Here is a 56369-nt window from a genome sequence, read left to right on the forward strand (position 1 = left end):
GCGGCGACGGTGGCCAGCGGGCGGGCGCTTCGGTGAACGTCGTCGATGGCGGCGATGTCGTCGCGCGTCAACAACGACAGCAGCGCCGGCATCCCGGACAGCTCGGTGACGGCGTCGCGGCAGGACGGGCATTCGTCGAGGTGGTTTTCGAAGTCGCGGCGATCGGACTCCGATAGCGATCCCAGCACGTAGGCGGCGTCCCACATGGCGTATTCGTGACGGGGGGTCGTCATGGCGCCATCCCCATGTCGCGCAGGGTCTGCTGCAGGGTGCGCAGCGCGTAGTGCAATTGGGCTTTCACGCTGGCTTCGGCGATGCCCAGGTCGGCGGCGATCTGGCCGGTGGTCCAGCCGTGATAGTAGGCGCGCTGCAGCAGCACCCGGTTGTCGGAGGACAGCTGCGCCATGGCGTCGGTGACCAGGGTTCGGGCGAAGTCATGCGGCAGGGCGGCCGCGGCCTGCCCGCGGTCGGGTATCCATCTATTGCTGGCTTCGCCTAGATCCATAGACCAGCCTCCCGGAAGAGACACGAGGCAGCGGGGCGTTCGGTTCACCTCTGGTTTGCGCCGGCTTGAGGCCCGCGTTTCCAGTGTGCGCCGCTTGGGCTTGTGGTGGCAGGGGCAGCCGAGTCTTTGACGGGGTCGCTAGTTTCTATCGCGTCGTGGTGACCAGCGTCAGCTCCCAGGCGGCGAGCCACGGCTTGATCGTCTGCGCGACGGAGTACTGATGCGGTCCGTCGCAGGTGGGCTCGGAGTAATCCCCGTTGGACACCGCGGTGAAGATCCCGACGGCTTGCGCGGTGGCGTCGGGCAGGATCTTGTAGACGGGCCCGCCGGAGTCGCCGCAGGTGCCGGTGGCGGTGAACCGGACCTTGTTCTCCTCGGCCGCCACCACCGGCCCGCACATCGCGCCCCCGCTGCGGATCCCGAAATGGCAAAGGGTGTCACCGATTTCGACGTTTTCGGCCAGCCCGGTCACCGGATGCCCGTCGACTTCGGAGCTCAGCGGGATCTTGCCGGGGTGGTCCAAGGTGATCAGAGCGATGTCGTAGTCGTTCCAGCCGTTGCCGTCGTAGACGCTTTCGGTGAAGGTGCCCACGACCGGATACTTGTAGAGCCCGCCGTGGTGCACGGCCACCGTGCCGGGCCCGCCGGGCTTGTTGCAGTGCCCGGCCGCCAGCAGCCCCGGCTGGCCGTCTTTGGTGCGGACCAGGAAGCCCGCGGTGCAGCTGATGTTGTCGGAGCCGTCGGCGGGGGTGACGTTGATACCGATCCCGGGGCCGAGGGTCTTGGCGGTCGGGGTGGGGATCGGGTGGCCGACGGGGTGGGTGTGGTTGACCCAGAACAGGGCGACGAAGATCGCGATGACGCTGATCGCGACGGCTGGGGCGCTGGTGAGCGCGTTGAACAGGCGTTTTGGGGAGGCAGCCATTCAGGTGTGCTCCCGGATGGTCGTCGCGGTTGAATGCACCGACTGTACCGAGGGCTTGGCAGATCACGGCACGAAAGCGATCTCAACGGGACATTTGCGCTCAGGGGGACGCTCGGGAAGGACGAAACGATGACCACCTCGATTCGATCCCACCGCCCAGATGTCGCCCGGGTGGTCGGTCCGTTCGTTCTCACCGTCACTGCCGCCCGGCAGGGCACCACCGTGCATCATCCTGTCGGGTGTCGACGACAAGCACCTCCTCTCACTCGCCGTACTAGCCGTCGGACGGCCCTCTGGTATGCCGACGAGCGATACGACCAAATCAGCCCGCAGCTTTGAATTCGTCGAAGCGTTCCGCGAGTCGTTCCTGGCACGGCCGGTCCCCGCGCCGCTTGGGGAGAGTCAGACCTCGGCCGTCCATCTCCTGGAGACCATGCCGGAGCATGGGGCCGTCGATTTCCTCCATCAGTTCACGGTTGATGCGGACCACATAGTCAGGGGAGATGCCCAGCAAGTTCGCATCGTAGGCCGCGTGATGGATCTTGCAGAGGCTCAGTCCGTTATCGACCGAAGGAACACCGTGCGGCTTATCGTCGCCGATAATGTGGGCGGCGTCGAGTAGCCTGCCGTGTCTGAGAGCGCAGACGGTGCATTGTTGCTCGTAGGCGAGCATGATCCGGCCCCGGAACTCGGGCTGATGCAATCTGTGCTTCATCGCTCGCTCGGCGTATACCCGCTCGATTGGGTTGAGGTGGAGTGGATCTGCCACGGACAGAAGGCTCTCGTCTAATGCGATCATAAAGCGACGGTTCTCGATGTCGTCGGCAACGACATAGGTCGGAAAGATTGGGACAAAGATCCCCGGTCGGATTTTTCGAAGAAGAATGATGGGAAGGCGGAGTTCGTGGGCTCGCCGCATCTTGCGGTTGTCCCCGTCGGTACTGCCCGCGCGATAGTCATACGCGAGCAAAGAATCACTGACATGTTCGTCCGCATACGGACCTTCGGGGCTGGACACAATCGAGAGCGTGGCGGCCATACCCTTGGGATTTCGAATACCTCGACTTTGATCGATGAGGCGGTAGCTTTCACCGCCGATCTGTAGAGATTCCAGTTGGGCACGCGTAACGATGCCTTGCTCGGTCGTCAGCTCAGCGAGACGCTGAAAGATGAGTTGGCGGAGCTGCAACTCAACGGCGCTGTCCATGCCTGAAGTTTCGCATGCAGGTCCGAAATCAATAGATCATTCGGACGCGACACTGACACCCACCCGAAACCACCACTGCGGGTGGCTGATATCGAGCCGGGTGCTTTGGTGGTATCCCGACCATGTCGGTACTCCCGGCGCCTGGCCGCGGTAGAGCCCGCGGGCGGCGGCGACCACCCGCTCGTACTGAGTGGGCCAACTGATGTCGGCCGCGATCTGTTCCAGCGCTCCGCGGTCGCGCCCGAGCGCCCGGTCCACGATCTGCAGCGACGGCAGCGCGTGCCGCTTGTCGCCATTGCAGCGCGGGCAGGCCAACACCAGGTTGGCTAGACCGTCGATTCCGACCAGCGACCAGGGCAGCACGTGGTCGATTGGATTGTCAGGCTGTAAGGCGGTGTCGCAGTAGAAGCATCGCGCAATGTGGCTCTCGGCGATCGACCGGCTGGGCCGTCATGATGGCGATCCTGGCCACGCTGGCATTCGCCGGCTACGTCCCGGCGCTGCCGGTCTCGAAGAACAGCAGGCCCTCACCGCCCGGCGCCGCGATGCCTCCGGGAGCGCGCCGCCCGGCAGCACCGCTGGGCGCCAGCTACAGCCAGAGGTCGCGCCTCAGGCCGGGGCGGTACCGCCGCCTGGCGTGCCGAGGACCTGCTGGAGCAGCGCGACGATGCGCTGCTGTCCGGCCGCGGCCAAGTCGAACTTGGCGCACATCTCCTGGCGCATGCTCGACATCTCGCCCCGCATGTCGACGATCTCGCCTCGCATGTCGACCATGTCCTCGCGCAGGGCGTTGATGCTCGCGGTCGTCGCCCGGCGGAAACCGCGCATCGCACTGACGTCGCGGGCGACCGCACTGGCGAGGTCCCGAAGAGCGGCGACGTCGACTTTGGTGGCCCGCACCTCTTCGCGCAGGTTGCGCACCTGGCCCTCCAGCGCGGTGACGCGCGGCTCGAGGTCGTCAGGCTGCATGGTGGCAGCGTACGCCGGTTTCGGGGGTGGGGAAGCCGTCCACAACCGGCCCCGACCTGTCGGCGCCGCGCGCTACCCTGACCGTGCGTCATGAGATGCCGTCGCCAAGCTCCGACTTGACGGCACGCCAACCCCACGCTCGTGGGTGGCTCGGATGACGACGCGGCCCGCACCAACCGGTGCCGGCAAGAGCGCCCCTACCAGCACGGGCCGACAGCTCGGGAGTGCTGCCATGTCATCACGGCAAGCCTGCGGATCCTACGCTTCCGGACAGTTGATCCACTGGATCCAGCCGAAGAAGTCTCGTGAACCCGGCCAGCCGGTGATCCCGGTGAAAATCGTTGCGGTACAGGATGATGGCCGCGTCGAGCTGGAAGGAAGGGACCTGGCCGTCACGCGCTAGAGTTCGGGACTCACTTTCACTGCCACGACGCACAGGGGTGCTGATCATGGCGGAATTGGAACTGGCGAAGCTGCGCGCGGCCGCTGCCGAACTGGATTGGACGGCACCGCTTCCAAGAGCGCTGCGCCGACGCATCCGAATCCGGAACGGTGGGACTGCGACTGCGAAGCGGTAGGGCGCCGCCAGAATCTCGAGCAGACCCGTCCCGGTCTTCTACGGCCACTATTGGCGACAGGGTTCGCCGGCACCCGGCGACGACTTCACCGAGCGCACCGCCTGCGTGGACTTCAGTGCTGCGAAGGGCGGCGCGCTGACCGCCTACCGCTGGTCGGGGGAGCGCTGTATCCGGCCCGAGAACTACGTGCAGGTCCCATAACCAGGCGATAGCGCCGGCGCCATCCAATTGCGAACCACCCGCACCGTCGGAAAGGCCGGCGACCCACCGGAATCCACCAAGCAGCAGGCGAGTAACCCGCTACCCTGAGGCGCACATGACTTACCCCGTGCGCTACCGACCCGGCGATGCGCTGCTGGCGTTGCACCGCCGCCGCGGCCCGATGGTCGACGCCGGCGTAGGCCGGCACGGCTACGTCTACCTCTTCGGTGCGCAGGCCAACAAGTTCGTCTTCGCCAACTCCGACGCCTTCAACTGGTGGGACGCCTTCCAAGTGCTGGTGCCCGTGGACGGCCCCACCGCGCTGATCGTCAGCGACGGAGCCGACCACCGGCGTCGCCGCAGCGTAGTGCAACCAGCGTTTCATCACCGGCACCTCGCCGCCTACCTGCAGATCATGGCGGCCAACGCCGATGCCGTCATCGACACCTGGCGGCCCGGCCGAACTATCGACATCTCGGCCCAGCTGCGCTCGGCGATCCGGCGCAGCGCCATTGAGTCCCTGTTCGGCCAGCGGATGGCCGGCCACGCCGACTTGCTGGGCGACCACCTGCAGCCGCTGATGGACCTCACTCATCGGCTGCCCCAGGTGCTCAAGGCCGAACAACGGCTGCGCTCCCCGGGCTGGCGGCGCGCCATGGCCGCCCGGGCCCGCGTCGATCAGCTGATCTACGCCGAGATCGCGCGCGCCCGAACCGATCCCAGCGCCGACGACAACGTGTTGGCCGCCCTCGTCGGCGGGCGCACCGAGGACGGCGAGGCACTGCGTGACGACGAGATCCGCGACCAGATCGTGTCGCTGATCGCCGCCGGCTATGAAACCACCAGTGCCGCAATGGGTTGGGCGGTGCATGCGCTGCTGAGCACTCGCGGGGTGTGGGAGACCGCCGACACCGAGGTCCGCGATGTTCTGCACGGCCGCGCCCCCGACGCCGCCGATCTGAAGAACCTGACCTATCTCAACGGCGTCGTGCAAGAAACACTGCGGCTCTACCCGCCGGCGGTGGTCTCCGCCCGCAAGGTCACCTGCGAGTTGTCGTTCGCCGGCCGTCGCATCCGCGCCGGGCGCACCTTGGTGTTCAGCCCGTATGTCACCCATCGACTCCCCGAGCTGTGGGCTGACCCGCTGCGCTTCGAGCCGCGCCGCTGGGATCCGGCCTCCCCGGGGTATCGCCGGCCCGCCCCGTATGAGTTCCTGCCGTTTGGCGGCGGAACGCATCGCTGCATCGGCTCGGCCTTCGCGACGGCCGAGCTGACGGTGATGCTGGCCAGGGTGCTGACCAGAACCCAGCTGCACCTTCCTGACCAGCGCATACGCGCCGGAGGCTACGCGGCACTGCAGCCCCGGCATGGCCTGAAGGTGCAGATCGGCGACCTCCGCTGAATCGCCGCGCCTTTTCGCTGAATGGGACAGCGCTGGCATTTTCCTTAGAGGTATGATGTGGTGTAGACCACGGTCGATCATTTAGTGTGACCTAGACCACAGGAGGACGGTCATGACGGCTTTCTTGAGCGCCTTGGGTATCACCGCGGCCACCGCGACCATCGGCGCCGGCCTGATGGGGCAGCCGACGGCGGCATTGTGTGTCGGCCTGGTCTCGTCGGCGTTCTTCGCCGGCCGAATTTGCTGAATTGTCCAAACAGCAGCAGTCATAGTCACCAGACGTGGCACGCTCATCGGCGTGCCCGTCCCCCTGTCTGAGAACCCGCGATTCGCCAACCCTCCGACCGGCACGTCCACCAAGCACTGATCGACCAGTTGCAAGACGGCGACGTCGTGGTGGCCGGCTACTTCTTGGGGTTCCCGACGAACTGCACCGATGCCCGGTGGCCCGTGCGGCAGGCGAGGGCCGAACTGCTTGGCTTCGTGGCGATCTGAACCGAAGCTACCGCGTCCCCGGAACATAGGTCCGGCACGAATACGTCCCCGGATCACACATCACCGGCAGCGTGGTGCGGCCACCGTAGATGCCCGGCAGATTCCAGGTCGGCATCAGCGGGCCGTCATACCAAGGGTTGGGCATATAGCGGCAGGTGTCGAACGCCGCGCACGGCGGCTGCGGGCCCTCGGCCACCGCGGCCGCCGGCATCGCCAGGCCCAGCCCGAACACGGCCAGTGCGGCCAGCAAGGTCGTGCGCATCGCGGGCTCCTTCTGCTCGGTTACGCCCACCCTCTCACCGGCCACCGACAAAACCGTAGGGTCGAGCGGTGAGCATCGAAGACCGGCTGGCCGCCCTCGAGCAGATCGAGGCGATCAAGGCTCTCAAGCACCGCTATTTCCGGGCCTGCGACGCCAAGGATCCCGACACCTTCCGGGCCTGCTTCATCGCCGAGGGCGCCGACGTCGACTACGGCCCGCTGGGTGGGTTCACCAATGCCGACCAGATGGCCGAGGTATTCCGCCGTATCGCGCTGCACACCGTGGGCGGCAAACACGTCATCTTGGACATGCACCACGGGATGCACCCCGAGATCACCATCACCGGACCCGGTCGGGCAACCGGACGTTGGACGCTGAAGTTCCGCCAGCTCAACCTGATTGAGCGCACCGAGCGGCTGCTCACCGGCGAGTACGACGACGAGTACGTCATCGAAGACGGGGACTGGAAGATGTCACGCTCCCATTTCCGCCAGCTGTGGTCGATGGTGCGCCCACTCGGTGACGCCGCGGTGGAGGCCTGAGATGCCCGACGCACGCATCGCCCTGGTCACCGGTGCCAGCCGCAGCGTCGGCAAGGGCATCGCCCTGGCGCTGGGCTCCGATGGCTGGACGGTCTACGTCACCGCGCGGGGGGAGGGCCCGCTGGACGAGACGGCCCGGCTGGTCACCGAGCGTGGTGGCCATGGCATCGCGGTGCAGTGTGACCACCGCGACGACGCCCAGATCGCCGCGCTGTTCACCCGCATCGCCGCCGAGCAGGACGGCCGGCTGGACCTGTTGGTCAACAATGTCTGGGCCGCGCCCAAAGGGTTCGCCGGGTTCACCGAGAAGTTCTGGCAGCGGCCACTGTCCGACTGGGACACCCTGATCGGGGTGGGGCTGCGCGCCCACTACGTCGCCGCGGTGCACGCCGCGCAGCTGATGGTGGCCCGGGGCAGCGGCCTGATCGCCAACATCTCGTCGTTCGGCACCCGCGGCCACCTGCACTCGGTGCTCTACGGCATGTCCAAGGCCGGGCTGGACAAAATGGCCGCCGACATGGCCGTGGAACTGGCCGGCACCGGGGTGAGCGCGGTGTCGCTGTGGCCGGGGCTGGTGAAAAACGAAGTGATGCAGGGCTTCATGGATAAGGGGCTGGACAACTTCCAGGGCTTCCCGCTCGCCAACGCCGAGACCCCGGAATTCATCGGCCGGGTCATCGTCGCGCTGGTGGGTGACCCCGATGTCGCGGCCCGCAGCGGACACACGCTGATCACCGCCGAGGCCGCGCTGGAGTACCACGTCACCGACATCGAAGGCAACCAGCCCGACTCACACCGCGAACTGTTCGGCGGCGGGCCACTGTATTGACGGTGCGCCAATCCCCAATACACTCGCTGGCGCCATGACCGACAACGCCCTGAAATCCGAAGCAGGCCGCCGCCGAACCTTCGCCGTCATCAGCCATCCCGACGCCGGCAAATCCACCTTGACCGAGGCGCTGGTGCTGCATGCCAAGGCCATCACCGAAGCCGGCGCGGTCCACGGTAAAGCCGGACGTCGCGCCACCGTGTCGGACTGGATGGAGATGGAGAAGGCCCGCGGCATCTCTATCACGTCGACCGCCCTGCAGTTCCCGTACCGCACCGCGCGCGGGCAGGACTGCGTCATCAACCTGCTCGACACCCCCGGCCACGCGGACTTCTCCGAAGACACCTACCGGGTGTTGACCGCCGTCGACTCCGCGGTCATGCTCATCGACGCCGCGAAAGGTCTTGAGCCGCAAACACTCAAGCTCTTTCAGGTATGCCGCCACCGTCGGATTCCGATCATCACCGTGATCAACAAGTGGGACCGCCCCGGCCGGCATGCCCTGGAACTGATGGACGAGATCGCGACCCGCATCGGGCTGCGCCCCACCCCGCTGACCTGGCCGGTCGGCATCGCTGGGGACTTCAAAGGGGTGCTCGACCGCAGAACCGGGAACTTCATCCGGTTCACCCGCACCGCCGGTGGCGCCACAGCGGCACCCGAAGAGCACATCACCGCCGCCGACGCGCACGACGCGGCCGGCGCTGACTGGGATACCGCAGTCGAAGAGTGCGAGCTGCTGAGCGCCGACGGCTCCGACTTCGATCGCGAGCAGTTCCTCGACTGCACCGCCTCGCCGGTGCTGTTCACCTCGGCGGCGTTGAACTTCGGGGTGAATCAGCTGCTCGACGTGCTCGCCGAGTTGGCGCCGCCGCCCAGCGGGGCGCTCGACGACGCCGGCATCCGGCGCCCCACCGACGCGCCGTTCAGTGCCTTCGTGTTCAAGGTGCAGGCCGGAATGGACTCCGCCCACCGCGATCGCATCGCTTTCGCGCGGGTGTACTCGGGAAGTTTCGAACGCGGCGATGTCCTCACCCATGCCGCGACCGGCAAGCCCTTTGTCACCAAGTATGCCCAGTCGGTGTTCGGCCAGCAGCGTTCCACGCTGGACACCGCCTGGCCCGGTGATGTGATCGGACTGGCCAACGCCGCCGCCCTACGCCCGGGCGACACACTGTATTGCGATGTACCCGTGCAGTATCCGCCGATACCGAGCTTCTCGCCCGAGCACTTCGCGGTGGCACGCAACGCCGATCCCAGCAAACACAAGCAATTCCGTCGGGGCATCGAGCAGTTGGATCAGGAGGGCGTCGTTCAGGTGCTGCGCTCCGATCGCCGCGGCGACCAGGCGCCGGTGCTCGCCGCCGTCGGACCGATGCAGTTCGAGGTGGCTGCCCACCGGATGGCCACCGAGATCGGCGCGCCGATCGAGTTGGAGTCGCTGCCGTATCAGGTCGCGCGAATTGTGGACGCCGCCGACGTCGACTTCGTCGGCAGGCAGTCGTTGGCGGAAGTCATGACCCGCACCGACGGTGTGCACCTGGCCTTGTTCTCCAACAGCTGGCGGCTGCAGGGATTCCAACGCGACAACCCCGACGTGCAGCTGCGTTCCCTGGTGGCCGCGGAGGGGTAGCCGGCCTCATCCGCGCAGCCGCACCATCCGCGTCGTCGAACTCTCGTCGAGCTCCACCAGATCGCTGCGCGACCGCAGAAAATCACTGAACGACTTGAAGCCCAACGACTTTTCGCTGAACGACGGGTCCATCCGCTTCATCTGCGCCTTGACCGCCGAGTTATGCAGCCACTCGACGTCGTCCTTTTCCAGGCCGAACTGCAACGCGCGGGTCAGCAGCCGGGTGGCGGCGGCCTGGGGGTCGTGCTGGGCCGGCTCGTCGGCTTGCGTTGTGGCGGTGCGGCGCCGCGCCGGTTCGACGGCCGGCACCCCGGGCAGGGCGTCGTAGTTGACGAAGTCGTCGCACGCCGCGGCCAGTGCGCGGCTGGTCGATCCGGCGACCCCGATCCCGACCACATAGCGGCCCAACCGTTTACAGCGCTGCGCCAGCGGAATGTAGTCGGAGTCGCCGGCGACGATCACCACATGCGTCAGGTCGGGCAGCCGGAACATGTCCTCGACCGCGTCGACGGCTAACCGGATATCGGCACCGTTCTTGCCGTAGGCCGCGGCCGGGAACAGCTGCACCAGATCCACCGCCCGGGCGACCAGTTGCTCGCGGTAGCCGGTGTTGACCTCGGCCGACCAGTCGGCGTAGGCGCGGGTGAGCACCAGCGTGCCGAACGACGACGCGAAGTCGATGATCGCCCCGACATCGACGGTGGCCCGGGCGAGGCGGTCCGGGTGCTGGTCGAGGCCCTTGGCCTTGTCCTTCTGAAAAGAGCTGCGGCCGTTGAGCTGGTCGTAGCGCGAGATCACGATGTTGTCGAAGTCGAGGTAGACCGCGACCCGGGTATCGCCGGATTCCGTCATGGGTCCAGTGTGGGGTATGGGTGGGCCCGGCCGTGGCGGCTTGGGGGATGGGGGAGTTGCCCGGCTATGAGCGACAAGTTGCGGCTGGAGCGAGATTTGTCGCTGATAGGCGGGCGACTGCCCTGATGGTTCGCCGCCGGCGACGTCGCTTACCCGGCCCGGTACCAGCGCGGAATCAACTCCGGATCCGGCAGCGGATAGCGCCCGTAGAACCCGTGCGGATCACCGCGCAACACCTGCGCGTTCTGAATGTCGGCGCGCTGCCGGATCTCGCGCAACCGGGCCCGCTCGGCGCTACGGTGCGCGTGGTAAAGGCGCACCGACCATCGCGCGAGAACAACCACCAGGGCGATCACCGCCGCGGTGAGGATGATCCAGCGCAGCCACCACAGCACCGCGATGAGCACCAGGATGACCAGCCCCGCTCCGTCGCTGTTGGACTGTCTGCGTTTCCCCATGCTCGCGACGGTAATCCGGGGGTGTGACACATCGCGGGCAACTACCGGCCCGGGGATACGGTCGGCAGGCCAACGGCGCCGGCCGCGCAGTACGAGGCCGAGCTCAGGCCTCCCGCAGCCGCAAGGCCAGCCCGGACGCCCGCATCGCCCGGCGATCCAGCGCGGCCCGGATCTCCTCCTCGGACCCGACCACCCGCACCTTGTGCTTGGCGCGGGTCACCGCGGTGTAGAACAGCTCGCGGGTCAGCAGCCGCGACTCAACCGGCGGCATCAGCACGGTCACCACGTCCGCCTCGCTGCCCTGGCTCTTGTGGATGGTCATCGCATACATGCTGTCGACGTCGGAGAGCCGGCCGGTGGCGAAATCCACCGGGCCCGACGCCGTCGCGATCACCGCGCGCAGCCCTTCATTGCGCGCCACCACCACCCCGGTGTCGCCGTTGCGCACGCCCAGCCCGTAGTCGTTGGCGGTGATCAGCAGCGGCCGCCCGGCATACCAATCCGCCCACACCGGATCCCCGGTCTGCTCGGAGACCCAGCGCCGCAGCTGACGGTTCCAGTGATTCGCCCCGTGCGGGCCGTCGCGGTGCGCGCACAGCAGCCGGTGCTCATCGAGATTGCGCAACGCCTCGCGGGCGTCGCCGAGCAGCGCCGCCTGGCGCACCCGCACAGCGTGCGGCACCGCGATCGCCGCCAACGCATCGGCCAGCGCTGCCGGACTTGCCGCGTCGATCCATTCCCGGTGCTCGTCGCCGGAACGCAGCAGCGAGATCACCGTGTCGCCGTCACCGGCGCGGATTGCCGCCGCCAGCTCACCGATCGGCTTCTTGTAGCGGTGCGCGGTCAGCAACGTCGCCACCCGGGTGCCCGGCCGCGCGGCCAGACCGTCCACCAGGTCGGCCAGCACCGCCCCGGCCTCCACCGACGCCAGCTGGTCGGGGTCGCCCACCAGGATCAGCCGGGCGGTCGGCCGCACCGCCTCCAGCAACCGGGCCATCATCGTCAGCGACACCATCGACGTCTCGTCGACCACGATCACATCGTGCGGCAGCCGGTTGCCGCGATTGTGCTTGAACCGCGCCCCGTTTCCCGGCCGCGCACCCAGCAGCGAGTGCAGGGTGCTGGCCTGCAACCCCGCCAGCCGGGCCCGGTCCACTTCGGCGAGCCCGGCCACCTCCCCGGCGACCGCCTCGGTCAGCCGGGCCGCGGCCTTGCCCGTCGGTGCGGCCAGCGCGATCCGCAGACCCGGGCGTCCGGACACCTCGGCCTGCTCGGCCAGCAACGCCAGCAGCCGGGCCACCGTGGTGGTCTTGCCGGTGCCCGGGCCACCGGTCAGCACCGTGACGGCCTGGGTCAGTGCGATCTCGGCGGCGCCGCGTTGTTCGCGGAACTGCGGCGGGAACAACCGCGCGAACGCCGCCGGCTCGGCCGGCTCGGCGTGCGGCGTGGACAGCGCCAGCAGGTCAGCGCAGACCTGCTCCTCCTCGCGCCAATACCGGTCCAGATACAGCAGCCGGTCGGCGTACAGCCGCAGCACCTGCTTGGTCACCAGAGTGCTGTTCCGCACCGCTGCCAGCCACGTCACCGGATCCGGCCACGCCAGCTCCGGCAGGTCGATGCCGGCCGCCACCGTGGCCAACTCCACGCAGACCGACCCGGTGCGCAACGCCCGCACCGCCAATGCAACTGCGAGCGCGACGGTTTCGTCGGCCTCGCCGCCCAGTGCGCACACCCGACGGGCGGTGTGCACATCCGCGGCGTCGAGCACGCCGGCCTCGTTGAACTCGCGCAGCAGGCCGGTCGCAGTGAGGGCCACCCGGCAGGACCACGGATCATCGATGGTCAGGCTCATGCGGCCACTCCCTGATGCAGCAGGTCCGACAGGGCGATCACCAGCGCGGCCGGCGGCTGCCAGCTGAACACCCCGGCGGGATGGCGAGCGAGAATCGGGGTGTCGGGTCCGCACATGCCGCGCACGAACAGATACAGCACCCCGCCCAGATGCCGCTGCGGGTCATAGCCCGGCTGGCGCCACCGCAAAAACCGGTGCAGCACGGCGGTATACAGCAATGCCTGCAACGGATAATCCGAGTGCAGCATCGCCTCGGCCATCCGGGGAAAGCTGTAGTCGGCGGCCGTCTCGCCCAGGTTGTTGGTCTTGTAGTCGACCACCAGATAGCGCTGATCCGGCAGGCGCAGCACCACGTCCAGCGACCCGGACAGATACCCCCGCAGCGACTGGCCACCGAGGGCATCGGATTCCAGCCGATCGGCGTAGCCGGCGAACGGATCCTCGGGGGCCAGGTGCTCGCGCAGCAACGCCCCCACATCGGCGACCCGCACCTGCGGCGCCGCCCCAGGGGAGTCGCCACCGGCCAACGGGATCTCGAAATCCAACTCCCGCAACCGATCCGCCGTTCCGATCTGTCGCAGCGTCAGGCCGTCGGCCAGCGGCCCGAGCGGGGTGTCGTGCAGCGGCACCAGCGCCGTCGCCAGCACCTCGGCGTCGACTCCGATCGGCCACCACGGTTCGTGGACCCGCACCCGTTGTGTCAGCTCAGCGGCCAGATCCCCGGCGAACGGGTCGGCGGTCTCCAGCACCGCGTGCACGAGCGACCCGAACGTCGTGCCGCCGGGCAGATCCGCCATCGGCGAGCGCAGCTCGACGCCGGTGTCGGCGGCCGCCTGCAGGACGGTGACGTCTTCGGATTCGTCGTCGCGGGTGTGGGCCTCGGGCTCACTGTGCACCCCGGCGTCAGTTCGGGCCTCATCGGCGCCGCGGATCAGCGCCGAATAGGAGGTACGCCGCCACCCGGTGTCGATGTGGCGGTGGAAGTGGCGGACCGCCAGTTCACCGGGCACCTCGCGGGGCACCGCCGGCGTCGGCGGCCCGATCACCGACTCCTCCACCACCGGCCCACCCACGGCCTGCCAGCTCTGAAAGATCACCTCGGCGTCGTCGTCGGAGATCCGCGCCGCGCACCGGTCGGGCACCTCGGCCTGCCCCGGCGCCCGGCCGCGCAGCAACCGCGACAGACCGCCGTTGATCTCGTCGCCGGCCGGTGCCCACCAGGCGATCACCTGGGACTGGGCCCGGGTCAACGCGACATAGGTGATGCGGATGTGGTCGAGCGCTTCTTCCAGCCGGTGCAGTTCTTTGACCTGCGCGTCCGGCCGGCCGCCGATGTGCAGGCAGCGCACCTCGGCGCCGTCGGCCCCGACTTCGTGGTAGAGCAGGTTGCCCTTGTCGCCGATGTGGCGGCGAAACATGAAGGGCAGGTAGACGATCGGGAACTGCAGGCCCTTGGCGGCGAACACCGTCATGATCTGCACGGCACCGGCGTCACTGTCCAGGCGGCGGTTGCGCTCGGTGGCGCCGGTGCGGTCTTCACGCTGGCGGCGCAGCCAGTCCCGCAGCGCCGGCAGGCCGAGCCGATCGGCGTGCGCAGTTTCGTGCAGCAGCTGACCGATGTGCGCCAGATCCGTCATGTGCCGCTCACCGCCGCGCTGGCTGAGCACCCGCCGTCCCATCCCGGCGAGCTGGGCGGCCTCCAACACCGCGGCGACGCCGCGTAACCGGACGTGGTCGGCCCACTCGCGCAGCGTTTGGGTGACCCGGTCGGTGAGCTGGTCACCGCCGCGGGCCAGGGATTCGGCGGTCTCGCCGAAGAACATCGTGCAGGCCGCCGCGCGGACCAGCCCGGTGCGGCCCGGCTGGTCGAACGCCTCCAGCAGGCACAGCCAGTCCTCGGCGGCCCGGGAGGCGAACACGTCGGTGTCGCCGGTGTAGACGACCGGGATGCCGAGCTTGGTCAGCGCGTCGCGGCACAACGCCGCATCCTGGTGCTGCTCGACGAGGACCGCGATGTCCCCGGCGCGCACCGGCCGGTCGTCATAGCGGGCGCCGGAGTTCAGCAGGGCGCCGATGTCGGCGGCCAGGTCAGCCGGGATGTGGTTGCGCAGTGGGCCGATCAGCAGGCTGTCGAGGCCCTGCCGGCCCAGGGTGGGCCGCTTGACGACCCGCAGCCGGAACGGGGCGTTGCGCGGCGCCCCGCTCAAGCGATGCCCGCCACGGTGGGCCTCGACCGGCGGCACGGTGATCTCGGGGTGGCCCAACTGCGCGCCGGCCAGCACGGTCTGCAGGCTGTCGACGAGCACCTTGTCGCTGCGGTAGTTGGTGGCCAGGGTGCGCTGGTCGGCGGCGCGGACGGCGGCCAGGTAGGTGTAGATGTCGCCGCCGCGGAAGCCGTAGATGGCCTGCTTGGGGTCACCGATCAGTACCAGCGTGGAATGGCCGGTGAAGGCCCGGTCGATCACCTGCCACTGCACCGGGTCGGTGTCCTGGAACTCGTCGACCATCACGATCTGCCAGCGCCGGCGCATCCGGTCCGCGGCGTCGGAGCCGGTGCGCTGCAGGGCTTCGGCCAGCCGGGTCAGCAGATCGTTGTAGCCGAGGATGCCCCGCCGGCGCTTGCGGTGCGCCAGCTCGTCGAGCACCGCCTCGGCGAACGCCAGCCGAACCCCCGCCTCGGACCGCGGGTCGGGGCCGGCGGGGCGCAGTTGCGCGGCGGGATCTTCGACGACCTGGGTGGCCAGCTCGATTGCTCCTTTGCGGGTCAGCGGCGGGGGGTTCTCGTCGTTGCCGAAATGGGCCAGGTAGTAATCGTCGACGATCTCGGTGACCAGATCGGTGAGGCTTTCCACCAGGGTCGCCGATGAGGCGGTGTCACCGGCGACCCCCAGCGATTTCAGCACCATCGCGCAGAACTGGTGGATGGTCACGATCGTGGCGGCGTCGAAATCGGCCAGCGCGTCCCGCAATCGGAGGCAGCGCTGCGCCGCGTCGCCGGTGTCCAGCAGGTGCGACTCCAGGTCGTTGGTGGGCTCGCGGCGGCTCTCCAGCACTGCCAGGGCGTCAGCGATCTGGTCGCGGACCCGCTCGCGCAATTCCCGGCTGGCCACCCGGCCGAAGGTGATCAGCAGCAGCTGATCCACCGTCGCCACGCCCTCGGCCAGATAGCGGGTGACCAGGCCGGCCAGGGTGAACGTCTTGCCGGTGCCGGCGCTGGCTTCCAGCACCACGGTGGACCGCGCGGTGGGCAGCGGCCCCAACAGATCGAAGCGATTCGTCACGAGAGCACCTCCGCGCTGAGCAGCGGCGCCCACAGCCGCACCGCCAGCGCCCCCAACCGGGTGCCCTCCCCGGTGACCTCCTCGCCCGGGCGGGGGACGCCGAGCAGCGTGTCCAGCGGGGTGTTCGGACCCCACACCTTGATGTGGGCGGCATCGGTGCACTCCCCGAACTTGCCGCCCCAGACCTGCCGGGCCGCCTCGAGCGGGTCCTCGTTCTCGCGCCGGGCCGACGCCCAGGCGCACGATGTGGCCAGCGGTAGCGGTAATGGCTCGCGCCGGCCGGCGTCGTAGATCGCCACCAGAGCAGCGAGCACCGCGGCCGGCTCCGGGGGCGCGACGAGAAGCCGCTGCCGGATGTGGTTGCGGCCCACCCCCCGGCCGATGCACACCGCGCTCCATTGGGTACCGGGGTGTTGGGCGGCCAGTGCCAGCAACGGAATCCAGGACGCCAGCACATGTTTTGCGGCCAGCCGCGAATAGACCACCGTGACGGTGCGGCCGCGATAGACCCCGGACACGGTGCCGGTCAGCCGCCGGCCCGGGAGGTCGACGTCGACATCGTAGGCCTGCGGGTCCCCGACGCGGTGACCGAACGCGGCCTCGGCGAGCGCGCGGGACAGGTCGCGGATCTCGCAGGCGGTGCGCATGCCGAGCCGGCCGGGCGGCAGGGTGCCGCGCCGCCATTCGGCGTTCGCGGCGTCGTCAGGGTGCATGCCGGCGAGCATGTCGGCGAGCATCCGGTCGCCGACCGTCCACTGCTTGAGGCTGTCGATCTCGACGGGCATGGCGTCCTCCACCCCCTCGACGTCCCACGGCAGGGTGTAGTCCAAGGCCCGAAAGTAGCCCTTGACCGGATCCTTGAAGAAGCGCGTCAGCTCATCGAGTTCGACGTCGGAAGCCGGGGGCGGCGGCAGCACCGCGGCGAAGGTGTCAGTGGGGTCGGTGCGTTTCCCGGCGGCGGCCTCGGCGGCGGTCAGCGCCGTCGGGTCGAACGTGAACGGCTGACCGGGTACACCCAGCTCGCCCGGCTGGACGTTACGGATGTCGAAGGGCTGCAACGGGTGCCGCACCACGACGTGGTCGCGAACCGGCTCAGGCGTGGTCGCGTCGAGCGCGTCGAGCAGCTCGGCGAGCGGCACCGCCGGCGGGCGCACCTTGCCGGTGCTCTCGTCGGCGCCGGCGTAGGTGATGACCAGTGTCTCGGTGGCCGCACACACCGCATCGAGCAGCAGTTGCCGGTCTTGGGCACGGACGTCGCGTTCCCCGGTCAGCGGGCGGCGGCACAGCACGTCGTCGCCGTCGATGTGATCGACACGGGGAAACACCCCGTCGTCGAGACCGACCAGACACACCACCCGATGTGGCACCGAACGCATCGGCACCATGGTGCACACCGTCAGCCCGCCGGTGCGGAAGTTCGCCCGGGTGGGCCGGCCGGCCAGGCGCCCGGCGAGCAGGGCCCGCACGTCGGAGAGCTGCAGCGCGGTGCCGGCGTGCGAACCCGCCTCGACCACCACCTCCGACAGCTCCCGCTGCAGCTGGCCGACCTGCCAGCCGTCGTCGATGCCGACCCGGGTCAGGGCGGTCACCCCGTCGATCAGGGCGGTGATCCATTCGGAGAGCGGCCGCGCCCCGCTGAGCGTGTCGGCGGCCGTCTGCAGCCGGTCGACGAACTCGGCGAGCCGCCCGGCCAGCTCCACCCGATTGCTGCCGACATCATCGAGCGGCAGCGCAGTACCCAGCCACGCCCGGGAGTCTTGGGACATCACCACCCCGGTCAGGATCCGGTCCAACCCGAATCGCCAGGTGTTGTGCTGAATGCTGTTGAGGCCGTACGGCTCCCGGTGCGCCGCGTCGAAACTCCACCGCACGTTGGCTTCCTGCACCCACGCGGTGATGTCCTCCAGGTCGTCGTCGGTGAACGCGAACCGCGCCCGCACCGGCGCGGCCTGCGCCACGTTGAGCACCGCGCTGGCGGTGGCGCGGCTGTCGGCGATATCCAGCAGCTGCTCGGCGACCCCCAGCAGCGGGTTGGTCTGGGTGAGCGCCCGGTCGGCCAACTGCACTCGCAGCAGGTGCGCCGGATGGTTGTCGCCGACCAGCTCACCGAGGCCGAAGCCGGCGACGATCAGCGGCGCATAGCTTTCGATGTCCGGGCACATCACCACGATGTCGCGCGGTTGCAGTGTCGGGTCGTCTTCGAGCAGGCCGAGCAGCACCTCGCGCAGCACGTCGACCTGGCGAGCCGGGCCGTGGCAGGCGTGCACCTGAACCGACCGGTCCGTTGGTGTTACCGAGCGCCCGTCCGGGCGTACCGCGTTGGCGGCGATGTCGGCCTGCAGCCACCCCAGCAGCGTGTCGGATTGGTGTGCAGCGCCATGGTATTGATCGCTGGCCGGGGTTGCGGGCAGGGCGCGCTGCAGCTCGCGCAGATCGCGGCCCAGGGTCTGCAGCAGCGGATGGTGGGCGCGGTGCCGGCTTTGGTCGGTGGCGCGCGGTACCGCACCATGCACCCCGCTCAGCGCCCGCCACAGCACATCGGAGGGATGCGGCAGCCACAGATGCAGCTCGTGGTGGGTGGCCAACGCGTCCAACAACTCGATGTCGGTGTACGACAACCGGGTATGCCCGAACAGCGACAGCCGAGCCGGCAGCCCGGCCGCCGCCTTGTGCAGCCGATCGACGGCCTGGCGATGCCGCAGGTGCGGGGGTTCGGCCGGAACCGCTGCGGCCAGCGCCCGCCACAGCGGCGGCTGCCAGGCCAGATCGGAGTCCAGTTGCCCGCCGGCGCCGTCACCGGATCCGCCGTCGAGCCAGTCGGCCAGCATGCCGGGCCGCTCGCGGGCGTAGGAGGCGAACAGCCCGGCCAGCCGCCGGGCGACCGCGTAGCGGCGGCCGCGCCGCACCTGTGCGTCCTCACCGGTGTGGAAATGACCCAGATGGGTTGCCAGCGTGGCACACCAGGGCTCGTCGAGGCTGGCGTCGATCACCGACAGCAGCGGCCAGCTCATCGCCTCCGGTGACCACGGATCATCCTCGGCGGTTCCGGTGATCTCGGCGATCAACGACCCGGGGTTGCGAAACTGGACCCCGGCGCAGACTCCGTCGCCGCCGCAACCGGCGCCGAGCACATGCGACAACCGCTGGGACAGCCAGCGCTCCACTCCGCGGGCCGGCACCAGCACCAGTTCCTGGGTGAACGGGTCCGCCGGCGGCGTCGCCAGCAGCGCGCCCAATCCGACGACGAGGGCGTCGGTGCGTTCGGCCCGGTGCAGGTGCAATCCCATCGCGGCCACCATAAACCGCCACCCCGACAGTGCGGCCTCGTAGGCTAGGCGAGGTGTCCTCCGGCATCAAACGCATCGCGATCAGCACCGGCGGTGGCGACGCTCCGGGCCTCAACGCCGTCATCTACGCCACCACCTTGGCCGCCCGCAACCGCGGCTGGGACGTCGTCGGCATCCGCGACGGCTTCAACGGGATGCTGCTGAGCGACGACTACCCCGACGGCGGGCTGATCGAGCTGACCCGCGACCGGGTGCGCGGCATCATTCATCAGGGCGGCACCATCCTGGGCAGCACCAATCGCGGCAACCCGATCGCCTACCCGGTGCAGCAGGCCGACGGCACCTGGGCCGAGGTCGACCGCACCGAGGAGTTGCTCGGGCGCTTCGCTGACCGCGGGATCGACGCGCTGGTCACCGTCGGCGGCGACGGGTCCCTGACGATCGGCAACCACCTGCACAAGGCCGGGCTGCGGCTGGTCGGGGTGCCCAAGACCATCGACAACGACCTGGACCGCACCGCGTCGACGTTCGGTTTCGACAGTGCCGTCGGGTTCGCTTCGGAGTGCATCGACCGGCTGTTCTCCACCGCCACGTCGCACAGCCGGATCATCGTGGTGGAGGTGATGGGCCGCTACGCCGGCTGGATCGCCCTGCACGCCGGCATGGCCTCCGGGGTGCACGCCATCTTGATCCCGGAGATCCCGTACCGCCTCGAACCGATCGCCGAGCTGATCAACCAACGCGCACAACGCGGTTCGACGTATTCGATCGTCTGCGTCGCCGAGGGCGCCACACCGGTGGGCGGGCAGCGCACGGTGGCGGCCAAGGCGGTGGGTCAGGCCGAGCGGCTGGGCGGGATCGGCGCCAAGGTGGCCGCCGAACTCGAGGCGCTGACCGGGCGGGAATCGCGCGCGGTGGTGCTCGGTCACCTGCTGCGCGGCGGATCGCCGACGTCACTGGACCGGCTGCTGGGGCTACGGTTCGGGGCCGCTGCGGTGCGTGCCCTCGATGAGGGACACAGCGGGGTGATGGTGGCGCTCAACCCGCCGACGGTGGACTATGTGCCGCTGGCTGAAGCCATCAGCCGGCAGAAAACCGTTCCGCCGGACTGCGATTCGATCCAGACCGCACGCGACATGGGCATCCGGTTCGGCGATGAGGAGGTTGGGCGTGGCTGAGTCGGCGACGCGTCGGGGCGACTACGGAATCGACGGATCGTTTCACCGGGTGCCGCTCGGCGGGCAGCTCGCCGTCTTGGGGCTCGGCTGCGCTGCGCTGGCGATCTACGCCGGCTTCGCCTTGGCCCGCGGACCGCACTGGGCTGCCGTGGCGGCAATCGTGCTCGACGCCGGCATCCTCGCCCAGGTCGGGCTGTACTGGCACGCCACCCGGGCCGGCAAGTTCGCGGTTTGGGAACGCATCCTCGACGGCCTGCGGCTGCGCGGTAGCGAAACGGTGCTCGACATGGGCTGCGGACGCGGTGCGGTGCTGTGCGCCGCGGCCAAGCGGCTGCCCGACGGCCGGGTGATCGGCGTCGACCTGTGGCAGGCCGACCAAACGGGCAACTCCGCGGCCGCCACCCTGGCCAATGCCGCACTCGAGGGTGTGGCCGAGCGAGTCGAGGTGCGCACCGGCGACATGACCGCCCTGCCGCTGGCCGACGCCAGCGTCGACGTCGTGGTGTCCAATCTGGCGATCCACAACATTGCGAGCGCCGACGGGCGCCGCCAGGCGCTCACCGAGGCCGCGCGGGTGCTGCGTCCCGGTGGCCGGCTGGCGATCGCCGACCTGTGGGGGATCCGGGGGCATGCCACCCAGTTACGCGAAATCGGCTGGGCCGAGGTGAGTTGGCGCAGCCTGGGTTGGCGGATGTGGTACGGCGGGCCGTGGGCCGCGACCCGGTTGGTCACCGCGACGAAGCCGGGTTGAGGTCGGGCGGTCCGGCCGTGCCCGGGCGACGACGGGGGCGGGGAGGTGATGTGTGCCCGGCTTTCAGCGACAAGGCACGTTATGTCAGGTCCGGGCGGGCGCCGGTGCGGCGGTGCTTCGAGCGGGGCGCGGCGGGGCGGGGTGCTTCGAGCGGGGCGCGGCGGTGCGGCGGTGCTTCGAGCGGGGCGGGGCGCGACGGGAATTGGCCGCCGCCGCAGCCAGATTGACATAATCGCAGTTGTCGCTGAAAGCCGGGCAACACCCCTATCTCCTGGCGTGGAGACGGCTGTGGTGGCAGTGACGAACGGGGCGGGCGAGAAACGCTCAATACCCCACCGTAAACCCATGCCGCAACACCAGATCCACCGTCACATCCGGACGCTGCGACAGCGGCCACGCCTGCACCTCGAACGCCTCGACGGCGAAGAAGGCATAGTTCACCGAAGTCTCCGGCGTGGTGCGCGACCGGTAGACGATCGCGTCCGGGCATTCCTCGGGCTCGGGCCACCAGCGCCGCACCGCATCGGCGAGTTGCTGGCAGGTGGCCCACACCGCGTCGTGCTGGCCGGTGCTGATCTGGTCGTCGACACCGAGGGCGTCCAGGTTGCGTTCGGTACGCAGGTCGAGCACCCGCAGATGCCGGGCCGCGGTCAGCCGCACCAGGTGGTGGCCGGCGTGGTCGGCCGGGATCATCAACCCCGTCAGCCGGTAGCGCTCCCGGAACGCCCCGAGCAGATCGGTTGCGGCATAACGGGTGCGGAAAGCCCCGGACGGCGGATCGAAGCGATAGCGCGGTGCGGCGAACCCCTCCCACGTCCAGGCGCCCGGATGCTCGGCGTCCAGGCGCCACAGCTGGGTCCCGGCGGTGATCCGCCGGCGGCGCAGCCCGGTCGGCCGAGTCTCGGGCAGCGGAGCCCGGTAGCCGGCGGGAAGCTCAGGCACCGAGCGCGGTGAGCATCCGCCGGGCAGCCGCCGCGGTGTCGGGATGGCGCAGCGCCTCGGCGATCGAGACGCCGCCCAGCTCGTCATGGGTGAGCCGCATGATCCGGTCGGCGGCCAGCGCGTCGGTGGTGAACCGGCCCAGCAACTCCAGGATCTCGGGCAGGTCGGCGCGCATCCGGGCGTCGTCGAATTGCCAGGCCGGGAACCAGGTCTGGTTGCCCACGGCCGCGCCGATCAGCCTGCCGCGGCTGCGCAGCCGGTGCACGGCCTGCGGCGTGCCCAGCCGCAGCAGCGCCTGGACCTTCGGGGTAGGCAGCGCCCCGGCGACGAAGTCGTCGATGAGGGCGGCGCGGCGCTGGTCGTTCAGCGCGTGGGCGGCGATGCGCTCCAAGGTGCCCTGCGGCGCAGTCGGGGCTTCCAGCAGGGCGTCGAGCACCTGGGCGAACCCGGCATCGGCGCGGGCGCGTTCGGCGACCTGGCGGGCGATCGGTGCAACGGCGGTGGGCATGGGTTCATACTACCCGCGTCGGCGCAGTATTGAAACAATTGAAACAGACGCCAGTGCGAGGATCACCGCCAGTAGCGGCCAGACACCCAGCGCGTCGACCCGATCGGCGAGCCAGGACTGCACTGCGCCGGCCGCGCGGATCACCGGATCGTCGGCGTCGGCGCCGGAGAAGTACAACCGGATCTCGTAGTAGCCGTAGTAGGTGACGTACACGCCGGTCAGCAGCACGATCACCCCGGCGATGCGGCCCACATACGGCAGCACCCGGCGCAGCGCCGTACTCGCCGAGGAGCCGGCCAGGGCCACCGCCAGCGCCGCGACCCCGACGGTGACGCTCATGCCGGCGGCGTAGGCGACGAACGCCAGCACCCCGGCCAGGGGCGACCCCTGTTGGAAGGTGGTACTGATCACCGCGAGAAACGGTGCGATCGTGCACGACAGCGAGGCGATCGCGTAGCCGACGCCGTAGCCGTACATCGACCCCAGCCGCGCGGTGGGTGTCCCGCCCGCCATCTTGGGCAGCAGCACCGAGATGTCGCGGCCCGACAGCAGCCAGGCGCCCATCGCCAGCAGCAGCACGCCGATGACCACGGTGGCGAACGGCAGGTATTTCTGCGCCGAGGCGATCAGCGGCGACACCGCCAGCCCGAAGATCCCGAACACCGTCAGGAATCCGGCCGCCATCGTCACCGTCGCCGCAGCGGCCCGGGCCAGCGCTGCCGGGCGCGAGGTGCCCCGGCTGTCGGCGATCACCAAACCCAGGTATCCCGGCAGAAACGCGAAACCACACGGGTTCAGCGCCGCCACCAGACCGGCGCCGAGAGCGAAACTCAGTGTGGCCGAGTCGATCACGACTGCGTCAGCGCCTGCACCCGCGCGCTCAGCTCGGCTTCGGGCAGCGAGCCCTTCACCACCTCGACCTGGCCGTCCGGGCTGATGAAGGCGTACGCCGGCTGGCGGGTCACGCCGAACCTGGCCCATACCGCGGCGTCGGCGTCGTTCAGCTCGGTAAAGCCGTCGACGCCGTACTTGGCGGTGAACTGCTGCAGCGCGCCCAGCTGGTCGCGGGCGCCCACCCCGACGAACGTCACCGCCGGATAGGCGGCGGCCACCCGCGCGACCAGCGGCGCGTCCTTCTGGCAGATGGGACACCATGGCGCCCAGAACCACAGCACCGCCGGCCTGCCGTTGAGGCTCGAACCGGAGAACGCCCGGCCGTCAAGGGTTTGGGCGGTGAAGTCGAGCTGGGTGCCCTCGACGGTCGTCCGCGAACCGCAGCCGGCGGCCAGCAGGGCCATCGTGGCGATGAATACGGCGATCAGCAGGCGCAGTCCAGCGACCTTGGCGTGGGGCATGCCGCCGAGTATGCCAGCGCTTCTCGCGGGCCCAAGGTCGCCGGCGGGGGAGAACCCGCGTCGCTATTTCGAACGCCGAGCGACACGGGCATGCTGGAGGCCATGAACCGACGCGAGATCACCGAGCAGATCGTGGCCGCCCGGCTGGCCAAGGGCCTGACCTGGCAGGAGTTGGCTGAGGCGATCAAGAAGCCGGTGGTGTGGACCACCTCGGCGCTGTTGGGCCAGCAGCCCATCCCGGCCGAGCTGGGCGAAATCCTGGCCGACTTGTTGGGCCTGGATCGCTCGGTGGTGCCGGTGCTGGCCGCGGTGCCGGTGCGCGGCCAGCAGCCCCAGGTGCCCACCGACCCGACCATCTACCGGCTCTACGAGGCGCTGGGGGTTTACGGCCCGGCGATCAAGGAACTGATCCATGAACAGTTCGGTGACGGCATCATGAGCGCGATCAATTTCAGCGTGGACATCGACAAGAAGACCCATCCGGGCGGGGATCGGGTGGTGATCACCTTCGACGGCAAATTCCTGCCCTACGAGTGGAATTCCGCGGACTGACCGATGACCACCCGCCGATCGCAGCAGGCCCCGCCGCTCACCGCCGACCTGGTGCTGTCCGGCGGGGGAGTGCGGTTCGTCGGGCTGGTCGGGGCGGTGGTCGCGCTGATGGATGCCGGGTACTCGGTGCAGCGCATCTCCGGGGTCTCCGGCGGTTCGGTGGTGGGCACCGTCCTGGCGGCCGCCGCCCAGGGCGATCAGCTGAACCCGGCGCAGATCAAGGAACTGGCGCTGTCGGTGCCGCTGCACACCTGGCGCGACACCGAGGTACCGGTCCCGCTGCTGGGCGCGGCCTACGGGTTCCTGCGCGACAGCGGCCTGTACCGCGGCGATGTCGCCCACGACTGGATCCGCGCTGAACTGGCGAACCTGGGGGTGCACACTTGGGGTGACCTGGCCTACGACGACGACAACCTGTTGCGTGAGCGGCGCTACCGCGCGGTGGTCACCGTCACCGACGTGACGACCGGGCAGCTGGTGCGGCTGCCGTGGGACTACCGGCGGGTGTACGGCCTGGACCCCGACGAGCAGTCCGTCGCCGATGCGGTGCGCGCCTCGATGTCGGTGCCGTTCTTCTACCGCCCGATGACCCTGACCAGCGCCGCTGGGCGGCGATCCACCCTGGTCGACGGCGGGGTGCTGTCGAACTTCCCGATCTACACGTTCGACCGGCTCGACGGCCGCCCACCGCTGTGGCCGACCTTCGGGGTGACGGTGGTGCCCGAGCTGTCCGGCGGCGATATCGGCGACATGGTCCCGGGCCTGCGGCCGCTGCGCATGTTCGGGCAGTCGCGGCTGCTGGAGAACCTGATCAGCACCCTGCTGATCGGCCACGACCAGACCTATCTGAACCAGCCCTGGGTCAGTGTGCGCGCCATCAAGGTCAACCCGATCGACGTCGGCGTGCTGGACTTCGGGATCTCCCGCGCCCGGCTCGCAGAGCTCTACGAGAACGGCTACACGGCGACGCAGGAGTTCCTGACGACCTGGGACTGGCCCGCCTACCTGGAGCGGTTCCGGGTGTCGCACTACCCCAACGGGGACCCGCCCGGCGCCGACTGAAGGCTTTAGTGGCGGTGCTTGCCCAGTTCGGCGCTGGCGTCGCCGAGCCGCACCGTGATGTCGGTATTGCCGGCGCCGTCGAGCTGCTCGCGACCGCGCAACCGGTCCTGGATCTCGCGGGCCGCACCGTTGATCCGCTCGATCTCGCTGCGGAACACGTCCGGACGGGTCTCCTTGCTGGCGTAATGGAAGTAACTGAGCAGGCTGCGCAGCAGCTCAAGCTTCTGTTTCTCCCGCTTGGCCAGGTCGTGCGTCGTCATCAACTCGACGCGGCGCACCGGAGGCAGATCCCCCCAGTCGAGCGTCACCTTGTTCTCGTAGCGGTTGCGCTTGCCGCGCCCGAACCAGCCCTTGGGCTCCTCGGGGGTGTCGTAGTAGCTGACCGTCCCGGTGAACCGCGACTCGATGCCCTCACCGAGCTCGGCCCGGTCGATCGCCGAGTCCCACACCGTGCGCCACTCCTGATTCGGTGCCAGCACCGTCAGCTCCTCGGGCAGCTGCAAGGCGACCACGTCGGCGTAGCCGTCGGACGCCGTCTCGTAGCGGGCCACGGTCGGCGGCTGGGCGAAGGAGAAGCTGATGTCATAGGCGGCGGTCTTGCCGAAGTTGCGGACCACCAGCTCGATGACGTGCCAGTCCGCGGCGTGCGGCTCCATGAACATGGCCACGTGCGGGCGGGTCTGCTCGGCGGCAGCCCGGCGGTTGCGCTGCAATTGCCGGTTCAGATAGAACAGCGCCAGCACGGTGATCGCGATCGCCACCCAGGCGGCGCCCGCCAGCCACGCCTCCGGCCCCGCGTGGGTGACGTCGTACCAGCGGTCCTCGACTGCTCCCATCGGCTATCCCCTCATCCGCCCATCAGCATGCGCCACCGGTCCAGGCTTCCGGCGCTGAATACGTAGTTGGATCGCTTGACCTCGGAGAGCGCAGCGCTCGGGTCGGCCGAATACCAGTGACCGGGAAAGACCGTCGGATCACCGGGCAGGGCGGCCAGCTGCTGCAGGCTGCGGTACATCTCGTCGGAGTCACCACCGGGGAAATCGGTGCGGCCGCAGCCCTCCAGGAACAACGTGTCGCCGGCGACGAGCCGGCCGTCCAGCAAAAAGCACTGACTGCCCGGGGTGTGCCCGGGCGTGTGCAGCAGCTCGATCTCGATGTCGCCGATGCTGACCTTGTCGCCGTGCTCATGTGCGGTCAGGTCCGTCATCGCGATCCCGGTGATGCGCGAAACCCATTGCGCCTCATGGGTATTTACGTGAACCGGAACGCTTGTACGCTCCAGTAGCTCGGCGAGGCCCTTGAGCTCGAATCCCATCATCGACCCGCCGACGTGGTCGGGGTGGTGGTGTGTGACCAGCACACCCGACAGCCGCATGCCGTCGGCCTCGATCGCGTCGAGCAGGTCCCCGGCGGCGTAGGCCGGGTCCACCACCACGGCGTCGCCGGTCTGCCGGTCGCCGATCAGGTACGCGAAATTGCGCATCTGAGTGGCCATCGGGTCCCCGACCGCGAAATCGCGTCCGGAGAGCAGCTGGCGGAAATACAGCCGGTCGGATTCGGGCACGCCCTCCAGCCTAAGGCAGGCGATTGCCGGCACGGCGGAGCCGGGCGCAGCGGGCACGTCCCGGCCGGTAACGCCGACCGCGACCGGCATCAGCCATTGCGGTTTGGTGACCTCGTGGCCGAGGTTGTAACCTTCTACAGGCTTACGGCGCCGCAGGGCCGCCGTGGGTGAGGCCCCCTTAGCTCAGTCGGCAGAGCGTTTCCATGGTAAGGAAAAGGTCAACGGTTCGATTCCGTTAGGGGGCTCGGTGGACGCCGGGCCTGCTGGCAGGTGTATTACCCGCGGCGATGTAGCTCAGTTGGTTAGAGCGAACGACTCATAATCGTTAGGTCGCCGGTTCAAGTCCGGCCATCGCTACTACGAGAACCAGCGCAACAACAGACGAAAGAGGGCAGCTGACGTGGCCTCCAGCACCGATGTGCGGCCGAAGATCACCTTGGCCTGTGAGGTGTGCAAGCACCGCAACTACATCACCAAGAAAAACCGCCGCAACGACCCAGACCGGCTGGAGCTGAAGAAGTTCTGCCCCAACTGCGGCAAGCACCAGTCGCACCGCGAATCCCGCTAGGAAACGCGAACCGTGTCGTTGGCCGAGCGCCTCGCCGGGGCGCACTACCGCTACCCCGACTATTACGAGGTGGATCGGGAGAAGATCCGGGAGTACGCGCGCGCCGTCAAAGCCGTGGATCCGGCCAGCTTCGACCTGCGTGCGGCCGGCGAACTCGGCTACGACGGGCTGGTGGCCTCGCTGACCTACATCTCGGTCTTCGGCCACAAGGCGATCTCGGCGTTCTTCGACCACGTCGGTGTCACCACCGATGACGCCCAGATCGTCCAGGTCGACCAGAAGCTCGCGTATCACAAACCGGTCACCGAGGGCGACCGGCTGTACTGCGATCTCTCGGTCGAATCGGTTCGCCGCGCGCACGGCACCGACATCATCATGACCAGGCAAGTGGTCACCAACGAGGCCGGTGAGATCGTGCAGGAGACGTACACGACGCTGGCGGGACGGGCCGGCGAGGGAGAAAAGGGTTTCACCGATGGCACTGCGTGAGTTCAGTTCGGTCAAGGTCGGCGATCAACTGCCGGAGCGGGTCATCGCCCTGACCCGACAGGATCTGGTGAACTATGCCGGGGTGTCCGGGGACTTGAACCCGATCCACTGGGATGACGAGATCGCGCAGCAGGTCGGCCTGGACACCGCGATCGCTCACGGCATGCTGACCATGGGGCTCGGCGGCGGCTACATCACGTCGTGGGTGGGGGACCCGGGGGCGGTGACCGAGTACAACGTCCGGTTCACCTCCGTGGTGCCGGTGCCCAACGACGGCAAGGGCGCCGAGATCACCTTCACCGGCCGGGTGAAGTCCGTCGACCCCGAATCCAAGTCGGTGACGATCGCGCTCACCGCCACCACCGGCGGCAAGAAGATCTTCGGACGGGCGGTCGCCTCGGCGAAGTTGGCCTAGGGGAAGCGATGGCGATCAAAACCGACATTCGGGGGATGATCTGGCGCTACCCCGAACCCTTTGTGGTGGGCCGCGAGAAGATCCGCGAGTTCGCCAAGTCGATCAAGTGCGAGGACGCCGCGTGCTACGAGGAGGCTGCCGCGGCCGAGCTCGGCTACGACGCGCTGGTGGCCCCGCTGACCTACGTGTCGATCCTGGCCAAGCTGGTGCAGGCCGACTTCTTCCGCAACGTCGACACCGGTTACACCACCATGCAGATGGTGCAGGTCGACCAAGGATTCACCTTCCACAGGCCGATCAAGGCCGGCGACATCGTCTACGCCCGGATGGAGATCGCCTCGGTGAACGAACGGTTCGGCGCCGACATCGTGACGACCCGCAACATCTTGACCGACCCCGCCGGCGACCTGGTGCTGGAGGCGTTCACCACGATGATGGGCCACGACGGCGACGATTCGGTCAACCTCAAGTGGGATGCCGAATCCGGTCAGGTCATCCGAACAGCCTGATTAGTAACTGGCCGCACCGGCGAGGTACACTCGGACCTCGGGGTTTTCCCAGCACTAGCGCGCTTTCCGTGAGGCGAACGGGGAGCGCGCGAATTGTGTGGGCCGGAGACGGTGCACAGGTGAAATCCCGGAACGCAGGTTGGCCGGCCAACCGCGAAGGGGCGTAGCTCAACTGGCAGAGCAGCGGTCTCCAAAACCGCAGGTTGCAGGTTCAAGTCCTGTCGCCCCTGCTGACGTGCCATGGTGGACAGTGGACACTGGAACTCACCCGGTGCGGTACGGCACTACGTAAGCGAGAAGAACGAAGGAGCATGCGGTGACCGACGAGCTCGACCGTCCCGACGCCGCAGCCGGCGGCGACAGCGAGGCCGACTCCCCGGTCCGCCCCGGTCGCACGGCCGTGGCGAGCAGGCAGGTCGGCGACCCGCTGCGGCCCACCGGCAAGCGCTCCCGGCGGCGCGGGGACGCCGCCGACGCAAACGGCGCCGAGCTGGAGTCCACGGCGACCGAGCTGGGTGCCGACGACACCAAGAAGGCCAAGAAGGCCAAGAAGAAGTCGGACGGGCCGTCGCGCAATCCGTTCGTCTTCGTCTTCAACTACCTCAAGCAGGTCGTCGGCGAACTTCGCAAGGTGATCTGGCCGAACCGCAAGCAGATGGTCACCTACACCGCGGTGGTGCTGGCGTTCCTGGTCTTCATGGTGGCCTTGGTCGCCGGTGCGGACTTCGGATTCGCCCGGCTGGTGCTGCTGGTGTTCGGCGAGTGAAGTTATAGGAAGGACTGACAACCGTGACTACCTTCGACGGCGATACGCCTGCGGGCGAGCCGGTCGACGTGGCGGAAACCACCGAGGCGCCTGCCGAGGCCCCGGCTGAAGAGACTGCTGAGGCTGCCGAGACCGCTGAGACCCAGGAGGTCGCCGCCGCGGACGCCGAACCGGCCGAGCCCACCGAGGAACTCGACCCCGCGGCCGCACTGAAGGCCGAACTGCGCACCAAGCCGGGCGATTGGTACGTCATCCACTCCTACGCCGGCTACGAGAACAAGGTGAAGGCCAACCTCGAGACCCGCGTGCAGAACCTCGACGTCGGCGACTACATCTTCCAGGTGGAGGTGCCCACCGAAGAGGTCACCGAGATCAAGAACGGCCAGCGCAAGCAGGTCAACCGCAAGGTGTTGCCGGGCTACATCCTGGTGCGGATGGATCTGACCGACGACTCCTGGTCGGCGGTGCGCAACACCCCCGGCGTCACCGGGTTCGTCGGCGCCACCTCGCGACCGACGTCGCTGCCGCTGGACGACGTGGTGAAGTTCCTGCTGCCGCAGGGGGCGGCCAAGAAGCAGGCGCGTGGTGCGGCAAGTACCGCGGCGGCCGCGACCGAGGGCGGTCTGGAGCGGCCGGTCATCGAGGTCGACTACGAGGTCGGCGAGTCGGTCACCGTCATGGACGGCCCGTTCGCCACGCTGCCCGCCTCGATCAGCGAGGTCAACGCCGAACAACAGAAGCTCAAGGTGCTGGTGTCCATCTTCGGCCGCGAGACGCCTGTGGAACTGACCTTTAACCAGGTCTCCAAGATCTAGTACGTAGGAAAGGAACACCCCACTCATGGCCCCGAAGAAGAAGGTCGCCGGGCTGATCAAGCTTCAGATCGAAGCCGGCCAGGCCAACCCCGCGCCGCCGGTCGGACCCGCGCTCGGTCAGCACGGCGTCAACATCATGGAGTTCTGCAAGGCGTACAACGCCGCGACAGAGAGCCAGCGCGGCAACGTCATCCCGGTGGAGATCACCGTCTACGAGGACCGCAGCTTCACCTTCGCGCTCAAGACCCCGCCCGCGGCGCGGCTGCTGCTCAAGGCCGCCGGCATCGCCAAGGGCTCGGCCGAGCCGCACAAGACCAAGGTCGCCAAGGTGACCTGGGACCAGGTCCGCGAGATCGCCGAGACCAAGAAGGCCGACCTCAACGCCAACGACGTCGAGGCGGGGGCCAAGATCATCGCCGGGACCGCCCGCTCGATGGGCATCACCGTCGAATGATCTTCGCCGAATAGACCTGAGCACGACGAAGCGGGCCGAGGAACGAGGCCCAGCGTAGGAATGCGAAGGGCTTATTCGACGAGAAATAGTCGAGTGGGAGGGCCAGCTTCGGCCCGCCGACCACAACCAACCACGAGATTGGATAACCGATGAGCAAGACCAGCAAGGCATACCGCGCCGCCGCCGAGAAGGTGGACCGCGACAACCTCTACACCCCGCTGCAGGCCGCCAAGCTGGCCAAGGAGACGTCGTCGACCAAGCAGGACGCCACCGTCGAGGTGGCCATCCGGCTCGGCGTCGACCCGCGCAAGGCCGACCAGATGGTGCGCGGCACCGTGAACCTGCCGCACGGCACCGGCAAGACCGCGCGGGTTGCGGTGTTCGCGGTCGGTGAGAAGGCCGAGCAGGCCACCGCCGCCGGCGCCGACGTGGTCGGCAGCGACGACCTGATCGAGAAGATCCAGGGCGGCTTTCTCGACTTCGACGCCGCGATCGCCACACCGGACCAGATGGCCAAGGTCGGCCGCATCGCCCGCGTGCTGGGCCCGCGTGGCCTGATGCCCAACCCGAAGACCGGCACCGTCACGCCCGACGTCGCCAAGGCGGTCTCCGACATCAAGGGCGGCAAGATCAACTTCCGGGTGGACAAGCAGGCCAACCTGCACTTCGTCATCGGCAAGGCCTCCTTCGAGGAGTCCAAGCTGGCGGAGAACTACGGTGCCGCCCTCGACGAGGTGCTGCGGCTCAAGCCGTCGTCGTCGAAGGGCCGCTACCTCAAGAAGGTCACCATCTCCACGACGACCGGCCCCGGCATCCCGGTGGACCCCACCGTCACCCGCAACTTCACGGCCGAGTAGTCACCCTTCGTCGGCGCGAGCAGACGCGAAAGCCCCCGTTTCCTTCCGGAATCGGGGGCTTTCGCGACTGCTCGGCGTGTTGGTCAGGCCGCGCTCTTGACGTAGCTGACCAGGCTGACGTCGAGGCTTTCGTCGGTGAAGTAGTACTCGCAGCCGCGCAGGTACTTCATGTAGCGCTCGTAGACCTCTTCGGACTGGATCGCGACGGCCTGGTCGTGATGGGCTTCCAGCGCGTCACCCCAGATCCGCAGCGTCTTGATGTAGTGCGGCCGCAGTGAAATCGCTTCGGGCACAGTGAAACCAGCCTTTTCGCCGTGCTCGATCATCATCTCGGTGGTGGGCAACCGCCCGCCCGGGAAGATCTCGGTCAGGATGAACTTGATGAACCGGGCCGTCTCGAACGTCAGCTTCTTGCCGCGCGCGTTGAGGTCATAGGGGTGGAAGCTGACGCTGCTCTGGATGGCCATCCGGCCGTCGGCCGGCAGGATCCGGTAGCAGTTCTGGAAGAAATTGTCGTAGTTCTCGTGACCGAAGTGCTCGAACGCCTCGATCGAGACGATCCGGTCCACCGGCTCCTGAAACTCTTCCCAGCCCTGCAGCAGCACCCGACGGGACCGCTCGGTGTCGATCTCGTCGAGCAGCTGCTGGGAGTAGGCGTGCTGGTTCTTCGACAGCGTCAGCCCGATCACGTTGACGTCGTACTTCTCGACGGCGCGCTTCATCGTCGCGCCCCAGCCGCAGCCGACGTCGAGCAGTGTCATCCCGGGCCGCAGGTCCAGCTTGTCCAGGTTCAGGTCGACCTTGGCGACCTGTGCCTGCTCCAGCGTCAGGTCCGGCGGCTCGAAGTACGCACAGCTGTAGGTGCGGCTCGGGTCCTGGAACAGCGCGAAGAAGTCGTCGGACAGGTCATAGTGGGCCTGGATGTTTTCGAACTTTGGACGCATCCCCGCCGCGCGTGTCGCTTTCTCCGCCATCTGTGACTGGTTGCCTTCCTGATGTAACCCGCCGTGACCGGACGTGTCGTGGTGTGTCGCCCGTCACGGTCAACTGTTGCAGCTTAGCCGGTCGAGGGTGAGTCGGTTGACGTGAAATGCGGCCAAGCCAGATCCGGGGAGAGTCGACTCACGCTACTTCTGCAGCGTGTACTGGTGGACGCTGTTGTACCCCTCGCGGAACAGCTTGATGCAGCCGTTGAGGTACTTCTCGTAGCGGTCGTAGACCTCTTGGCCCTGCAGGGCCAGCGCCTCCTCCTTGTGCGCGGCCAGCGCCGCGGCCCAATCCCGAAGTGTCGGGGCGTAATTCGGCCCGATCTCGTCGTCGCGCGTGCAGCGGAACCCGGCCTCGGCGGCGAACACCCGCGGCATCTCCGCCGACGGCAGCTGCCCGCCCGGGAAGATCTCCTTCATGATGAACAGGGTGAACTTGGCCAGGTCCATGGTCAGCGGGATGCCCTTGCGCTGCGCCTCGTCCTGACCGGTGATCGCGGTGATGGTGTGCAGCAGCATCCGGCCGCCGTCGGGCAGCGCGTCGTAGGCGATCTTGAAGAACTCCGGGTAGCGCTTGCGGCCGAAGTGCTCGAAGGCGCCGATCGACACGATCCGGTCCACCTTGCCGGTGAACTCCTCCCAGCCCTGCAGCCGCACCTCGAAGCTGCGGTTGCTGTCGACCTTGGACAGCTTCTCGATCGCGTACTCGCGCTGCCGCTCGCTCAGTGTGAGCCCGATGACGTTGACGTCGAACTTCTCCATCGCCCGCTGCATGCCGCCCCCCCAGCCGCAACCGATGTCGAGCAACGTCATCCCCGGGCGCAGGTCCAGCTTGCCCAGCGCCAGGTCGAATTTGGCGGTCTGCGCTTCGTCGCGGGTGCTGTCCTCACGCTCGTAGTACCCGCAGGTGTAGCCCATCGTGGGACCCAGGAACAGTTCGAAGAACTCGTTCGAGATGTCGTAGATCGACTGCAGTTCCTCGTACTTCGGTTCCAATTTCGGCATGGCTAGATTCACTCGCGATCTTCAGGGGAAATAGTGGAGAGGCTCCGACATCCTACAATCCGCCGTAGCCAACCTGATAATTAGCTATCGGGCGGCGGCAAAGGTCGTGGTCAGCTCGCTGATCACCGGGTCCCACAGCTCCTCGGGCAGGTCATGGCCCATGCCCTCGAACAGCACCAGCCGGGCGCGGTCGATCGCGTCGGCGATCGCCCGTCCTCCCGACGGGCGCATCAGCTTGTCGGCCAGCCCGTGGATGACCACCGTCGGCGCGGTGATCAGCCGGTCGTAGGCGGCCAGGCTGCCGCTGGCCAGGATGGCGCCGAACTGCCGGGCGATGCCCCACGGGTAGTAGCTGCGTTCGTAGGCCTCGATGACGTTGGCCCGCAGCTGCTCCTCCGGCGTCGGGTAGCCGGGGCTACCGATGATCCGGCTGGCCCGCACGGCGTTGTCGATGATCACCTCGCGTGGCGAGTCCGGCGGCGGCCCCGACAGCAGCGCCAGCAGTGCACGCGGCGCCGGCGGCGGCAGGAAGCGCCGGTTGTTGCTGGAGAAGATCACCCCCAGCGACCGGGTTCGGTCGGCGAACCGGGCCGCGAACACCTGCGCGATCATCCCGCCCATCGAGGCGCCGACCACGTGCGCCTTGTCGATGCCCAGGTGGTCCAGCAGGGCGGCGGCGTCGTCGGCCATGTCTTCCAGGGTGTAGACGGCCGGGCTGCGCTTGCCCAGCCAGAACCGGGCCATCCGCAGCACCAGGGCACCGTGGGCGTGTTTGCGGCCCAGCTTGGTGGACAACCCCACATCCCGGTTGTCGTAACGGATCACCCGCAGGCCCTGGGCGACCAGCTTCTCGCAGAACCCGGTGCGCCACAGCAGCAACTGGGCGCCCAGGCCCATCACCAGCAGCACCGGCGGGTCGTCGACGCTGCCCAGGTCCTCGTAATAGATGTCCAGGTCCCCCGAGCGGGCGGTACCGCTGCGCACTTCCACGGGGCTATACCTCCGGTGACTCTTTGTGTTCGCGGCTGACGTCGACCATGAAGTTGGCGAAGTAGCCGGTCAGCTGCGGGTCCGACATCATCTGCCAGCGTGGCGCCAGCAGCTTCATGTAGCGCTCCACGTACAGGAACTGCTTGCCGATCAGCACCAGCTCGCGCGGCAGCTTGACGTCGTAGGCGTCGGCCAGCGCGCCGAGCTGCCGGCCGATCTCGGCGTAGGACATGTCGCCCAACGACTTCATCGTCAACGGGGTGGCGAACGCCTCCAGGTCCTTGGCCGCCTGGCCCTCGGGTTTGACCGTGCCGACCGCGCCCATCAGCACCACGATCTTGCCGGCCGCGGCGTGATCCTTCTTGACCAGCAGCGCGTACACCAGCTCGCGCAGCAGCCAGCGGGTGCGCGGATCGATGCGGCCCATGATCCCGAAGTCCAGGAACACCACCCGGCCCTGGTCGTCGACCAGCAGGTTCCCGGCGTGCAGGTCGCCGTGGAACAGGCCGTGCCGCAGCCCGCCCTCGAATGTGGAGAACAGCAGCGCCTTGACCAGCTCCACGCCGTCGAAGCCGGCCTTGCGGATGGCCGGCGCGTCGTCGATGCGGATGCCCGACACCCGTTCCATGGTCAGCACCCGCTCGCTGGTGAAGTCCCAGTGCACGTCGGGCACCTTGATGTTGCGGCCCAGCGGCGAGGCGTGCAGGTGCGAGACCCAGGTCTGCATGGACTGCGCCTCGATGCGGAAGTCCAGTTCCTCGGCAAGGTTGTCGGAGAAGTCGGCGACGACGTCCTGGGCGGACAACCGGCGGCCCAGCTTGGCCAGCTCCACGAGCTGCGCGAACCGTTTGAGGATCTGCAGGTCGGCGGCGACCCGGCGGCGGATGCCCGGGCGCTGGATCTTGACGACGACGTCCTCGCCGCTGTGCAGGGTGGCGAAGTGGACCTGGGCGATGGACGCCGACGCGATCGGGGTCTCGTCGAACTTGGCGAACAGCTGTTGCGGTTCGGCGCCCAGGTCCTCGACGAACAGGTTGTGTACGGCGGCCGGGTCGGCCGGCGGCACGGCGTCCAGCAATCCGCGGAACTCCCGCGACAGCGGCTCGCCGAACGCGCCGGGACTCGAGGCGATGATCTGGCCGAACTTGACGTAGGTGGGTCCCAGGTCGGCGAACGTCTGGGGCAGCTCCCGGATCACCTTCTGCTGGATCGGTCCCGGGCCGAGCAGCCGGGTGAAGACCCGGGTCGCGGCGCGGGTGAGCTGCCAGCCGGTCGCACCGATACGGGCGGCCTCGACCGGTAACGGCACTCGGTCGAGCTGGACCACCTGGCGAGGCGGGGTCGAACTCATTGCTGCAGTCTGCCAAATCCGTCGCGGAAGTTCTGCGTCAGCGCCCCGGCGACCGGCTGCCACACCGCGGCCGGCAGGTCGTGGCCCATACCCTCGACCAGCACGAACCGCGCGCCCGGGATCGCGGCGGCCACCGCGCGGCCGTGGGCCGGCCGCAGCATCGGGTCGGCCGATCCGTGCAGCACCACCGTCGGGGCGGTGATCGCGCGGGAGTACCGCAGCAGGCTGCCGGTCCCCAACACGGCGTCGACGTGGCGCCGCAGCCCCTCCGGGTAGCTGCAGCGTTCTTGGAGGTGGCGCACCCGGGCGTGCAGCTCGGCCGGTGACGGCGCGACGACCGGGCCGTTGAGCGTGGCCAGATGGCGCACCTCGAAGTCCAGCCTGTCTTGTGGGGCGGCGTCGGACGGCGGTGCTTGCAAGGCCAGTTTGAGCAGGCGCCAGGCCGGTGGCGCGGTGAAGATCCGCTTGCCGGTGGTCGCCATGATGACGCCCAGCGATGCCACCCGGTCCGGCTCGGTGGCGGCCAGGATCTGGGCGATCATGCCGCCCATCGAGGCGCCGACGACATGGGCGCGGGCAATGCCGAGATGGTCGAGCAGCGCCACCACGTCGCGCGTCATGTCGACCAGCGTGTAGGGGACGGCGCTGGTGCGGCCGAGGAGGTAGCGCCAGGCTTGCCGGGGGCGGCCGTCCGGGGCGTGCCGGCCGTCGAACTTGGCCGACAACCCGGTGTCGCGGTGGTCGAATCGGATCACCCGGTAGCCGGCCCGGACCAGCAGCGCACAGAATCCGTCCGGCCACGTCGGCAACTGCGCCGCCAGCCCCGCTATCAGCACGACCGCCGGGTCGTCGGGGGCTCCCAGGTCCTCGTAGAAGATCTCCACGCCGCCGGCATCGGCGCGCCCGGTCCGGGTCTGCACTAGGCCTTGCTACCAGGCCTCCAGGGCCGCAGCCAGGCCGTCGGCTCCCAGCCCTCGAACCCGGCGATCAGTTCGTACATGGTGGCGCCGTCGATGCTCTCCCGGATGATGTCGGCATGTCCGGCGTGCCGGGCGAGCTCGTTGATCACGTGGTGGAACACCCAGCGCACGGTCCACGCATCGATGTCGGTGGGAAACCACGGCGCGTCGCGTGGCACCGGCACCGCCGCGTCGAGGTCCGCGGCGGCCACCAGCCGCAGCGTCTCGGCGTTCTGGGCAGCGAACGCCTCCAGCGCCCCGGCCAGGGTTTCATCCGGCCGCAGCACGTGCTGGTCCTGGAATTCGCGGGCGATCTCTTCGCGCGGCCGCGGGTCGGCCGGCGGCGCGTCCGGCGCTGCGGCGACGCGGGCCATCCAGCTGCGCTGCATCCCGGTGGCGTGCTTGATCAGCCCGCCGATCGACAGGGCGCTGGCCGCCGGGGTGGCGCGCGCCTGCTCGTCGGTGAGGCCGTAGGCCACCGCGAAGTAGGCGCTTTGGTGATAGGCCAGGAATTCGCGCAGGGCGTGGCGCTCATCGCTCACCGGTGGGGCAAGTCCGGGCATCGTTTAGGCCTTTCGATCGGCTTGGTGGGCGTACTGGTCACGGATACAGGCGATTTCGGCTCCGTGGTGGATGGCCTCGCGGTTGATATGCAAGATCAGCTGGAACATCGTATGGCTGGCCCAGGGGCCCTCCGCTGGGCCGATCGGTCGGGCCAGCGCCGCGTCGTCGAGGCCGCGCACCCCGGCGCTCCACCGCGCATAGGCGTCGTCGAGCTGCTGCAGCGCGGTGGCGGCGTCGAGCGCATACGGCCAGCTCTGGTAGTCGGCCGGCGGTCCGCCGAAGTGGTGATAGTTGCGCATCGCGAATACCCCGACGGTCACGTGCGCCAGCCGCCAGGCGATGGTGGTGAACGGCGCCGGCTGCGGCGCGGGGTACTCGAAGTCGACGCCGTCGCGGTGCACGGTCCAGCAGCCCGGCACCGGTTCCCACAGGTATTCGTCGTCGGACAGGCCGTCCAACCGGGGCCGCAGCTGGTTTTGCCAGTGCCAGTCGAGCTGCTCGGTCAGGTAGGCGGTCGGGTTCGTCATGCCCCGAGCGTCGCATGGACGTCAGACGATTTCGCCGCCGTGGCGGAAAGACGCCGTGCCGCGGGCGCACATCCGTACGTTGGTGACATGCAGGTGACCGCCGCCGAATCGACCGAGAAGTTCGTCGGTCCGGCCGACGCACCGGTGCAACTGGTCCGGGTCGACTACCGCGACGCCGCCGCACCGGCACGGGTGCGGGTGGAGGGTGACGGTCTGGCGGGGGAGGCCGTCGCAGAACCCGGCAGCGGTGCCGTCGAGGTGCCGGTGACCGTCGCAGACCCGGTGGCGGGTCAGCAGCGCGCCGCCAGCGTCAACGGCACCGGCTTCACCTTCACCGTCGCCGAGCCCGGCTGGACGATGTTCATGGTCGGACACTTCCACTACGACCCGGTGTGGTGGAACACCCAGGCCAACTACACCAGCGCGTGGACCGAGCACCCGCTGGGCGCCTGCCGGCAGACCAACGGCATCAACCTGGTGCGCGGCCACCTGGACTGGGCGCGCGAGCACCCCGAGTACAAGTTCGTCCTCGCCGAGGTCGACTACCTCAAGCCGTACTGGGACACCCATCCGCAGGACCGCGCCGAGTTGCGCCGGCTGATGTCCCAGGGCCGCGTCGAGGTGATGGGCGGCACCTACAACGAGCCCTCGACCAACCTCACCGGTGCCGAGACGACGATCCGGAACCTGGTGGCGGGCTTGGGTTTTCAGCGCGGCATCATGGGCGCTGATCCACAGACGGCCTGGCAGCTCGACGTGTTCGGGCACGACCCGCAGTTTCCCGGGATGGTGGCCGATGCCGGGCTGAGCTCCAGCGCGTGGGCGCGCGGACCGTTTCACCAATGGGGCCCGATGGCCGGCGGAGGCGATGCGCGCCGGATGCAGTTCGCATCCGAGTTCGAGTGGATCTCGCCGTCGGGACGCGGCCTGCTGACCCACTACATGCCCGCGCACTACGCGGCCGGCTGGTGGATGGACGCCCAGGACTCGTTGGCCGACGCCGAGGCCGAGGTCTACCGGTTGTTCTGCGGCCTCAAGCAGGTGGCGTCCACCCGCAACGTGCTGCTGCCGGTAGGCACCGACTTCACCCCGCCGAACCGCTGGGTCACCGAGATCCACCGGGACTGGAACGCGCGCTACACCTGGCCGAAATTCGTCTGCGCCCTGCCGAGCGAGTTCTTCGCCGCGGTGCGTGCCGAACTCGAGCAGCGCGGCCAGGCGCCGTCCCCCCAGACCCGCGACATGAACCCGATCTACACCGGCTGCCACGTCTCCTACATCGACACCAAGCAGGCCAACCGGGCGGCCGAACAGGCGCTGCTGGCCGCTGAGCGCTTCGCCGTGTTCGCCGCCGCGCTGACCAGCGCCGAGTACCCGGAGGCGGCGCTGGCCAAGGCGTGGGCGCAGCTGTGCTACGGCGCCCACCACGACGCCATCACCGGATCGGAGGCCGACCAGGTCTACCTGGACCTGCTGACCGGCTGGCGCGACGCCTGGCAGCTGGGCACCGAGGCCCGCGACAACGCCCTGGCGGTGCTGTCGGGGTTGGTCGGTACCGACGAAGGAGCCGTGGTGTGGAACCCGGTGGCGCACAGCCGCACCGATGTGGTCACCGTGCGGCTGCGGACGCCGTTGGCGGCGGGGGTGCGGGTGATCGATACCGACGGCACCGAACTTCCCGCCGATGTGCAGCACGACGGCACCACGGTCAGCTGGCTGGCCCGCGACGTGCCGTCGCTGGGCTGGCGGGCCTACCGGCTGGTTCCCGCGCCGGACGCACCGAGCTGGCAGCCGATACCGGGCACCGCGATCGGTAACGAACACCATCGGCTGACCGCCGACCCGGGCCGCGGCGGCGGCATCTCATCGTGGCGGTATCGGGGCCGGCAGATGATCTCTGCGGGCGGCCTGGGCAACCAGCTGGCCGTCTACGACGAATACCCCAAGCATCCCCAATCCGGGGAAGGCCCTTGGCATCTGGTGCCCAGCGGCAACCTGTTCACCTCGGCGGTCGCCACCGGCGTGACCGTGCAGGCTTACCGCGGACCGCTGGGGGAGCGGCTGGTGGTCTCGGGGCGGATCCGCAACCTGCTGTCCTACACCCAGACGCTGACGCTCTGGCACGGCGTGGACCGGGTGGACTGCTCCACCACCATCGATGAGTTCACCGGCGCCGACCACCTGCTGCGGCTGCGCTGGCCCTGTCCGGTGCCCGGCGCGCTGCCGGTCGCCGAGGTGGCCGACGCCGTCATCGGCCGCGGATTCGGTTTGTTGCACGAGCCGAGCGGACGCTCGGTGGACACCGCCCAGTGCCCGTGGACCCTGGACACCCCGGCCCACCGCTGGTTCGGGCTGTCGGCAACGGCGCGGGTCAGCGCCGGCGACGGCAGCCGGGCGGTGTCGGTGGCCGAGGTGATCGGCGCGGCGCCGCGCGCGCTGATGGTTGCGCTGGTGCGCGCCGGCGTCACCGCCACCTGTTCGCAGGCCGACGGGCCCCGCTACGGCAACCTCGACGTCGACTCCAACCTGCCGGATGTCCGGATCGCGCTGGGCGGACCCGATGCCAATGCGTTCACCGAGGCGGTGCTGGCCGCCGCCGACCCGGACTACACCGCCGAGTTGCACCGGCAGCTCGACAAGCACGGCCGGGCCCGGGTGTGGGTGCCCGCGGAAAAACCCCTCACCGAGGTCTGGGTCGCCCGAGACGGGGTGGTCGATCTCAGCGGCCCGCGGGCCCTGCCGGTGCTGGTGGTCGCCGCCCGCGACGCCGCCGGCCTGGCCGCCGAGATCGCCCGGGTGGCCGAGGATCTGGCCGACCACGAGATCGTGGTGGACCAGGACGTCCGCTCCGAGATGGAGCCGTTCGAGGCGCGCACCGTCGCGCTGATCAACCGTGGCGTGCCCAGCTTCGCCGTCGACCGCGCCGGCACGCTGCACACCGCCTTGATGCGGTCCTGCACCAGCTGGCCCTCGGCGGCCTGGACCGACGACCCGCGCCGCACCGCACCCGACGGCAGCGCGTTCCAGCTGCAGCACTGGACGCATACCTTCGACTACGCGCTGGTCGCCGGCGACGGTGACTGGCGCGAGGCGAAGATCCCGGCGCGCGGCGCCGAGTTCGCCGACCCGCTACGGGCCATCGCGGTGGCCGGGGGAGCGGGCCCGCTGCCGCCGCGTGGCTCGCTGCTGCGGGTCGAGCCGGCCGGCGCGGTGGCCTTGGGCGCGCTCAAAGCGGCCGGCAACCCGACGGCGCGCGGCAGCGCGTATCCCGTCGACCCCACGACGGTCAGCCTGCGGCTGGTGGAGGCCCACGGCGCCGGCGCCGCGGTGATGCTGGGCAGCGACCTGGGCCCGGTGAGTGTGCTGGGCCGCGCCGACCTGCTCGAGCAGCCGCGCGAACACCCCGACCCGAACCGGTTGCACGGCTACGAGATCGCCACCGTCACGGCCCGGCTGGACATCGAACGCTTGGATCTCGGCTGCGCCCGCCTGGCCCCCGACTCCGAGGCCGCCCAGCCGCTGTACGCCCGCTACTGGCTGCACAATCGCGGGCCGGCGCCCCTGGGCGGCCAGCCGGTGACCCCGGCGCTGCACCCGCACCGGGTGGACGCCGTGCCGGGTGCTCAGCTCACTCTGGAGCTGAGCGTGGCCAGCGACAGCGTCGACGCGCCCCTGGCCGGCGCAGTGACGTGCGAGTGCCCGCGCGGCTGGGCGGCCACCCCCGGCGCGCATCCGGTGCGGCTGGAGGCCGGGGAGCACACCGGTATCCCGGTGGCGGTGTCGGTGCCGGCCGATGCCGCGCCGGGGCTCTACCCGATCCGCGCCCGACTCGACCTCCCCGCAGACGTGCCGCGGGCCTGGCGGCAGCCGATCGAAGACGTAGCGGTGGTGCGCGTCGGCGATGCGGGAGCCGACCGGCTGCTCCATGTCGACGGCCTGTCCGACATAGCGGTGACCGCCGGGCGCACCGCACGGCTGAACGTCATCGTCGGCACCGATGCCCACGCCGACCTGGCGGCCGAGGCGCACCTGATCACCCCCTGGGGTGCCTGGGAGTGGGCCGGGCCGGCCGCGGTGGGCGCGCTGGTCCCGGCCCGCGGCAGCGTCGAAGTCGAGTTCACGCTGAGCCCGCCGGCAGGGACGAGGCCCGGCGCCTGGTGGGCGTTGGTCCGCCTCGCCGCGGCGGGCGCACTGGTCTACTCGCCGGCGGTGCGGATGACGGTGCTGGCCCCGGACCCCGGGAGTCTTTGCTGATGGCCGACGTTCTCGCGCTGGACGTCGGCGGCACCAAGATCGCGGCCGGCCTGGTCGCTACCGATGGAGCACTGACCTACGCCGCCACCCGGCCCACCCCCGGCGATCAGGGTGCCGAGGCGGTGTGGGCGGTGGTGGCCGAGCTGCTCGACGACGTGCTGGCCCGAGCCGGCGGGCGGGTCAGGGCGGTCGGGATCGGCTCGGCCGGCCCCATCGACGTCAACGCCGGCACCGTCAGCCCGGTCAACATCCCCGGCTGGCGCGGGTTCGCCCTGCGCGACCGGGTGGCCGCCGCGGTACCGGGCGTGCCGGTCCGGTTGGGCGGCGACGGCGTCTGCATGGCCCTCGGCGAACACCGGCACGGGGCCGGGCGGGGGACGCGTTCGATGCTCGGCATGGTGGTCTCAACCGGGGTGGGTGGTGGTCTGGTGCTCGACGGCGCGCCCTTCCAGGGCCGCACCGGCAACGCCGGGCACGTCGGGCACGTCGTCGTCGACGCCGACGGCGAACCGTGCCGCTGCGGCGGCCGGGGCTGCGTGGAGACCATCGCCTCGGGTCCGGCGATGGTGCGCTGGGCGCTGGCCAAGGGGTGGACGCCGGAAGCCGCCGCCGACGCCAAGGCGCTGGGGGCGGCCGCGCTGGCCGGTGACCCGGTGGCGCTGCGGGCCTACCGGCGCGGCACCCACGCGCTGGCGGCGATGATCGCCTCGGTGGCCGCCGTCTGCGATCTGGACCTGGTGGTGATCGGCGGGGGAGTCGCCAAATCCGGTGCACTGCTGTTCGATCCGCTGCGGGCGGCGCTCGCCGACTATGCCGGGTTGGACTTCCTGGCCGGGCTGCAGGTGATACCCGCCGAACTCGGCGGCGAAGCCGGCCTGGTGGGCGCGGCGGCGCTGGCCACCCTTCGTTGAGTCTGCGTCTACGGCGACAAAGCGCGAGAAGACCGCGCCGTGGCTGCAGAGTCAACGCGGCGGGGGCCGCGCTGCATGTGATCGCGGCCCCACGCGCACAGCGCCTCCAGCACCGGGGCCAGCGTCATCCCGTACTCGGAGATCGAATAGTGCACGCACGGCGGCACGGTGCCGGCGTCGTGACGGTCGATGATGCCATCGGCGACCAGCTCGTGAAGATGACGGATCAGCATCCGCTCGGTGATTCCGGGGATGCTGCGCCGCAGTTCGGCGGTGCGCATCGGCCCGTCGGACAGCCGCCACAGAATGGTGCCCTTCCAGCGGCCGTCGATCACCGACAATGCGGTGTCAATCGGACAGTCGCTGGCCCTGGTTTTCGATACCGCCACCGAACCCCCCTGAAGCTGACTAATTTGTCAGTACCTTGTTTTCTGTCAGCTTAACGCTCATAGTCGAGGCCGTGACCGAGATTGTCGAGATCCTTGCGCTGCTGACGGTCGGGACCCTGGTGGGTTCGGAGTTCGCGGTGACGGCGTTCGTCCACCCGATCCTCGGGCGGCTGCCCGCCGACGCCTTCCGGGCCGCCCGCAGTGACGGCGCCCGGTTGCTGGGGCGGGTGATGCCGTTGTGGTACCTGGCCTCGTTTGCGCTGCTGGTGGCGACGGCCGTCGTCGCCGGTCCGCAGCGGGGGCTCATCGCTGCCGGTGTCGCGCTGATGGCCGTCGTCGTGCTGATGTCGGTGACGGTCATGGTGCCCATCAACAACCGCGTCGCGGCCGGTGAGGTGTCGCGTCCGCTCGTGGCGCGCTGGGATCGGCTGCACTGGTTGCGGGTTGCGATCCTGGCGATCCTGTTCGTCGTGCTGGTGATCGGCGCGCTGAACGCCTGAGCGGCGCCGCCCGTTTTGGCTGATCGCCACCGGCCGCGCTATGGTGTGTGCCGATCCACCGAAGACCGTCGGTCACCGAGCAATCGGTTGAAGGTCCGGGAACATCCCGGCGGCCCACGCAGGAGGACGAGGCACCGGCTCCGCCGGCACTGTATGTGTGACGCCCCGACCGCTTCCTGCGTCGGGGCGTTCGTCGTATCCGAGGCGGATCGCCTGGACACTACAGCGACCCCGAGGAGGTATGCATGGCGCGGGCTGACAAGACCGCCGCCGTCGCGGAAATCGTCGAGCAGTTCAAGGACTCGACCGCCACCGTGATCACCGAGTACCGCGGTCTGACGGTTGCGAACCTGGCGGAGCTGCGGCGCTCGCTGGCCGGCTCAGCCACCTACGCGGTGGCGAAGAACACGCTGGTCAAGCGGGCCGCTTCGGAGGCCGGCATCGAGGGCCTCGACGAGCTGTTCGCCGGCCCGACGGCGATCGCGTTCGTCCAGGGCGAGCCGGTCGACGCCGCCAAGGCCATCAAGAAGTTCGCCAAGGACCACAAGGCGCTGGTCATCAAGGGCGGCTACATGGACGGTCGCGCGTTGTCCATCGCCGAGGTCGAGCGCATCGCCGACCTGGAGTCGCGCGAGGTGCTGCTGGCCAAGATGGCCGGTGCCATGAAGGCCAACCTGTCCAAGGCGGCCGGCCTGTTCGCCGCGCCGGCCTCGCAGATGGCCCGCCTGGCCGCGGCGCTGCAGGAGAAGAAGCCCGCCGAGGCCGCACCTGCCGAGGCCACACCTGCTGCCGAGGCCCCGGCAGCAGAGACCGAGACCGAGGCTCCGGCGGAGACCGCCGAGGCCCCGGCCGAAACCACCGAATAACCCCCAACTTCCTAACCGGAAATCAGAAAGGACCGAAATCATGGCCAAACTTTCCACCGAAGAGCTGCTCGACGTCTTCAAAGAGATGACCCTGCTGGAGCTGTCGGACTTCGTGAAGCAGTTCGAGGAGACCTTCGACGTCACCGCTGCCGCTCCGGTCGCCGTCGCCGCCGCCCCGGGTGCTGCCCCGGCCGCCGCTGAGGCCGGCGAGGAGCAGTCCGAGTTCGACGTCATCCTGGAGTCGGCCGGCGACAAGAAGATCGGCGTGATCAAGGTGGTCCGCGAGGTCGTGTCCGGCCTGGGTCTCAAGGAGGCCAAGGACCTGGTCGACGGCGCTCCCAAGCCGCTGCTGGAGAAGGTCGCCAAGGAGGCTGCCGAGGAGGCCAAGGCCAAGCTCGAGGCTGCCGGCGCCACCGTCACCGTCAAGTAGTTCCTACCGCCCAAACCCCCGGAAGCCGCAGGCTCCCGGGGGTTTGCGCTATTTCAGGTCCGACCGATCACCGCGGACAGCGACTGCGCGACCCGCTCGGGGGTGTCGCCGAGGGCGACCAGCAGCGCCGTGGCCATCGGACTCAGCACCGCGGCCGCCGCGCCGTCGGAGGCGGTCACGTCGCCGAAGAACCCGGCCAGCTCCAACATCACGAAGCCGTGCATCGTCGTCCAGAATTGCGCGGCGGTCGCCACCACCTGAGCGTCCGAGACGCCGCTGGACGCCCCGCGGATCCTGCCGGCCTGAATCGATCGGTGCACAGCACGCACCAGGTGGGCGAAGCTGGGGACATGGACGTCGATGTCGGCCACGCTCAGCGTGAGCATGTTCTGAGCCGGCGCGTTGATGCCGTGCGCACTGGTACTGCCGAACATCAGCCGATACAGGTGCGGGCGTTCGGTGGCAAAGCTGCGATAGGCGATCCCGGCGGCCAGCAGGTCGGCCACCGGGTCCTCGGTGAGCGGGATGCTCAGCGCCGCGTCGAACTGGCGCAGGCCCTCCGCGGTGACCGCCGCGATCAGCTGGGGCATGCCGCCGAAATGGGTGTAGACCGCCATCGTCGAGGTTCCGGCCGCGGTGGCCACCTTGCGGGTCTGCAGCGCGTCGGGTCCGTGCTCATTGAGCAGCGCCACGGCCGCGTGCAACAGCTCGTCGCGCACGGTGCGTTCGGGCTGCGAAGTCACGGTTGCCATGGTTTCACAGTCGGCGTACCGTACCCATAACGTTGAAATAACATTGTTATAGGAGTCCGCATGGCGACCAGCCTCAGCCACACCTCGACGAACCCGTACCTGGAAGGCGTCATGGGGCCGGTGTCCGCCGAGATGACGGCCACCGAGCTGCGCGTGACCGGACAGATCCCGGACTATCTCGACGGCCGCTACCTGCGCAACGGGCCCAACCCGGTGGCCGAGGTCGATCCGGCCACCTACCACTGGTTCACCGGCGACCCGATGGTGCACGGCGTGGCGCTGGGGGACGGTCGGGCCCGCTGGTACCGCAACCGGTGGGTGCGTACCCCGGCGGTCTGTGCCGCGCTGGGCGAACCGCTGCCGGCCCGGATCGACGTGGCGGCCGGGATGCAGTCCGTCGGGCCCAACACCAACGTGCTCGGTCACGCCGGCAAGACGCTGGCGCTGGTCGAAGGCGGCGTGGCCAACTACGAGCTGACCGACGACCTCGACACCGTGGGGACCTGCGACTTCGACGGCACCTTGGCGGGCGGCTACACCGCGCACCCGCACCGCGACCCGGTCACCGGCGAGCTGCATGCGGTGTCCTACTCGTTCGCCCGCGGCAACACGGTGCAGTACTCGGTGATCGACAACGCCGGCCGGGCGCGGCGCACCGTCGACATCGAGGTGAGCGGGTCGCCGATGATGCACGACTTCTCCCTGACCGAGAAGTATGTGGTGGTCTACGACTTGCCGGTCACCTTCGAAGCGGCGCAGGTGCTGCCGGTCAGCATGCCCCGCTGGCTCAAAGCCCCCGCCCGGCTGGTGCTGAGCAGCCTGGTCGGCAAGGTGCGGGTGCCCAGCCCCGTCACCGCGATCGTCAACCGCGACAGCCGCCCGCCGGCCGGGCTGCCCTACGCGTGGAACCCCGATTACCCGGCGCGCATCGGGGTGATGGCGCGGGAGGGCGAAGCCCAGGGATGGGTCCGGGCGGGGGAAGCGCAGGTGCGCTGGTTCGACGTCGAACCGTGCTACGTCTTCCACCCGGTCAACGCCTACTCCGAGGTCTCGTCGGCCGGGCAGGAGCTGCTGGTGCTCGACGTGGTGCGCTACGCGAAGGTCTTCGACGCCGACCGGCGCGGGCCCGGCGACGCCCCGCCCCGACTCGACCGCTGGACGATCAACCTGGACACCGGCGCGGTGAGCGCCGAGGCCCGCGACGACCGGCCGCAGGAGTTCCCCCGGATCAACGAGGCCCTGCTGGGCGGCAAGCACCGCTTCGGCTACACCGTCGGGATCAACGGCGGCTTCATCGGCGACACCCAGGCCGAACTGTCGACGGCGCTGTACAAGCACGACTACGCGACCGGATCGAGCATCACCGCGCCGCTGGACCCGCAGCTGGTGCTCGGCGAGATGTCGTTCGTGCCGCGCCCTGGCGGACAAGGCGAAGATGACGGCATCCTTATAGGTATGGGTCACCACCGCGGTGCTGACGAGGGCCAACTACTGATCCTCGACGCCGCCACCTGTGAGACGGTGGCCACCGTGCACCTGCCGCAGCGGGTGCCGATGGGCTTCCACGGAAACTGGACACCGGCTGACTGAGGCGGACCGCCGTTACAGGCGGCACCCGTGCGCTACAGTGGCCCAAGCCACAAGCGCGGACGTGGCACGACGAGAGTTTGCGGAAGGACCTCACTAATGGGTGTCGCCATCGAGGTAAACGGGCTGACCAAGTCTTTCGGATCGGCCCGGATCTGGGAAGACGTCTCCATGACCATTCCCGAGGGCGAGGTCAGCGTGCTGCTGGGGCCATCCGGTACCGGCAAGTCGGTTTTCCTGAAGTCGCTGATCGGGCTGCTGCGGCCCGAGCGCGGCTCGATCGTCATCGACGGCACCGACATCCTGGAGTGCTCGGCCAAGGAGCTCTACGAGATCCGCACGCTGTTCGGGGTGCTGTTCCAGGACGGCGCGCTGTTCGGGTCGATGAACATCTACGACAACACCGCCTTCCCGTTGCGGGAGCACACCAAGAAGTCCGAGAAGGAAATCCGTGACATCGTCATGGAGAAGCTCGAGATGGTCGGTATGCCCAACGACGGCTACAAGTTCCCGGGTGAGATCTCCGGCGGTATGCGCAAGCGTGCCGGCCTGGCCCGCGCGCTGGTCCTCGACCCCCAGATCATCCTCTGCGACGAGCCGGACTCCGGCCTGGACCCGGTCCGCACGGCCTACCTGAGCCAGCTGCTGATCGACATCAACGCCCAGATCGACGCCACCATCCTGATCGTCACGCACAACATCAACATCGCCCGCACCGTGCCGGACAACATGGGCATGCTGTTCCGCAAGCAGTTGGTGATGTTCGGTCCGCGCGAGGTGCTGCTGACCTCCGACGAGCCGGTGGTGCGCCAGTTCCTCAACGGCCGGCGTATCGGCCCCATCGGCATGTCCGAGGAGAAGGACCAGGCGACCGCGGCGGCCGAAGAGGCCATGCTGGCCGCCGGCCAGAGCGACGGCGGCGTCGAAGAGGTCTTCGGGGTCCCGCCGCAGCTCAGCGCGACCCCCGGCCTGCCGGAGCGCAAGGCCGTGGCTCGGCGCAAGGCGCGGGTGCGGGAGATCCTGCACACCCTGCCCCCCAACGCCCAGGCGGCGATCCGCGACGAGCTCGAGGGCACCCACAAGTACGCGGTGCACGAGTTCCCGGAAGCCGACGAAGCGCCCACCGCATCGCTGCCGACCACCCCGGGCTGACATCTGGCTGCCGGCCGCCCCGTGTCAGCTCTTGACGGACGGACGTAAACGGTCCAATCTGGTCACCAGCGTTTGTGCTCCGGGCTCCGGCGGAGGCCAGCCAGCACCGATAGGGCCCCGGGACGCGGCAGTTGAGGAATGCGCGAGCCTGCGCTATTGTTGGACGTTGCGCTGGCTTCCTCCTGCCCACCCTTACCCGCGCCCGACCCCGCAGTACCAGCCTGAGTCGCATTCGTCGGCTCGTTTCAGGTTTGTGACGTCGTGGTTCGGCTGTGCGTGAGACCGGACAGAGCGTTCGCCAGCCGAACCAACGGTCGATATTCGCAGCGAACGGGGTCTGGTGAGAGCCGGGACCCGCTGGCCGCATTAGGTGCTGGAAGGATGCATCTTGGCAGTCTCCCGCCAGAGCAAGAAGAACGCTTCAGGTACTACCACCCAAAATTCCCCCAACAGTTCCGTGCCCGGGGCCCCCAACCGGATCTCCTTCGCCAAGCTGCGCGAACCGCTCGAGGTTCCGGGTCTGCTCGACGTGCAGACTGACTCGTTCCAGTGGCTGATCGGGGCGCCGGAGTGGCGGGAGAAGGTCGCCAAGCTGACCGGCACCACGCCCAAGGGTGGCCTCGAAGACGTGCTCGAGGAGCTGTCGCCGATCGAGGACTTCTCCGGCTCGATGTCGCTGTCGTTCTCCGACCCGCGGTTCGACGAAGTCAAGGCGCCGGTCGAGGAGTGCCGCGACAAGGACATGACCTACGCCGCGCCGCTGTTCGTCACCGCCGAGTTCATCAACAACAACACCGGTGAGATCAAGAGCCAGACGGTGTTCATGGGTGACTTCCCGATGATGACCGAGAAGGGCACCTTCATCATCAACGGCACCGAGCGTGTCGTCGTCTCCCAGCTGGTGCGCTCGCCGGGCGTGTACTTCGACGCCAGCATCGACAAGTCCACCGAGAAGACGCTGCACTCGGTCAAGGTGATCCCGGGCCGGGGTGCTTGGCTGGAGTTCGACGTCGACAAGCGCGACCTGGTCGGCGTCCGGATCGACCGCAAGCGCCGCCAGCCGGTGACCGTGCTGCTCAAGGCGCTGGGCTGGACCAGCGAGGCGATCCGGGAGCGGTTCGGCTTCTCCGAGATCATGATGTCGACGCTGGAGAAGGACAACGCCGCCAACTCTGACGAGGCGCTGCTGGACATCTACCGCAAGCTGCGCCCGGGCGAGCCGCCCACCAAGGAGTCCGCGCAGACCCTGCTGGAGAACCTGTTCTTCAAGGAGAAGCGCTACGACCTGGCCCGGGTGGGGCGCTACAAGATCAACAAGAAGCTGGGCCTGCCGGCCGCGCCCGCCGACGTCGAGTCGGCGCCGACCACGCTGACCGAAGAGGACATCGTGGCCACCATCGAGTATCTGGTGCGGTTGCACCAGGCCGCGCAGGACGGCCAGCCCGGCACCATGACGGTGCCCGGCGGCGTCGAGGTGCCCGTCGAGGTCGACGACATCGACCACTTCGGCAACCGGCGGCTGCGCACCGTGGGTGAGCTGATCCAGAACCAGATCCGGGTCGGGCTGTCGCGGATGGAGCGCGTGGTCCGGGAGCGGATGACCACCCAGGACGTCGAGGCCATCACGCCGCAGACCCTGATCAACATCCGCCCGGTGGTCGCCGCGATCAAGGAGTTCTTCGGCACCAGCCAGCTCTCCCAGTTCATGGACCAGAACAACCCGCTGTCGGGTCTGACCCACAAGCGCCGCCTGTCGGCGCTGGGGCCGGGTGGTCTGTCCCGTGAGCGGGCCGGCCTGGAAGTGCGTGACGTGCACCCGAGCCACTACGGCCGGATGTGTCCGATCGAGACCCCGGAAGGCCCGAACATCGGTCTGATCGGGTCGCTGTCGGTGTACGCGCGGGTCAACCCGTTCGGCTTCATCGAGACCCCCTACCGCAAGGTGGTCGACGGTGTTGTCACCGACGAGATCCACTACCTGACCGCCGACGAGGAGGACCGCCACGTCGTGGCGCAGGCCAACTCGCCGCTGGAGGACGACGGCCGCTTCACCGAGGACCGGGTCCTGGTGCGCCGCAAGGGCGGCGAGGTCGAATACGTGTCGTCGGCCGAGGTCGACTACATGGACGTCTCGCCGCGCCAGATGGTGTCGGTGGCCACGGCCATGATCCCGTTCCTGGAGCACGACGACGCCAACCGGGCCCTGATGGGCGCCAACATGCAGCGTCAGGCGGTGCCGCTGGTGCGCAGCGAAGCGCCGCTGGTCGGCACCGGTATGGAGCTGCGCGCCGCGATCGACGCCGGTGACGTGATCGTCGCCGACAAGACCGGCGTCATCGAGGAGGTCTCCGCCGACTACGTCACGGTGATGGCCGATGACGGCACCCGGCAGACCTACCGGATGTGCAAGTTCAACCGGTCCAACCACGGCACCTGCGCCAACCAGCGCCCGATCGTCGACGCCGGCCAGCGGGTGGAGGCCGGCCAGGTCATCGCGGACGGCCCGTGCACCGACAACGGCGAGATGGCCCTGGGCAAGAACCTGCTCGTGGCGATCATGCCGTGGGAGGGGCACAACTACGAGGACGCGATCATCCTGTCCAACAGGCTGGTCGAGGAGGACACGCTGACCTCGATCCACATCGAGGAGCACGAGATCGACGCCCGCGACACCAAGCTGGGCGCCGAGGAGATCACCCGGGACATCCCGAACGTCTCCGATGAGGTGCTGGCCGACCTCGACGAGCGCGGCATCGTCCGCATCGGCGCCGAGGTCCGCGACGGCGACATCCTGGTCGGCAAGGTCACGCCCAAGGGTGAGACCGAGCTGACCCCCGAGGAGCGGCTGCTGCGCGCCATCTTCGGTGAGAAGGCCCGGGAAGTCCGGGACACCTCGCTGAAGGTGCCGCACGGCGAGTCCGGCAAGGTCATCGGTATCCGGGTGTTCTCCCGCGAGGACGACGACGAGCTGCCCGCCGGGGTCAACGAGCTGGTGCGTGTCTACGTCGCGCAGAAGCGCAAGATCTCCGACGGCGACAAGCTGGCCGGCCGCCACGGCAACAAGGGCGTCATCGGCAAGATCCTGCCGGCCGAGGACATGCCGTTCCTGCCGGACGGCACCCCGGTCGACATCATCTTGAACACCCACGGTGTGCCGCGACGGATGAACATCGGTCAGATCCTGGAGACCCACCTGGGCTGGATCGCTAAGACCGGCTGGAACATCGATGTGGCGGCCGGGGTGCCGGACTGGGCCGACAAGCTCCCCGAGGAGCTGTACTCGGCCGGGCCGGACACCCGCACCGCGACCCCGGTGTTCGACGGCGCCCAGGAGGCCGAGCTGCAGGGCCTGCTGTCGTCGACGCTGCCCAACCGCGACGGCGAGGTCATGGTCAACGGCGACGGCAAGGCGATGCTGTTCGACGGCCGCTCCGGTGAGCCGTTCCCCTACCCGGTGACCGTCGGCTACATGTACATCATGAAGCTGCACCACCTGGTGGACGACAAGATCCACGCCCGCTCCACCGGCCCGTACTCGATGATCACCCAGCAGCCGCTGGGCGGTAAGGCGCAGTTCGGTGGCCAGCGTTTCGGTGAGATGGAGTGCTGGGCCATGCAGGCCTACGGTGCGGCGTACACGCTGCAGGAGTTGCTGACCATCAAGTCCGACGACACCGTCGGCCGCGTCAAGGTCTACGAAGCGATCGTCAAGGGCGAGAACATCCCCGAGCCGGGTATTCCGGAGTCGTTCAAGGTGTTGCTCAAAGAGCTGCAGTCGCTGTGCCTCAACGTCGAGGTGCTGGCGAAGGACGGCGCGGCGATCGAATTGCGCGAAGGCGAGGACGAGGACCTGGAGCGGGCAGCCGCCAACTTGGGAATCAACCTGTCCCGCAACGAATCCGCTTCGGTGGAAGACCTCGCTTAGTTATTGGCTACTAAACCCGCAAGGGGAAAGGGAGTTACGTGCTAGACGTCAACTTCTTCGATGAGCTCCGCATCGGCCTGGCGACCGCGGAGGACATCCGGCAATGGTCCTACGGTGAGGTCAAGAAGCCGGAAACGATCAACTACCGCACGCTCAAGCCGGAGAAGGACGGCCTGTTCTGCGAGAAGATCTTCGGACCGACTCGCGACTGGGAGTGCTACTGCGGCAAGTACAAGCGCGTGCGCTTCAAGGGCATCATCTGTGAGCGCTGTGGCGTTGAGGTGACCCGTGCCAAGGTGCGTCGTGAGCGGATGGGCCACATCGAACTGGCCGCCCCGGTCACCCACATCTGGTACTTCAAGGGCGTGCCGTCCCGGTTGGGCTACCTGCTGGACCTGGCGCCCAAGGACCTCGAGAAGATCATCTACTTCGCGGCCTACGTCATCACCAGCGTCGACACCGAGATGCGCCACAACGAGCTGTCCACCCTGGAAGCCGAGATGGTCGTCGAGAAAAAGGCCGTCGAGGACCAGCGGGACGCCGACCTGGAGGCGCGCGCCCAGAAGCTGGAGGCCGACCTGGCCGAACTGGAGGCCGAAGGCGCGAAAGCCGATGTGCGGCGCAAGGTCCGCGATGGTGGCGAGCGCGAGATGCGCCAGATCCGGGACCGCGCCCAGCGTGAGCTGGACCGGCTCGACAACATCTGGGACACCTTCGTCAAGCTGGCGCCCAAGCAGCTGATCGTCGACGAGACCGTCTACCGCGAGCTGGTGGACCGCTACGGCGAGTACTTCACCGGTGCGATGGGTGCCGAGTCGATCCAGAAGCTGATCGAGAACTTCGACATCGACGCCGAGGCCGAGTCGCTGCGCGACACCATCAAGAACGGCAAGGGGCAGAAGAAGCTTCGCGCCCTGAAGCGTTTGAAGGTGGTTGCGGCGTTCCAGCAGTCGGGCAACTCGCCGATGGGCATGGTGCTCGACGCGGTGCCGGTGATCCCGCCGGAGCTGCGCCCGATGGTGCAGCTCGACGGTGGCCGGTTCGCCACGTCCGACCTCAACGACCTGTACCGCCGGGTCATCAACCGCAACAACCGGTTGAAGCGACTGATCGACCTCGGCGCGCCCGAGATCATCGTCAACAACGAGAAGCGGATGCTGCAGGAGTCCGTCGACGCGCTGTTCGACAACGGCCGACGCGGCCGGCCGGTCACCGGCCCGGGCAACCGCCCGCTGAAGTCGCTTTCCGATCTGCTCAAGGGCAAGCAGGGCCGGTTCCGGCAGAACCTGCTCGGTAAGCGTGTCGACTACTCGGGCCGTTCGGTCATCGTGGTCGGTCCGCAGCTCAAGCTGCACCAGTGCGGTCTGCCCAAGCTGATGGCACTGGAGCTGTTCAAGCCGTTCGTGATGAAGCGGTTGGTCGACCTCAACCACGCGCAGAACATCAAGAGTGCCAAGCGGATGGTGGAGCGGCAGCGTCCCCAGGTGTGGGACGTCCTCGAAGAGGTCATCGCCGAGCACCCGGTGCTGCTCAACCGTGCACCCACGCTGCACCGCCTGGGTATCCAGGCCTTCGAGCCGCAGCTGGTGGAGGGCAAGGCCATTCAGCTGCACCCGCTGGTGTGTGAGGCCTTCAACGCCGACTTCGACGGCGACCAGATGGCCGTGCACCTGCCGCTGAGCGCCGAGGCGCAGGCCGAGGCACGCATCCTGATGCTGTCGTCCAACAACATCCTGTCGCCGGCCTCGGGCCGTCCGCTGGCCATGCCGCGACTGGACATGGTGACCGGGCTGTACTACCTGACCACCGAGATCGAAGGTGACACAGGCGAATACACCCCGGCCGCCAAGGACCGTCCGGAGACCGGCGTGTACTCCTCGCCGGCCGAGGCGATCATGGCCGTCGATCGCGGTGCGCTTTCCGTGCGGGCCAAGATCAAGGTGCGCCTGGACCAGCTGCGGCCACCGGCCGAGGTGGAGGCCGAGCTGTTCGGCGCCAACGGCTGGCGCCCGGGCGACGCCTGGATGGCCGAGACCACGCTGGGCCGGGTGATGTTCAACGAGCTGCTGCCGACCGGGTATCCGTTCGTCAACAAGCAGATGCACAAGAAGGTTCAGGCCGTCATCATCAACGACCTGGCCGAGCGCTACCCGATGATCGTGGTCGCCCAGACCGTGGACAAGCTCAAGGACGCGGGCTTCTACTGGGCCACCCGGTCGGGGGTCACCGTCTCGATGGCCGACGTGCTGGTGCCGCCGCGCAAGAAGGAGATCCTCGACTCCTACGAGGAGCGGGCCGACAAGGTCGAAAAGCAGTTCCAGCGCGGTGCTCTCAACCACGACGAGCGCAACGAGGCGCTGGTGGAGATCTGGAAGGAAGCCACCGAGGAAGTGGGTCAGGCGCTGCGTGACCACTACCCGGCCGACAACCCGATCATCACCATCGTCGACTCCGGTGCGACGGGTAACTTCACCCAGACCCGGACGCTGGCCGGCATGAAGGGTCTGGTGACCAACCCCAAGGGTGAGTTCATCCCGCGGCCGATCAAGTCCTCCTTCCGCGAGGGCCTGACGGTGCTGGAGTACTTCATCAACACCCACGGCGCCCGAAAGGGCTTGGCGGACACCGCATTGCGTACCGCCGACTCGGGTTACCTGACCCGTCGTCTGGTGGACGTCTCGCAGGACGTGATCGTGCGCGAGCACGACTGCGGCACCGAGCGCGGCATCATCGTCGAGCTGGCCGAGACCCAGCCGGACGGATCGCTGATCCGCGACCCGTTCATCGAGACCTCGGCGTACGCCCGCACGTTGGCGGTCGACGCGGTTGACGACAAGGGCAACGTCGTCATCGAGCGGGGCCACGACCTGGGTGACCCGTCGATCGAGGCGCTGCTGGCCGCCGGCATCTCGCAGGTGAAGGTGCGCTCGGTGCTGACCTGTGCCACCGGAACCGGGGTGTGTGCGACCTGCTACGGCCGGTCGATGGCCACCGGCAAGCTGGTCGACATCGGCGAGGCTGTCGGCATCGTCGCGGCCCAGTCCATCGGTGAGCCGGGTACCCAGCTGACCATGCGCACCTTCCACCAGGGTGGTGTCGGTGAGGACATCACCGGCGGTCTGCCGCGCGTGCAGGAGCTGTTCGAGGCCCGCATCCCG

At 68.7% G+C, this 56369-nt stretch carries 53 protein-coding genes, 3 tRNA genes, 2 pseudogenes and 1 riboswitch (2 of these 59 running past the window's edge); of the genes and pseudogenes, 31 read left to right on the top strand and 27 right to left on the bottom strand.

The genetic code is table 11. The features are described from left to right. The 6 genes and pseudogenes from AC5Y4Q_RS10530 to AC5Y4Q_RS10555 all read right to left on the bottom strand — a co-directional run. Positions 1-233, bottom strand: partial view of a carotenoid oxygenase family protein gene (locus AC5Y4Q_RS10530; RefSeq protein ID WP_185746665.1) — the 5' portion only. 1375 nt of this gene lie to the left of the window's left edge; 233 of the gene's 1608 nt are visible here — the first part of the coding sequence; it begins with the start codon at positions 231-233; its stop codon lies beyond the left edge, outside the window. Then, a complete protein-coding gene (locus AC5Y4Q_RS10535) occupies positions 230-505 on the bottom strand; it encodes a sigma factor-like helix-turn-helix DNA-binding protein (RefSeq protein WP_064921721.1) in 276 nt (91 codons plus the stop codon). Before AC5Y4Q_RS10535 ends, AC5Y4Q_RS10530 begins: the two co-directional genes overlap by 4 nt. Positions 506-650: 145 nt before the next feature. Continuing rightward, positions 651-1430, bottom strand: coding sequence for a S1 family peptidase (locus AC5Y4Q_RS10540; protein ID WP_499958891.1), 780 nt, complete (start codon positions 1428-1430; stop codon positions 651-653). 322 nt (positions 1431-1752) lie between these two features. After that, complete coding sequence (locus tag AC5Y4Q_RS10545) at positions 1753-2637, bottom strand: HNH endonuclease (RefSeq protein WP_125226026.1); 885 nt, start codon at positions 2635-2637, stop codon at positions 1753-1755. A gap of 36 nt (positions 2638-2673) precedes the next feature. Then, a pseudogene (locus AC5Y4Q_RS10550) lies at positions 2674-3048 on the bottom strand (HNH endonuclease domain-containing protein); the annotation flags it as partial. A 198-nt stretch (positions 3049-3246) separates the two neighbouring features. Beyond that, positions 3247-3606: a hypothetical protein gene (locus tag AC5Y4Q_RS10555; protein WP_125226028.1), complete on the bottom strand. Its 360-nt coding sequence runs from the start codon at positions 3604-3606 to the stop codon at positions 3247-3249. Between the two features lie 86 nt (positions 3607-3692). Beyond that, a riboswitch (SAM riboswitch) is annotated at positions 3693-3804 on the top strand. A 76-nt stretch (positions 3805-3880) separates the two neighbouring features. Here AC5Y4Q_RS10555 and AC5Y4Q_RS10560 point away from each other — a divergent pair. The 4 genes and pseudogenes from AC5Y4Q_RS10560 (at position 3881) to AC5Y4Q_RS10575 (ending at position 6034) form a co-directional block, all read left to right on the top strand. Then, entirely contained in the window at positions 3881-4009 is a 129-nt protein-coding gene (locus AC5Y4Q_RS10560) for a hypothetical protein (protein WP_268967045.1), read from the top strand. Between the two features lie 202 nt (positions 4010-4211). Continuing rightward, positions 4212-4385 (top strand): annotated as a pseudogene (locus tag AC5Y4Q_RS10565) (metallophosphatase); the annotation flags it as partial. Positions 4386-4500: 115 nt separating this feature from the next. Beyond that, entirely contained in the window at positions 4501-5787 is a 1287-nt protein-coding gene (locus AC5Y4Q_RS10570) for a cytochrome P450 (RefSeq protein ID WP_125226029.1), read from the top strand. A 112-nt stretch (positions 5788-5899) separates the two neighbouring features. After that, the gene (locus AC5Y4Q_RS10575) at positions 5900-6034 is read left to right on the top strand and encodes a hypothetical protein (RefSeq protein WP_267887740.1); all 135 of its coding nucleotides are present in this window, start codon (positions 5900-5902) and stop codon (positions 6032-6034) included. A 255-nt stretch (positions 6035-6289) separates the two neighbouring features. Here AC5Y4Q_RS10575 and AC5Y4Q_RS10580 read toward each other — a convergent pair whose 3' ends face one another. Next, positions 6290-6544, bottom strand: coding sequence for a hypothetical protein (locus AC5Y4Q_RS10580; RefSeq protein WP_064921006.1), 255 nt, complete (start codon positions 6542-6544; stop codon positions 6290-6292). A gap of 68 nt (positions 6545-6612) precedes the next feature. On the opposite strand from AC5Y4Q_RS10580, the gene AC5Y4Q_RS10585 reads away from it, so the two are divergent. The 3 genes from AC5Y4Q_RS10585 to AC5Y4Q_RS10595 are packed head-to-tail and all read left to right on the top strand — an operon-like array spanning position 6613 to position 9548. Next, positions 6613-7086: a nuclear transport factor 2 family protein gene (locus AC5Y4Q_RS10585; protein ID WP_125226030.1), complete on the top strand. Its 474-nt coding sequence runs from the start codon at positions 6613-6615 to the stop codon at positions 7084-7086. A 1-nt stretch (position 7087) separates the two neighbouring features. Beyond that, entirely contained in the window at positions 7088-7915 is an 828-nt protein-coding gene (locus AC5Y4Q_RS10590) for an SDR family NAD(P)-dependent oxidoreductase (protein WP_125226031.1), read from the top strand. Positions 7916-7949: 34 nt separating this feature from the next. Beyond that, complete coding sequence (locus AC5Y4Q_RS10595; protein ID WP_125226032.1) at positions 7950-9548, top strand: peptide chain release factor 3; 1599 nt, start codon at positions 7950-7952, stop codon at positions 9546-9548. Positions 9549-9554: 6 nt separating this feature from the next. Here AC5Y4Q_RS10595 and AC5Y4Q_RS10600 read toward each other — a convergent pair whose 3' ends face one another. The 5 genes from AC5Y4Q_RS10600 to recC form a co-directional block, all read right to left on the bottom strand. After that, positions 9555-10400 carry an NYN domain-containing protein gene (locus AC5Y4Q_RS10600; RefSeq protein ID WP_064920999.1) on the bottom strand — a complete coding sequence of 282 codons (846 nt, stop codon included), beginning with the start codon at positions 10398-10400 and terminating at the stop codon, positions 9555-9557. 149 nt (positions 10401-10549) lie between these two features. Next, positions 10550-10858: a hypothetical protein gene (locus AC5Y4Q_RS10605; RefSeq protein ID WP_064921000.1), complete on the bottom strand. Its 309-nt coding sequence runs from the start codon at positions 10856-10858 to the stop codon at positions 10550-10552. Positions 10859-10961: 103 nt separating this feature from the next. Continuing rightward, the gene (gene recD / locus AC5Y4Q_RS10610) at positions 10962-12710 is read right to left on the bottom strand and encodes an exodeoxyribonuclease V subunit alpha (protein ID WP_064921001.1); all 1749 of its coding nucleotides are present in this window, start codon (positions 12708-12710) and stop codon (positions 10962-10964) included. Further along, the gene (gene recB, locus AC5Y4Q_RS10615; protein ID WP_499958897.1) at positions 12707-15991 is read right to left on the bottom strand and encodes an exodeoxyribonuclease V subunit beta; all 3285 of its coding nucleotides are present in this window, start codon (positions 15989-15991) and stop codon (positions 12707-12709) included. The genes recD and recB overlap by 4 nt, the downstream gene beginning before the upstream one ends. Next, positions 15988-19278: an exodeoxyribonuclease V subunit gamma gene (gene recC / locus AC5Y4Q_RS10620; protein WP_125225997.1), complete on the bottom strand. Its 3291-nt coding sequence runs from the start codon at positions 19276-19278 to the stop codon at positions 15988-15990. Before recC ends, recB begins: the two co-directional genes overlap by 4 nt. A 53-nt stretch (positions 19279-19331) precedes the next feature. Here recC and AC5Y4Q_RS10625 point away from each other — a divergent pair, with 53 nt between their 5' ends. Together AC5Y4Q_RS10625 and AC5Y4Q_RS10630 are read left to right on the top strand one after the other, a co-directional pair. Next, entirely contained in the window at positions 19332-20456 is a 1125-nt protein-coding gene (locus AC5Y4Q_RS10625) for a 6-phosphofructokinase (RefSeq protein WP_125225998.1), read from the top strand. Next, positions 20434-21207 (top strand): class I SAM-dependent methyltransferase, encoded by a 774-nt coding sequence (locus AC5Y4Q_RS10630; protein WP_125225999.1) that lies wholly within the window; start codon positions 20434-20436, stop codon positions 21205-21207. Before AC5Y4Q_RS10625 ends, AC5Y4Q_RS10630 begins: the two co-directional genes overlap by 23 nt. A gap of 324 nt (positions 21208-21531) precedes the next feature. Here the strand turns inward: AC5Y4Q_RS10630 and AC5Y4Q_RS10635 are convergent, their stop codons facing one another. From AC5Y4Q_RS10635 to AC5Y4Q_RS10650, 4 genes are read right to left on the bottom strand one after another with little or no spacing between them, the layout of a single operon-like run. Further along, entirely contained in the window at positions 21532-22149 is a 618-nt protein-coding gene (locus AC5Y4Q_RS10635) for an RES family NAD+ phosphorylase (RefSeq protein WP_109535781.1), read from the bottom strand. After that, complete coding sequence (locus AC5Y4Q_RS10640) at positions 22142-22657, bottom strand: hypothetical protein (RefSeq protein ID WP_064924193.1); 516 nt, start codon at positions 22655-22657, stop codon at positions 22142-22144. Before AC5Y4Q_RS10640 ends, AC5Y4Q_RS10635 begins: the two co-directional genes overlap by 8 nt. Positions 22658-22666: 9 nt before the next feature. After that, positions 22667-23509 carry a cytochrome c biogenesis CcdA family protein gene (locus AC5Y4Q_RS10645; RefSeq protein ID WP_064924194.1) on the bottom strand — a complete coding sequence of 281 codons (843 nt, stop codon included), beginning with the start codon at positions 23507-23509 and terminating at the stop codon, positions 22667-22669. After that, on the bottom strand, positions 23506-24012 hold the full coding sequence (locus AC5Y4Q_RS10650; RefSeq protein ID WP_499958901.1) for a protein disulfide oxidoreductase: 507 nt from the start codon (positions 24010-24012) through the stop codon (positions 23506-23508). The genes AC5Y4Q_RS10645 and AC5Y4Q_RS10650 overlap by 4 nt, the downstream gene beginning before the upstream one ends. Positions 24013-24114: 102 nt before the next feature. On the opposite strand from AC5Y4Q_RS10650, the gene cynS reads away from it, so the two are divergent. Beyond that, a complete protein-coding gene (cynS, locus tag AC5Y4Q_RS10655; protein ID WP_442929158.1) occupies positions 24115-24564 on the top strand; it encodes a cyanase in 450 nt (149 codons plus the stop codon). Between the two features lie 3 nt (positions 24565-24567). After that, complete coding sequence (locus AC5Y4Q_RS10660; RefSeq protein WP_064924197.1) at positions 24568-25626, top strand: patatin-like phospholipase family protein; 1059 nt, start codon at positions 24568-24570, stop codon at positions 25624-25626. Positions 25627-25631: 5 nt separating this feature from the next. On the opposite strand, the gene AC5Y4Q_RS10665 is transcribed toward AC5Y4Q_RS10660, so the two are convergent. Both AC5Y4Q_RS10665 and AC5Y4Q_RS10670 read right to left on the bottom strand, forming a co-directional pair. Then, a complete protein-coding gene (locus AC5Y4Q_RS10665; protein WP_064924198.1) occupies positions 25632-26462 on the bottom strand; it encodes a DUF8453 domain-containing protein in 831 nt (276 codons plus the stop codon). A gap of 11 nt (positions 26463-26473) precedes the next feature. Further along, complete coding sequence (locus AC5Y4Q_RS10670) at positions 26474-27190, bottom strand: MBL fold metallo-hydrolase (RefSeq protein ID WP_064924199.1); 717 nt, start codon at positions 27188-27190, stop codon at positions 26474-26476. Between the two features lie 172 nt (positions 27191-27362). On the opposite strand from AC5Y4Q_RS10670, the gene AC5Y4Q_RS10675 reads away from it, so the two are divergent. The 11 genes from AC5Y4Q_RS10675 to rplA all read left to right on the top strand — a co-directional run bounded on the left by AC5Y4Q_RS10675 (position 27363) and on the right by rplA (position 32063). Continuing rightward, positions 27363-27435, top strand: a tRNA-Thr gene (locus AC5Y4Q_RS10675). Positions 27436-27473: 38 nt separating this feature from the next. Beyond that, a tRNA-Met gene (locus tag AC5Y4Q_RS10680) sits at positions 27474-27547 on the top strand. Between the two features lie 43 nt (positions 27548-27590). After that, a complete protein-coding gene (gene rpmG / locus AC5Y4Q_RS10685) occupies positions 27591-27758 on the top strand; it encodes a 50S ribosomal protein L33 (protein WP_013827599.1) in 168 nt (55 codons plus the stop codon). Between the two features lie 12 nt (positions 27759-27770). Further along, a complete protein-coding gene (gene hadA, locus AC5Y4Q_RS10690) occupies positions 27771-28247 on the top strand; it encodes a (3R)-hydroxyacyl-ACP dehydratase subunit HadA (protein ID WP_064924200.1) in 477 nt (158 codons plus the stop codon). Next, positions 28234-28662: a (3R)-hydroxyacyl-ACP dehydratase subunit HadB gene (gene hadB, locus AC5Y4Q_RS10695; RefSeq protein WP_064924201.1), complete on the top strand. Its 429-nt coding sequence runs from the start codon at positions 28234-28236 to the stop codon at positions 28660-28662. The genes hadA and hadB overlap by 14 nt, the downstream gene beginning before the upstream one ends. Before the next feature lie 8 nt (positions 28663-28670). Beyond that, the gene (gene hadC, locus AC5Y4Q_RS10700; RefSeq protein ID WP_064924202.1) at positions 28671-29171 is read left to right on the top strand and encodes a (3R)-hydroxyacyl-ACP dehydratase subunit HadC; all 501 of its coding nucleotides are present in this window, start codon (positions 28671-28673) and stop codon (positions 29169-29171) included. A 157-nt stretch (positions 29172-29328) separates the two neighbouring features. Then, positions 29329-29401 (top strand) — tRNA-Trp (locus tag AC5Y4Q_RS10705). Positions 29402-29487: 86 nt separating this feature from the next. Then, on the top strand, positions 29488-29937 hold the full coding sequence (gene secE, locus AC5Y4Q_RS10710) for a preprotein translocase subunit SecE (protein ID WP_064924203.1): 450 nt from the start codon (positions 29488-29490) through the stop codon (positions 29935-29937). A 23-nt stretch (positions 29938-29960) separates the two neighbouring features. Beyond that, entirely contained in the window at positions 29961-30752 is a 792-nt protein-coding gene (nusG, locus tag AC5Y4Q_RS10715) for a transcription termination/antitermination protein NusG (protein ID WP_064924204.1), read from the top strand. Between the two features lie 25 nt (positions 30753-30777). After that, complete coding sequence (gene rplK / locus AC5Y4Q_RS10720) at positions 30778-31206, top strand: 50S ribosomal protein L11 (protein WP_064924205.1); 429 nt, start codon at positions 30778-30780, stop codon at positions 31204-31206. A 149-nt stretch (positions 31207-31355) separates the two neighbouring features. Beyond that, positions 31356-32063, top strand: a complete 708-nt coding sequence (gene rplA, locus AC5Y4Q_RS10725) for a 50S ribosomal protein L1 (protein ID WP_064924206.1) — start codon at positions 31356-31358, stop codon at positions 32061-32063. 83 nt (positions 32064-32146) lie between these two features. Here rplA and AC5Y4Q_RS10730 read toward each other — a convergent pair whose 3' ends face one another. The 7 genes from AC5Y4Q_RS10730 to AC5Y4Q_RS10760 all read right to left on the bottom strand — a co-directional run bounded on the left by AC5Y4Q_RS10730 (position 32147) and on the right by AC5Y4Q_RS10760 (position 38445). Next, positions 32147-33037 carry a cyclopropane mycolic acid synthase family methyltransferase gene (locus AC5Y4Q_RS10730; RefSeq protein WP_065019234.1) on the bottom strand — a complete coding sequence of 297 codons (891 nt, stop codon included), beginning with the start codon at positions 33035-33037 and terminating at the stop codon, positions 32147-32149. A gap of 153 nt (positions 33038-33190) precedes the next feature. Further along, complete coding sequence (locus tag AC5Y4Q_RS10735) at positions 33191-34054, bottom strand: cyclopropane mycolic acid synthase family methyltransferase (protein WP_064920034.1); 864 nt, start codon at positions 34052-34054, stop codon at positions 33191-33193. Between the two features lie 84 nt (positions 34055-34138). Next, a complete protein-coding gene (locus AC5Y4Q_RS10740; RefSeq protein WP_064920033.1) occupies positions 34139-35044 on the bottom strand; it encodes an alpha/beta fold hydrolase in 906 nt (301 codons plus the stop codon). Between the two features lie 4 nt (positions 35045-35048). After that, positions 35049-36395, bottom strand: coding sequence for an ABC1 kinase family protein (locus AC5Y4Q_RS10745; protein ID WP_499958910.1), 1347 nt, complete (start codon positions 36393-36395; stop codon positions 35049-35051). Next, positions 36392-37315, bottom strand: a complete 924-nt coding sequence (locus AC5Y4Q_RS10750) for an alpha/beta fold hydrolase (RefSeq protein ID WP_064920031.1) — start codon at positions 37313-37315, stop codon at positions 36392-36394. The genes AC5Y4Q_RS10745 and AC5Y4Q_RS10750 overlap by 4 nt, the downstream gene beginning before the upstream one ends. Next, positions 37315-37917 carry a DinB family protein gene (locus tag AC5Y4Q_RS10755; protein ID WP_082952451.1) on the bottom strand — a complete coding sequence of 201 codons (603 nt, stop codon included), beginning with the start codon at positions 37915-37917 and terminating at the stop codon, positions 37315-37317. The genes AC5Y4Q_RS10750 and AC5Y4Q_RS10755 overlap by 1 nt, the downstream gene beginning before the upstream one ends. 3 nt (positions 37918-37920) lie before the next feature. After that, the gene (locus AC5Y4Q_RS10760; RefSeq protein WP_064920029.1) at positions 37921-38445 is read right to left on the bottom strand and encodes a DinB family protein; all 525 of its coding nucleotides are present in this window, start codon (positions 38443-38445) and stop codon (positions 37921-37923) included. A gap of 87 nt (positions 38446-38532) precedes the next feature. On the opposite strand from AC5Y4Q_RS10760, the gene AC5Y4Q_RS10765 reads away from it, so the two are divergent. Both AC5Y4Q_RS10765 and AC5Y4Q_RS10770 read left to right on the top strand, forming a co-directional pair. Further along, positions 38533-42699 (top strand): glycoside hydrolase family 38 N-terminal domain-containing protein, encoded by a 4167-nt coding sequence (locus AC5Y4Q_RS10765; protein ID WP_499958912.1) that lies wholly within the window; start codon positions 38533-38535, stop codon positions 42697-42699. Beyond that, on the top strand, positions 42699-43610 hold the full coding sequence (locus tag AC5Y4Q_RS10770; RefSeq protein WP_064920027.1) for an ROK family protein: 912 nt from the start codon (positions 42699-42701) through the stop codon (positions 43608-43610). The genes AC5Y4Q_RS10765 and AC5Y4Q_RS10770 overlap by 1 nt, the downstream gene beginning before the upstream one ends. 8 nt (positions 43611-43618) lie before the next feature. On the opposite strand, the gene AC5Y4Q_RS10775 is transcribed toward AC5Y4Q_RS10770, so the two are convergent. Continuing rightward, on the bottom strand, positions 43619-43999 hold the full coding sequence (locus AC5Y4Q_RS10775) for a winged helix-turn-helix transcriptional regulator (protein ID WP_064920026.1): 381 nt from the start codon (positions 43997-43999) through the stop codon (positions 43619-43621). 71 nt (positions 44000-44070) lie between these two features. On the opposite strand from AC5Y4Q_RS10775, the gene AC5Y4Q_RS10780 reads away from it, so the two are divergent. From AC5Y4Q_RS10780 to rplL, 3 genes are all read left to right on the top strand, one after another. Beyond that, a complete protein-coding gene (locus AC5Y4Q_RS10780) occupies positions 44071-44499 on the top strand; it encodes an anthrone oxygenase family protein (RefSeq protein WP_064920025.1) in 429 nt (142 codons plus the stop codon). Positions 44500-44744: 245 nt separating this feature from the next. Continuing rightward, positions 44745-45365: a 50S ribosomal protein L10 gene (rplJ, locus tag AC5Y4Q_RS10785; protein WP_064920024.1), complete on the top strand. Its 621-nt coding sequence runs from the start codon at positions 44745-44747 to the stop codon at positions 45363-45365. Positions 45366-45405: 40 nt separating this feature from the next. Continuing rightward, positions 45406-45795, top strand: coding sequence for a 50S ribosomal protein L7/L12 (gene rplL, locus AC5Y4Q_RS10790; RefSeq protein WP_064920023.1), 390 nt, complete (start codon positions 45406-45408; stop codon positions 45793-45795). Between the two features lie 53 nt (positions 45796-45848). Here the strand turns inward: rplL and AC5Y4Q_RS10795 are convergent, their stop codons facing one another. Beyond that, entirely contained in the window at positions 45849-46538 is a 690-nt protein-coding gene (locus AC5Y4Q_RS10795) for a TetR/AcrR family transcriptional regulator (RefSeq protein WP_499959052.1), read from the bottom strand. Between the two features lie 69 nt (positions 46539-46607). Between AC5Y4Q_RS10795 and AC5Y4Q_RS10800 the strand changes: the two genes are divergently transcribed. The 4 genes from AC5Y4Q_RS10800 to AC5Y4Q_RS10815 all read left to right on the top strand — a co-directional run. Further along, on the top strand, positions 46608-48137 hold the full coding sequence (locus AC5Y4Q_RS10800; RefSeq protein ID WP_064920021.1) for a carotenoid oxygenase family protein: 1530 nt from the start codon (positions 46608-46610) through the stop codon (positions 48135-48137). A gap of 96 nt (positions 48138-48233) precedes the next feature. Further along, on the top strand, positions 48234-49286 hold the full coding sequence (locus AC5Y4Q_RS10805) for an ABC transporter ATP-binding protein (RefSeq protein WP_064920020.1): 1053 nt from the start codon (positions 48234-48236) through the stop codon (positions 49284-49286). Between the two features lie 388 nt (positions 49287-49674). Next, complete coding sequence (gene rpoB, locus AC5Y4Q_RS10810; RefSeq protein ID WP_499958917.1) at positions 49675-53211, top strand: DNA-directed RNA polymerase subunit beta; 3537 nt, start codon at positions 49675-49677, stop codon at positions 53209-53211. A 38-nt stretch (positions 53212-53249) separates the two neighbouring features. After that, a protein-coding gene (locus AC5Y4Q_RS10815; protein WP_064920018.1) for a DNA-directed RNA polymerase subunit beta' crosses the window boundary here: on the top strand, positions 53250-56369 show its 5' portion. Its footprint extends 831 nt past the window's final position; the window shows 3120 of its 3951 coding nt (coding positions 1-3120); it begins with the start codon at positions 53250-53252; the stop codon falls past the right edge of the window.

It is taken from the genome of Mycobacterium sp. NGS16, assembly GCF_059813225.1.

Coding starts and splice junctions, on each gene's coding strand:
- AC5Y4Q_RS10800 (WP_064920021.1), top strand. CDS start 46,608: ATGGCGACCAGCCTCAGCCACACCTCGACGAACCCGTACCTGGAAGGC.
- recD (WP_064921001.1), bottom strand. CDS start 12,710: ATGAGCCTGACCATCGATGATCCGTGGTCCTGCCGGGTGGCCCTCACT.
- rplK (WP_064924205.1), top strand. CDS start 30,778: ATGGCCCCGAAGAAGAAGGTCGCCGGGCTGATCAAGCTTCAGATCGAA.
- AC5Y4Q_RS10770 (WP_064920027.1), top strand. CDS start 42,699: ATGGCCGACGTTCTCGCGCTGGACGTCGGCGGCACCAAGATCGCGGCC.
- hadC (WP_064924202.1), top strand. CDS start 28,671: ATGGCGATCAAAACCGACATTCGGGGGATGATCTGGCGCTACCCCGAA.
- AC5Y4Q_RS10805 (WP_064920020.1), top strand. CDS start 48,234: ATGGGTGTCGCCATCGAGGTAAACGGGCTGACCAAGTCTTTCGGATCG.
- AC5Y4Q_RS10555 (WP_125226028.1), bottom strand. CDS start 3,606: ATGCAGCCTGACGACCTCGAGCCGCGCGTCACCGCGCTGGAGGGCCAG.
- AC5Y4Q_RS10735 (WP_064920034.1), bottom strand. CDS start 34,054: ATGCCGAAATTGGAACCGAAGTACGAGGAACTGCAGTCGATCTACGAC.
- AC5Y4Q_RS10545 (WP_125226026.1), bottom strand. CDS start 2,637: ATGGACAGCGCCGTTGAGTTGCAGCTCCGCCAACTCATCTTTCAGCGT.
- hadB (WP_064924201.1), top strand. CDS start 28,234: ATGGCACTGCGTGAGTTCAGTTCGGTCAAGGTCGGCGATCAACTGCCG.
- AC5Y4Q_RS10600 (WP_064920999.1), bottom strand. CDS start 10,400: ATGACGGAATCCGGCGATACCCGGGTCGCGGTCTACCTCGACTTCGAC.
- cynS (WP_442929158.1), top strand. CDS start 24,115: ATGAACCGACGCGAGATCACCGAGCAGATCGTGGCCGCCCGGCTGGCC.
- AC5Y4Q_RS10640 (WP_064924193.1), bottom strand. CDS start 22,657: ATGCCCACCGCCGTTGCACCGATCGCCCGCCAGGTCGCCGAACGCGCC.
- AC5Y4Q_RS10535 (WP_064921721.1), bottom strand. CDS start 505: ATGGATCTAGGCGAAGCCAGCAATAGATGGATACCCGACCGCGGGCAG.
- AC5Y4Q_RS10595 (WP_125226032.1), top strand. CDS start 7,950: ATGACCGACAACGCCCTGAAATCCGAAGCAGGCCGCCGCCGAACCTTC.
- AC5Y4Q_RS10665 (WP_064924198.1), bottom strand. CDS start 26,462: ATGGGAGCAGTCGAGGACCGCTGGTACGACGTCACCCACGCGGGGCCG.
- rplL (WP_064920023.1), top strand. CDS start 45,406: ATGGCCAAACTTTCCACCGAAGAGCTGCTCGACGTCTTCAAAGAGATG.
- AC5Y4Q_RS10570 (WP_125226029.1), top strand. CDS start 4,501: ATGACTTACCCCGTGCGCTACCGACCCGGCGATGCGCTGCTGGCGTTG.
- AC5Y4Q_RS10605 (WP_064921000.1), bottom strand. CDS start 10,858: ATGGGGAAACGCAGACAGTCCAACAGCGACGGAGCGGGGCTGGTCATC.
- recC (WP_125225997.1), bottom strand. CDS start 19,278: ATGGGATTGCACCTGCACCGGGCCGAACGCACCGACGCCCTCGTCGTC.
- AC5Y4Q_RS10650 (WP_499958901.1), bottom strand. CDS start 24,012: ATGCCCCACGCCAAGGTCGCTGGACTGCGCCTGCTGATCGCCGTATTC.
- AC5Y4Q_RS10630 (WP_125225999.1), top strand. CDS start 20,434: ATGAGGAGGTTGGGCGTGGCTGAGTCGGCGACGCGTCGGGGCGACTAC.
- AC5Y4Q_RS10580 (WP_064921006.1), bottom strand. CDS start 6,544: ATGCGCACGACCTTGCTGGCCGCACTGGCCGTGTTCGGGCTGGGCCTG.
- AC5Y4Q_RS10765 (WP_499958912.1), top strand. CDS start 38,533: ATGCAGGTGACCGCCGCCGAATCGACCGAGAAGTTCGTCGGTCCGGCC.
- AC5Y4Q_RS10660 (WP_064924197.1), top strand. CDS start 24,568: ATGACCACCCGCCGATCGCAGCAGGCCCCGCCGCTCACCGCCGACCTG.
- AC5Y4Q_RS10590 (WP_125226031.1), top strand. CDS start 7,088: ATGCCCGACGCACGCATCGCCCTGGTCACCGGTGCCAGCCGCAGCGTC.
- rplA (WP_064924206.1), top strand. CDS start 31,356: ATGAGCAAGACCAGCAAGGCATACCGCGCCGCCGCCGAGAAGGTGGAC.
- AC5Y4Q_RS10745 (WP_499958910.1), bottom strand. CDS start 36,395: ATGAGTTCGACCCCGCCTCGCCAGGTGGTCCAGCTCGACCGAGTGCCG.
- AC5Y4Q_RS10540 (WP_499958891.1), bottom strand. CDS start 1,430: ATGGCTGCCTCCCCAAAACGCCTGTTCAACGCGCTCACCAGCGCCCCA.
- AC5Y4Q_RS10755 (WP_082952451.1), bottom strand. CDS start 37,917: ATGCCCGGACTTGCCCCACCGGTGAGCGATGAGCGCCACGCCCTGCGC.
- AC5Y4Q_RS10730 (WP_065019234.1), bottom strand. CDS start 33,037: ATGGCGGAGAAAGCGACACGCGCGGCGGGGATGCGTCCAAAGTTCGAA.
- rplJ (WP_064920024.1), top strand. CDS start 44,745: ATGGCGCGGGCTGACAAGACCGCCGCCGTCGCGGAAATCGTCGAGCAG.
- AC5Y4Q_RS10575 (WP_267887740.1), top strand. CDS start 5,900: ATGACGGCTTTCTTGAGCGCCTTGGGTATCACCGCGGCCACCGCGACC.
- AC5Y4Q_RS10760 (WP_064920029.1), bottom strand. CDS start 38,445: ATGACGAACCCGACCGCCTACCTGACCGAGCAGCTCGACTGGCACTGG.